The organism is Mesorhizobium calcicola (assembly GCF_042682105.1).
In the GTDB taxonomy this organism is placed as follows: Bacteria; Pseudomonadota; Alphaproteobacteria; order Rhizobiales; family Rhizobiaceae; genus Mesorhizobium; species Mesorhizobium calcicola.
Window position 1 is genome coordinate 54,806 of sequence record NZ_JBHUGY010000013.1, and the last position, 56,347, is coordinate 111,152.

55 protein-coding genes (2 of these 55 cut by a window edge) are annotated in these 56,347 nt (G+C 62.7%); 36 read left to right on the plus strand and 19 right to left on the minus strand.

Annotation, left to right across the window (positions count from 1 at the left end; all coding sequences use genetic code 11):
* From ACFSQT_RS06260 to trmB, 8 genes are all read left to right on the plus strand, one after another.
* Positions 1–273, plus strand: partial view of a PhoH family protein gene (locus ACFSQT_RS06260; protein WP_379017667.1) — the 3' end only. It extends 720 nt beyond the left edge of the window; only the last 273 of its 993 coding nucleotides appear in the window; its start codon lies beyond the left edge, outside the window; the stop codon is at positions 271–273.
* 18 nt (positions 274–291) lie between these two features.
* On the plus strand, positions 292–798 hold the full coding sequence (gene ybeY / locus ACFSQT_RS06265; protein WP_379017541.1) for an rRNA maturation RNase YbeY: 507 nt from the start codon (positions 292–294) through the stop codon (positions 796–798).
* A gap of 27 nt (positions 799–825) precedes the next feature.
* Positions 826–1,920: a hemolysin family protein gene (locus ACFSQT_RS06270; RefSeq protein ID WP_379017543.1), complete on the plus strand. Its 1,095-nt coding sequence runs from the start codon at positions 826–828 to the stop codon at positions 1,918–1,920.
* Positions 1,921–1,936: 16 nt separating this feature from the next.
* Positions 1,937–2,407, plus strand: a complete 471-nt coding sequence (locus tag ACFSQT_RS06275; protein ID WP_379017544.1) for a VOC family protein — start codon at positions 1,937–1,939, stop codon at positions 2,405–2,407.
* Positions 2,408–2,510: 103 nt separating this feature from the next.
* Complete coding sequence (lnt, locus tag ACFSQT_RS06280) at positions 2,511–4,103, plus strand: apolipoprotein N-acyltransferase (RefSeq protein ID WP_379017545.1); 1,593 nt, start codon at positions 2,511–2,513, stop codon at positions 4,101–4,103.
* A gap of 140 nt (positions 4,104–4,243) precedes the next feature.
* Entirely contained in the window at positions 4,244–4,663 is a 420-nt protein-coding gene (locus ACFSQT_RS06285) for a helix-turn-helix domain-containing protein (protein ID WP_379017547.1), read from the plus strand.
* 172 nt (positions 4,664–4,835) lie between these two features.
* Positions 4,836–6,101 carry a methionine adenosyltransferase gene (gene metK / locus ACFSQT_RS06290; RefSeq protein WP_379017548.1) on the plus strand — a complete coding sequence of 422 codons (1,266 nt, stop codon included), beginning with the start codon at positions 4,836–4,838 and terminating at the stop codon, positions 6,099–6,101.
* A gap of 24 nt (positions 6,102–6,125) precedes the next feature.
* Positions 6,126–6,827: a tRNA (guanine(46)-N(7))-methyltransferase TrmB gene (trmB, locus tag ACFSQT_RS06295; RefSeq protein WP_379017550.1), complete on the plus strand. Its 702-nt coding sequence runs from the start codon at positions 6,126–6,128 to the stop codon at positions 6,825–6,827.
* A 54-nt stretch (positions 6,828–6,881) separates the two neighbouring features.
* Here the strand turns inward: trmB and ACFSQT_RS06300 are convergent, their stop codons facing one another.
* A complete protein-coding gene (locus tag ACFSQT_RS06300) occupies positions 6,882–7,046 on the minus strand; it encodes a hypothetical protein (protein WP_111544688.1) in 165 nt (54 codons plus the stop codon).
* A 289-nt stretch (positions 7,047–7,335) separates the two neighbouring features.
* Between ACFSQT_RS06300 and rimP the strand changes: the two genes are divergently transcribed.
* From rimP to ACFSQT_RS06350, 10 genes are all read left to right on the plus strand, one after another.
* A complete protein-coding gene (gene rimP / locus ACFSQT_RS06305; RefSeq protein WP_379017552.1) occupies positions 7,336–7,983 on the plus strand; it encodes a ribosome maturation factor RimP in 648 nt (215 codons plus the stop codon).
* A gap of 49 nt (positions 7,984–8,032) precedes the next feature.
* A complete protein-coding gene (gene nusA / locus ACFSQT_RS06310) occupies positions 8,033–9,628 on the plus strand; it encodes a transcription termination factor NusA (RefSeq protein WP_379017554.1) in 1,596 nt (531 codons plus the stop codon).
* A 38-nt stretch (positions 9,629–9,666) separates the two neighbouring features.
* Entirely contained in the window at positions 9,667–10,317 is a 651-nt protein-coding gene (locus ACFSQT_RS06315) for an RNA-binding protein (RefSeq protein WP_379017556.1), read from the plus strand.
* Positions 10,314–12,881, plus strand: coding sequence for a translation initiation factor IF-2 (gene infB / locus ACFSQT_RS06320; RefSeq protein WP_379017558.1), 2,568 nt, complete (start codon positions 10,314–10,316; stop codon positions 12,879–12,881). The genes ACFSQT_RS06315 and infB overlap by 4 nt, the downstream gene beginning before the upstream one ends.
* Positions 12,882–13,020: 139 nt before the next feature.
* Positions 13,021–13,461: a 30S ribosome-binding factor RbfA gene (rbfA, locus tag ACFSQT_RS06325; RefSeq protein WP_379017560.1), complete on the plus strand. Its 441-nt coding sequence runs from the start codon at positions 13,021–13,023 to the stop codon at positions 13,459–13,461.
* Positions 13,461–14,456: a tRNA pseudouridine(55) synthase TruB gene (truB, locus tag ACFSQT_RS06330; protein ID WP_379017562.1), complete on the plus strand. Its 996-nt coding sequence runs from the start codon at positions 13,461–13,463 to the stop codon at positions 14,454–14,456. Before rbfA ends, truB begins: the two co-directional genes overlap by 1 nt.
* 44 nt (positions 14,457–14,500) lie before the next feature.
* Positions 14,501–15,595, plus strand: coding sequence for a magnesium/cobalt transporter CorA (gene corA / locus ACFSQT_RS06335; RefSeq protein WP_379017564.1), 1,095 nt, complete (start codon positions 14,501–14,503; stop codon positions 15,593–15,595).
* Positions 15,596–15,684: 89 nt separating this feature from the next.
* Entirely contained in the window at positions 15,685–16,047 is a 363-nt protein-coding gene (gene rpsO / locus ACFSQT_RS06340) for a 30S ribosomal protein S15 (protein WP_379017668.1), read from the plus strand.
* A 277-nt stretch (positions 16,048–16,324) separates the two neighbouring features.
* On the plus strand, positions 16,325–18,472 hold the full coding sequence (gene pnp, locus ACFSQT_RS06345) for a polyribonucleotide nucleotidyltransferase (RefSeq protein WP_379017566.1): 2,148 nt from the start codon (positions 16,325–16,327) through the stop codon (positions 18,470–18,472).
* A gap of 113 nt (positions 18,473–18,585) precedes the next feature.
* Complete coding sequence (locus ACFSQT_RS06350) at positions 18,586–19,599, plus strand: class I SAM-dependent methyltransferase (protein WP_379017568.1); 1,014 nt, start codon at positions 18,586–18,588, stop codon at positions 19,597–19,599.
* A 63-nt stretch (positions 19,600–19,662) separates the two neighbouring features.
* Here the strand turns inward: ACFSQT_RS06350 and ACFSQT_RS06355 are convergent, their stop codons facing one another.
* The 4 genes from ACFSQT_RS06355 to fabA all read right to left on the minus strand — a co-directional run bounded on the left by ACFSQT_RS06355 (position 19,663) and on the right by fabA (position 24,016).
* Positions 19,663–21,207, minus strand: a complete 1,545-nt coding sequence (locus ACFSQT_RS06355; protein WP_379017569.1) for a putative bifunctional diguanylate cyclase/phosphodiesterase — start codon at positions 21,205–21,207, stop codon at positions 19,663–19,665.
* Between the two features lie 207 nt (positions 21,208–21,414).
* Positions 21,415–22,227, minus strand: coding sequence for an enoyl-ACP reductase FabI (fabI, locus tag ACFSQT_RS06360; protein WP_379017571.1), 813 nt, complete (start codon positions 22,225–22,227; stop codon positions 21,415–21,417).
* Between the two features lie 12 nt (positions 22,228–22,239).
* On the minus strand, positions 22,240–23,460 hold the full coding sequence (gene fabB, locus ACFSQT_RS06365) for a beta-ketoacyl-ACP synthase I (protein ID WP_379017573.1): 1,221 nt from the start codon (positions 23,458–23,460) through the stop codon (positions 22,240–22,242).
* Positions 23,461–23,497: 37 nt separating this feature from the next.
* Complete coding sequence (gene fabA / locus ACFSQT_RS06370) at positions 23,498–24,016, minus strand: 3-hydroxyacyl-[acyl-carrier-protein] dehydratase FabA (protein WP_379017575.1); 519 nt, start codon at positions 24,014–24,016, stop codon at positions 23,498–23,500.
* Positions 24,017–24,259: 243 nt separating this feature from the next.
* Between fabA and irrA the strand changes: the two genes are divergently transcribed.
* Entirely contained in the window at positions 24,260–24,691 is a 432-nt protein-coding gene (irrA, locus tag ACFSQT_RS06375; RefSeq protein ID WP_379017576.1) for an iron response transcriptional regulator IrrA, read from the plus strand.
* A 10-nt stretch (positions 24,692–24,701) separates the two neighbouring features.
* Positions 24,702–24,803: a DUF4260 family protein gene (locus ACFSQT_RS06380; RefSeq protein ID WP_379017578.1), complete on the plus strand. Its 102-nt coding sequence runs from the start codon at positions 24,702–24,704 to the stop codon at positions 24,801–24,803.
* A gap of 51 nt (positions 24,804–24,854) precedes the next feature.
* Here ACFSQT_RS06380 and ACFSQT_RS06385 read toward each other — a convergent pair whose 3' ends face one another.
* Entirely contained in the window at positions 24,855–25,415 is a 561-nt protein-coding gene (locus ACFSQT_RS06385; RefSeq protein ID WP_379017580.1) for an SH3 domain-containing protein, read from the minus strand.
* A gap of 159 nt (positions 25,416–25,574) precedes the next feature.
* Here ACFSQT_RS06385 and ACFSQT_RS06390 point away from each other — a divergent pair, with 159 nt between their 5' ends.
* Positions 25,575–26,576 carry a 2-hydroxyacid dehydrogenase gene (locus tag ACFSQT_RS06390; RefSeq protein WP_379017582.1) on the plus strand — a complete coding sequence of 334 codons (1,002 nt, stop codon included), beginning with the start codon at positions 25,575–25,577 and terminating at the stop codon, positions 26,574–26,576.
* Positions 26,577–26,691: 115 nt separating this feature from the next.
* Here the strand turns inward: ACFSQT_RS06390 and ACFSQT_RS06395 are convergent, their stop codons facing one another.
* The 9 genes from ACFSQT_RS06395 to ACFSQT_RS06435 all read right to left on the minus strand — a co-directional run bounded on the left by ACFSQT_RS06395 (position 26,692) and on the right by ACFSQT_RS06435 (position 36,833).
* Positions 26,692–27,180 carry a GNAT family N-acetyltransferase gene (locus ACFSQT_RS06395; protein WP_379017584.1) on the minus strand — a complete coding sequence of 163 codons (489 nt, stop codon included), beginning with the start codon at positions 27,178–27,180 and terminating at the stop codon, positions 26,692–26,694.
* A gap of 3 nt (positions 27,181–27,183) precedes the next feature.
* Positions 27,184–27,939: a molybdopterin-synthase adenylyltransferase MoeB gene (locus ACFSQT_RS06400; protein WP_379017586.1), complete on the minus strand. Its 756-nt coding sequence runs from the start codon at positions 27,937–27,939 to the stop codon at positions 27,184–27,186.
* A gap of 155 nt (positions 27,940–28,094) precedes the next feature.
* The gene (gene recF / locus ACFSQT_RS06405; RefSeq protein WP_379017588.1) at positions 28,095–29,234 is read right to left on the minus strand and encodes a DNA replication/repair protein RecF; all 1,140 of its coding nucleotides are present in this window, start codon (positions 29,232–29,234) and stop codon (positions 28,095–28,097) included.
* Between the two features lie 180 nt (positions 29,235–29,414).
* Complete coding sequence (dnaN, locus tag ACFSQT_RS06410; RefSeq protein ID WP_379017590.1) at positions 29,415–30,533, minus strand: DNA polymerase III subunit beta; 1,119 nt, start codon at positions 30,531–30,533, stop codon at positions 29,415–29,417.
* Positions 30,534–30,835: 302 nt separating this feature from the next.
* On the minus strand, positions 30,836–32,311 hold the full coding sequence (gene dnaA, locus ACFSQT_RS06415; RefSeq protein ID WP_379017592.1) for a chromosomal replication initiator protein DnaA: 1,476 nt from the start codon (positions 32,309–32,311) through the stop codon (positions 30,836–30,838).
* A 922-nt stretch (positions 32,312–33,233) separates the two neighbouring features.
* On the minus strand, positions 33,234–33,500 hold the full coding sequence (gene rpsT, locus ACFSQT_RS06420) for a 30S ribosomal protein S20 (protein ID WP_379017594.1): 267 nt from the start codon (positions 33,498–33,500) through the stop codon (positions 33,234–33,236).
* Between the two features lie 284 nt (positions 33,501–33,784).
* Entirely contained in the window at positions 33,785–34,558 is a 774-nt protein-coding gene (locus ACFSQT_RS06425; protein WP_379017596.1) for an enoyl-CoA hydratase, read from the minus strand.
* A 150-nt stretch (positions 34,559–34,708) separates the two neighbouring features.
* Complete coding sequence (mutM, locus tag ACFSQT_RS06430; RefSeq protein ID WP_379017598.1) at positions 34,709–35,599, minus strand: bifunctional DNA-formamidopyrimidine glycosylase/DNA-(apurinic or apyrimidinic site) lyase; 891 nt, start codon at positions 35,597–35,599, stop codon at positions 34,709–34,711.
* Entirely contained in the window at positions 35,592–36,833 is a 1,242-nt protein-coding gene (locus ACFSQT_RS06435; RefSeq protein ID WP_379017600.1) for a phosphopentomutase, read from the minus strand. The genes mutM and ACFSQT_RS06435 overlap by 8 nt, the downstream gene beginning before the upstream one ends.
* A 271-nt stretch (positions 36,834–37,104) precedes the next feature.
* On the opposite strand from ACFSQT_RS06435, the gene ACFSQT_RS06440 reads away from it, so the two are divergent.
* Positions 37,105–38,025, plus strand: a complete 921-nt coding sequence (locus ACFSQT_RS06440) for a phosphate/phosphite/phosphonate ABC transporter substrate-binding protein (RefSeq protein WP_379017601.1) — start codon at positions 37,105–37,107, stop codon at positions 38,023–38,025.
* Positions 38,026–38,121: 96 nt separating this feature from the next.
* Here ACFSQT_RS06440 and ACFSQT_RS06445 read toward each other — a convergent pair whose 3' ends face one another.
* The 3 genes from ACFSQT_RS06445 to ACFSQT_RS06455 all read right to left on the minus strand — a co-directional run bounded on the left by ACFSQT_RS06445 (position 38,122) and on the right by ACFSQT_RS06455 (position 39,922).
* Entirely contained in the window at positions 38,122–38,733 is a 612-nt protein-coding gene (locus ACFSQT_RS06445; RefSeq protein WP_379017669.1) for a TadE/TadG family type IV pilus assembly protein, read from the minus strand.
* Between the two features lie 46 nt (positions 38,734–38,779).
* Positions 38,780–39,361, minus strand: coding sequence for a TadE/TadG family type IV pilus assembly protein (locus ACFSQT_RS06450; protein ID WP_379017603.1), 582 nt, complete (start codon positions 39,359–39,361; stop codon positions 38,780–38,782).
* 138 nt (positions 39,362–39,499) lie between these two features.
* Positions 39,500–39,922: a pilus assembly protein N-terminal domain-containing protein gene (locus ACFSQT_RS06455; protein ID WP_379017605.1), complete on the minus strand. Its 423-nt coding sequence runs from the start codon at positions 39,920–39,922 to the stop codon at positions 39,500–39,502.
* 324 nt (positions 39,923–40,246) lie between these two features.
* On the opposite strand from ACFSQT_RS06455, the gene ACFSQT_RS06460 reads away from it, so the two are divergent.
* The 9 genes from ACFSQT_RS06460 to ACFSQT_RS06500 all read left to right on the plus strand — a co-directional run bounded on the left by ACFSQT_RS06460 (position 40,247) and on the right by ACFSQT_RS06500 (position 49,325).
* Entirely contained in the window at positions 40,247–40,423 is a 177-nt protein-coding gene (locus tag ACFSQT_RS06460) for a Flp family type IVb pilin (RefSeq protein ID WP_379017606.1), read from the plus strand.
* 184 nt (positions 40,424–40,607) lie between these two features.
* Complete coding sequence (locus ACFSQT_RS06465; RefSeq protein ID WP_379017607.1) at positions 40,608–41,126, plus strand: A24 family peptidase; 519 nt, start codon at positions 40,608–40,610, stop codon at positions 41,124–41,126.
* Positions 41,127–41,340: 214 nt separating this feature from the next.
* Positions 41,341–42,153 carry a Flp pilus assembly protein CpaB gene (gene cpaB, locus ACFSQT_RS06470; protein ID WP_379017609.1) on the plus strand — a complete coding sequence of 271 codons (813 nt, stop codon included), beginning with the start codon at positions 41,341–41,343 and terminating at the stop codon, positions 42,151–42,153.
* On the plus strand, positions 42,150–43,667 hold the full coding sequence (locus ACFSQT_RS06475) for a type II and III secretion system protein family protein (RefSeq protein WP_379017611.1): 1,518 nt from the start codon (positions 42,150–42,152) through the stop codon (positions 43,665–43,667). Before cpaB ends, ACFSQT_RS06475 begins: the two co-directional genes overlap by 4 nt.
* Before the next feature lie 14 nt (positions 43,668–43,681).
* Positions 43,682–44,419, plus strand: coding sequence for a CpaD family pilus assembly protein (locus ACFSQT_RS06480; RefSeq protein WP_379017612.1), 738 nt, complete (start codon positions 43,682–43,684; stop codon positions 44,417–44,419).
* Positions 44,420–44,463: 44 nt separating this feature from the next.
* Complete coding sequence (locus tag ACFSQT_RS06485; RefSeq protein WP_379017613.1) at positions 44,464–45,747, plus strand: AAA family ATPase; 1,284 nt, start codon at positions 44,464–44,466, stop codon at positions 45,745–45,747.
* Positions 45,748–45,753: 6 nt separating this feature from the next.
* Positions 45,754–47,259 carry a CpaF family protein gene (locus tag ACFSQT_RS06490; protein ID WP_379017615.1) on the plus strand — a complete coding sequence of 502 codons (1,506 nt, stop codon included), beginning with the start codon at positions 45,754–45,756 and terminating at the stop codon, positions 47,257–47,259.
* Positions 47,260–47,279: 20 nt separating this feature from the next.
* Entirely contained in the window at positions 47,280–48,293 is a 1,014-nt protein-coding gene (locus tag ACFSQT_RS06495) for a type II secretion system F family protein (RefSeq protein WP_379017616.1), read from the plus strand.
* A 9-nt stretch (positions 48,294–48,302) separates the two neighbouring features.
* The gene (locus ACFSQT_RS06500; protein WP_379017617.1) at positions 48,303–49,325 is read left to right on the plus strand and encodes a type II secretion system F family protein; all 1,023 of its coding nucleotides are present in this window, start codon (positions 48,303–48,305) and stop codon (positions 49,323–49,325) included.
* A gap of 190 nt (positions 49,326–49,515) precedes the next feature.
* Here the strand turns inward: ACFSQT_RS06500 and ACFSQT_RS06505 are convergent, their stop codons facing one another.
* On the minus strand, positions 49,516–50,337 hold the full coding sequence (locus ACFSQT_RS06505) for a tetratricopeptide repeat protein (protein ID WP_379017618.1): 822 nt from the start codon (positions 50,335–50,337) through the stop codon (positions 49,516–49,518).
* A 125-nt stretch (positions 50,338–50,462) separates the two neighbouring features.
* Between ACFSQT_RS06505 and ACFSQT_RS06510 the strand changes: the two genes are divergently transcribed.
* The 5 genes from ACFSQT_RS06510 to pdeM form a co-directional block, all read left to right on the plus strand.
* A complete protein-coding gene (locus tag ACFSQT_RS06510; RefSeq protein WP_379017620.1) occupies positions 50,463–51,827 on the plus strand; it encodes a leucyl aminopeptidase family protein in 1,365 nt (454 codons plus the stop codon).
* 72 nt (positions 51,828–51,899) lie between these two features.
* Entirely contained in the window at positions 51,900–52,250 is a 351-nt protein-coding gene (locus ACFSQT_RS06515) for a MarR family winged helix-turn-helix transcriptional regulator (protein WP_379017621.1), read from the plus strand.
* Positions 52,251–52,320: 70 nt separating this feature from the next.
* Entirely contained in the window at positions 52,321–53,181 is an 861-nt protein-coding gene (locus ACFSQT_RS06520; protein ID WP_379017623.1) for a C40 family peptidase, read from the plus strand.
* A 102-nt stretch (positions 53,182–53,283) separates the two neighbouring features.
* Entirely contained in the window at positions 53,284–55,803 is a 2,520-nt protein-coding gene (locus ACFSQT_RS06525; RefSeq protein ID WP_379017625.1) for a ligase-associated DNA damage response DEXH box helicase, read from the plus strand.
* Positions 55,804–55,816: 13 nt separating this feature from the next.
* A protein-coding gene (gene pdeM, locus ACFSQT_RS06530) for a ligase-associated DNA damage response endonuclease PdeM (protein WP_379017626.1) crosses the window boundary here: on the plus strand, positions 55,817–56,347 show its 5' portion. 186 nt of this gene lie beyond the right edge of the window; the window shows 531 of its 717 coding nt (coding positions 1–531); its start codon is at positions 55,817–55,819; the stop codon falls past the right edge of the window.

Consider the following 56,347-nt stretch of genomic DNA (forward strand, 5'->3'; position numbering starts at 1 on the left):
CAGAACACCACGCCGATGCAGATGAAGATGTTCCTGACCCGTCTCGGCGAGAACTCGCGCATGATCGTCACCGGCGATCCGACCCAGATCGATCTTCCCTCGAACACCAAATCCGGCCTGGTCGAAGCCTTGCGTGTGCTGGACGGTGTGGCCGGCGCGGTCATCGTGCGCTTCAATGACGGCGACGTCGTCCGCCACCCGCTGGTGGCGGAAATCGTCAGGGCCTATGACCGGGACGCCAAGCTGGCGCGCGGCCTCGGCGCCGAGAATTGATTTTGACGATGCGGCTTCATGCCTGAGGACAAAAAATCCGGCGGCGGGGACCTTCCGATCTCCGTCGAGATTGATATATCAGTTGAAGCGGGCAATTGGCCCGATGAGGCAAGCCTGACGCGGCTGGTCGATCGCGCAGTCGCGGCCGCTTTTGCCGAGACCGGCGTGGCGGGCCGTTCCGAACTCAGCCTCGTTTTTTCCGACGACGCCCATATCCGGACCCTAAACGCCGGCTGGCGCGGCAAGGACAAACCGACCAACGTCTTGTCTTTCCCGGCTTTTCCGCTTGTGAAGGGCGATCCATTGCCGCCGATGCTGGGCGACATCGTGCTCGCCGCCGAGACGGTCGCGCGTGAAGCGGCACTGGAAGACAAGCCTGTCGAGAACCATATTACCCATCTCGTCATCCATGGCCTGCTGCACCTTTTGGGCTATGACCACGAGACCGACGCCGAGGCCGAGGTGATGGAGGCCATCGAACGCGCAGCGCTAGCAAGGCTTGCCATTCCCGATCCCTACGCGTAACTAAAAAGACCAATTGACCGGAAGACGATGAACGACAAACCAGAGACTGCCGCCCGCCCCGACGCCGGCAGTGCGACCAAGGCTTCCGACACGTCGGAAGAGGGATCAAGTCCGAGTTCCGTTACCTCTGGTGCTGCCAGCGCCGGCAGCGTTGCCAGCGAAACATCGCCTGCCGGTCCCTCCCTGTTCGACCGCGTGCTGGGCTTGTTCCGGCAACGCAACGGAACCAGCCTGCGCGAGGAAATCGCCGGCGCGCTTGCCGAAACGGCGAGCGATGCAGGCGCCTTCTCGCCCGGCGAACGCGCCATGCTCAACAACATCCTGCGCTTGCGCGAGGTGCGCGTCGAGGACGTCATGGTGCCGCGCGCCGACATCCAGGCGGTCGAGATCACGACGACGCTCGGCGACCTCCTGGGCACCTTCGAGCAGTCCGGGCATTCGCGCATGCCGGTCTATTCCGAGACGCTCGATGATCCGCGCGGCATGGTGCATATTCGCGACGTGCTGGCCCACATCACCAAGATCGCGCGCGTCAAAAAGGGCCGCACGACAAGGAAAACCCCTGCTGCCACCGTCCTCGATCTTGCCCAGGTCGACCTCGCGCGCACCATTGGCGACCTCAGCCTGATCCGTCCGGTGCTATTCGTGCCGCCGTCGATGCTTGCCTCCGACCTGATGGGCCGCATGCAGACGACGCGCACGCAGATGGCGCTGGTCATCGATGAGTATGGCGGCACCGACGGACTTGCCTCGCTCGAAGACATCGTCGAGATGGTGGTCGGCGACATCGAGGACGAGCATGACGACGACGAGCCGATGATCACCCAGAGTGGCGACGGCGTCTTCATTGTCGACGGCAAGGCCGAGATCGACGACGTCGCCAAGATGATCGGCGGGGATTTCGCCGCCGGCGAACATGGCGAATATGTCGACACCATCGGCGGCATGATCTTCAACACGCTTGGCCGCGTACCGGCGCGCGGCGAGGTGGTTCAAGCCATTCCCGGCTTCGAATTCCATGTCCTCGATGCCGATCCGCGCCGCGTCAAGCGCGTGCGCATCGTGCAGAGCCAGAAGGGCGAGCGCCGCCGGCGCGCTACGGTCCGCGCCGAACAGGCGTGAGCGTTTCGCTCGCCCGATGACGGTCGACGACCCGTTCAAGCACTCAAGTCTGGGCTCCGGTGTATTCTACAAGGATCCTCGTGCCGCGCTGGACTGGCTTGAAGCGGCTTTCGGCTTCGAGCGCAGCATGGCGGTCAGCGATGCCGAGGGAAAGCTCGTCCACGCCGAGATGCGGTTCGGCGACAGCTACATCATCGTCGATTCCGAATGGACGGATCACGTCGCCAGCCCGGTTTCCGTCTCGGGCAGGAACACGCAGTCTGTCTATGTGCGGCTGAAGGACGGCCTGGACGCCCATTGCGAGCATGCCAGGGCAAAAGGTGCCGAAATCATCCAGGAGCCTGCGGATCAGTTCTACGGCGAACGCCAGTATCGGGCACGCGATCCCGAGGGCCATGTCTGGACCTTCACGCAGACCATCCGCTCCGTTTCCCGTGAAGAAGCCGAACGGCTGGGCGGACTGCGCATAGAAGGCTGGCACAGGTAGAGCGGTGGCCGGAGCTTGCATTGCAGCCAGCCATCCGGTGTTTGGAGCGCGGACCGCGGCCTGTTAAATCTTGCTTCCTGATTCTCGCGACTCGGAAGTATGCATGGAGCGCCTTACCGGCCGGATAATTCTGCTTTGGGGTTGGCGGCGCGCGCTGGTGGCGTTTCTCGCCGGGGCGTTTGCGGTGCTTGGCCAGGCGCCTTACGATTTCTTCGCTGCCTGTTTCATCTCATTTCCCCTGCTGGTCTGGCTGCTCGACGGCGCCACCGGCGAAGCCTCCGGCAGCCTGTTCCGTCGCCTGCGGCCGGCCTTCGCCGTCGGCTGGTGGTTCGGCTTCGGCTATTTCCTTGCCGGCCTCTGGTGGATCGGCTCTGCATTGCTGGTCGAGGCCGACAGCTTCGCCTGGGCGCTTCCATTCGCGGTGGTCGGCATTCCCTTCGCACTCGCCTTTTTCTACGGCTTCGCGGCAATGGTCGCCCGCCTGCTGTGGAGCAGCGATATCGGCCGCATCGCCGCGCTTGCCTTCGGTTTTGGACTGGCGGAGTGGCTGCGGGGCTTCCTGTTCACCGGTTTTCCCTGGAATGCGATCGGCTATGCGGCCATGCCCGTGCCCTTGTTGATGCAGAGCGTCTCGGTGACCGGCATGATCGGCATGAACGCGCTCGCGGTGTTCGTCTTCGCATTGCCGGCACTGGTGGCGGCGCGCCGGCATCTTCGCCTCGGCGCGGCGCTGTTTGTCGTCCTCGTCGCCGCCCATATCGGCTTCGGCTATGTCAGGCTTGCCGCTCCCGAAAAGCCGGCGACGCACAGCCTCGATGTCCGCATCGTCCAGCCGGCCGTGGATCTGTCGGAAAAGTGGGACGCTTCGGTGCGGGACCGCATCTTCGCCACCTTGATGGGCTTGTCGGCCGAGGCGCCGGACCCCGGTCATGAAAAGCCGCAATTGATCCTGTGGCCCGAAACCTCGGTGCCGTTCCTGTTCACCGAGCGTCCGGATGCGTTGACGGCGCTGGGCGACATGCTCGGACCCGGCCAGATGCTGATTGCCGGCGTCGTTCGCGAGGAAGGCGGCTTGGCCGCGAATGCCGACAGCCGCTACTACAACTCCGTGGTGGCGATCGACGACAAAGGTGAAATCGCTGACGCTGTCGACAAGGTTCATCTGGTGCCGTTCGGCGAATATCTGCCTTTTGCCGATCTGCTCGAGCGTTTCGGCATCGGGCAACTGGTTGCCGGGCCGATGAATTTTGCGGCCGGCAACGAGCGGCACGCCATCGCGCTGCCTGACGGCATCCGCGCGCTGCCATTTATCTGCTATGAGGTGATCTTTCCCGATCTGGTTGCGGTTGACGCAACGTCAGCGCAGCTTATTGTGAACGTTACCAATGACGCGTGGTTCGGCGACACGCCGGGTCCGTATCAGCATTTCAGGCAGGCCCAGATCCGTGCGGTGGAGAATGGATTGCCATTGCTGCGTGCTGCCAACAACGGCATCTCGGCCGTCGTTGATCCGCGCGGGCGCATCGTCGATGCGCTGGCGATCGACGCGCGCGGCGCCATCGATGTCCGCGTGCCGATTTCCGGACAAACGGTCATATCTCCCGGCCAGCGGCGCATTAACGGAATGCTGATCATGTTGCTGTTTGCCATCGCCGCCGGATTATTGAACGTAAGGCAAAGGCTACGGGTGAATTGACAGCCCACACATTAGAAACTCATACTGTAAGCGCCTGAAAATTTCTCGAAGTCGGTGGATCGTTCTGTTGGGGCAGTTGCCGCCGGCGTCGTTCGGGCAAGAAAAAATAGACAAAGCCGAAAAAATTCGGCGAGGAAAAAATGACAGAAGACAACAAGAAGAAACCGAATCCGATCGATATCCATGTTGGAAGTCGCATCCGGCTCCGTCGCAATATGCTGGGAATGAGCCAGGAGAAACTGGGCGAGAACCTCGGCATCACATTTCAACAGATTCAGAAATATGAAAAGGGCACCAACCGCGTCGGCGCCAGCCGCCTGCAGGCGATCGCGTCGATACTCGGCGTGCCTGTCGCCTTCTTTTTCGAGGATGCGCCCGGCCAGGAGGCCGCGCCCGGCCGTGGCTTTGCCGAGGATACATCGATGGCTTTCGCCGTCGAATTCTGCGGCAGCCCCGAAGGGCTTCAGCTCAACCGGGCCTTTGTCAAGATTGCCGACGCCAAGGTGCGCCGCAGGATCATAGATCTGGTCAAATCCCTCTCGAACGACGATCTCGACTGATCCGCAATCCGGTTTGGACCGGCGGCGGCCTGCCGCCGGTGGCACAAGACAACTGCATCGACATTCATGCCAGAACGGCAGCACGCCGCTTGACGAGCGGCGCTCCACCCCGCTAACACGTGGCGCGCCAAAATCGGCAGCCTGCCGATCGTTTTTTCAAGAGGGGACACCCGTGACGCGGCAGAATTACTTCTTTACCTCGGAATCCGTTGCCGAGGGCCATCCAGACAAAGTCTGCGACCGGATCTCCGACGAGATCGTCGATCTGGTCTATCGCGAAGCCAAGAAGACCGGCATGGACCCGTGGAAAGTCCGCGTCGCCTGCGAGACGCTGGCCACCACCAACCGCGTCGTCATCGCCGGCGAGGTGCGCGTCCCCGAGACGCTGCTGAAGAAGGACAAGGAAGGCAACATCCTCACGGATGCCGCCGGCCATCCGGTCGTCAATCCGGCGAAGTTCAAGTCGGTTGCCCGCAAGGCGATCCGTGAGATCGGCTACGAGCAGGCCGGCTTCCACTGGAAGACCGCAAAGATCGAGGTCCTGCTGCACGGCCAGTCGCCGGATATCGGCCAGGGTGTCGACAATGCCTCCGACCGTCAGGGCGAGGAAGGTGCCGGCGACCAGGGCATCATGTTTGGCTATGCCTGCCGCGAGACGCCGGATCTGATGCCGGCGCCGATCTACTACAGCCACAAGATCCTCGAACTGCTGGCCGCCGCCCGCCACGAAGGCAGCGGTGAAGCCGGCAAGCTCGGTCCGGATGCCAAGAGCCAGGTCACGGTCCGCTACATCGACGGCAAGGCCGCCGAGGCGACGCAGATCGTGCTGTCCACGCAGCATCTCGATGCGAGCTGGGATTCGAAGAAGGTCCGCAAGGTCGTCGAACCCTATATCCGCGAAGCACTGGGCGACCTCAAGATCGCCGACAACTGCATGTGGTACATCAACCCGACCGGCAAGTTCGTCATCGGCGGGCCGGATGGCGACGCCGGGCTGACCGGCCGCAAGATCATTGTCGACACCTATGGCGGTGCCGCACCCCATGGCGGCGGCGCTTTTTCGGGCAAGGACACCACCAAGGTCGATCGCTCGGCGGCCTATGCGGCGCGCTATCTGGCCAAGAACGTCGTGGCGGCGAAACTCGCCGACCGCTGCACCATCCAGCTTTCCTACGCCATCGGCGTTGCCCAGCCTCTGTCGGTCTATGTCGACCTGCACGGCACCGGCAAGGTTGACGAGGCCAGGCTTGAGGAGGCGCTGCGCAGCGTGATGGACCTGTCGCCGTCCGGCATCCGCCGCCATCTCGATCTCAACAAGCCGATCTACGCCAAGACGTCGTCCTACGGTCATTTCGGCCGCAAGGCTGGCCGCGACGGGTCTTTCTCCTGGGAAAAGACCGATATCGCCAAGGCGCTCAAGGATGCGGTCGCCGCCTGATTGCGGCGCTGCAAAGTCCGGCTCATGGACCCGAAAGACAGACCAAGCCGCGCGACCGAAGCATTCTTCGGTCGCCGGCGCGGCAAGACTATGCGTCCGCAGCAGGCGGCCGCACTGGAAAGCGGTTTCGGGATATATCGGCTCGATCTGACGGCTGAACCGCCCGTGGATTTGCGCACTTTGTTTGAAGCGGATGTTTCGGCGGTTCGCCTCGAAATCGGCTTTGGCGGCGGCGAGCATCTCCTGCATCGTGCCACGCAGGCGCCGACGGTCGGCTTCATCGGCGTCGAGCCTTTCGTCAACGGCATGGCCAAGATGATGATGGCGGTGAAGGAGAAGCCGCTCGCCAATCTCCGGGTCCATGACGACGACGCCACCCGGCTGCTCGACTGGCTGCAGCAAGGCTCGCTCGACGGCATCGATCTTCTCTATCCGGATCCCTGGCCGAAGAAGAAGCACTGGAAGCGCCGTTTCGTCAGCCCGATCAATCTCGACCGTTTCGCGCGCGTCCTGAAGCCGGGTTCAAAATTCCGCTTTGCGTCCGATATCGACACCTATGTGAACTGGACCTTGCTGCATTGCCGGGCGCATCGCGCATTCGCGTGGCAGGCTTCGGAGGCGGCCGATTGGCATCGGTCCTACGATGGCTGGCCCGGCACGCGTTACGAGGCGAAGGCCATTCGTGAAGGGCGGCGGCCGGCCTATCTTACCTTCATCAGGACGTAAGCGCGCCCGGCGTTCGCCGGCGGCAAAGGCGGGCGTCATCAGCCTGCCAAATTTTCAGAAACGGCCGATCCTGTTGAAGACGGCCGGATCCATGCCGAGCTTGCGCAGGTCGTCCGCGCGCGGCTTGCGGCCGGCTTCCACGGCACGTGAGGCGGCGACTGCGCTGCCGAATGTCGTGAAGAGATCGCCGATGGCGGATAGAATCTTGCGGTTGGTCATGGTCATGTCCTTTCGCTGCTATGACGTGTAGTCATCTTTGTGCGATGCAACATAGATGGTGATGCAACGTTTAGGCGCACAGGGGCACCGCCGCATGGAGGTCATGCGTCTGGCGCAATGCTGGCGTTGCCACGGCTTTTGTCCGCGCGGGTACGTCGGGCTTGAAACAACGGCCATGATCGTTTATATCAGGCTCAAATTCTTGGTCGGTATGACGAAGAGTGGGTCCACCCGGTCCCGCTCTTTTTTATTACCTGCCGATAGCTTCGGGTAGAACGACAGGGATCGAATGACTGCAACGGCAAGCGAGGGCGACGACCGCATCATCCGCGAAAGCGGCATCGATGCGCGCATCGCGCTGATCGTCCAGCCGGTTCTGCGCGGCATAGGCTTCCGCCTTGTGCGGGTGCATCTGTCGGGCCAGAACGGGCTGACGCTGCAGATCATGGCCGAGCGCGAGGACGGCACCATGACCGTCGAGGATTGCGAAGAGGTCAGCCGCGCCGTGTCGCCGGCCCTCGACGTCGATGACCCGATCGAAAAGGCCTATCACCTCGAAGTCTCTTCGCCCGGCATCGACCGGCCGCTGGTCCGCAAATCGGATTTCGCGACCTGGACCGGTCATCTGGTCAAGATGGAGACATCGATCATCGTCGCCGACCGCAAGCGGTTCAAGGGTAAGATCGTTGAGGCCGGTGACAGCGATGTGCTGATCGAGCGCGAAAAGGCCGCCTATGGCGAGGAGCCCACGGTGCGGGTCCCCTATGACGCGATTTCCGAAACGCGCCTGATCCTGACCGACGATCTTATTCGTGATGCCCTGTCGAAAGACAACAGGGCGCGCAAGGAAGCCAAGAAACGCCGCGGCGAACCCGAAGACGAGGCGCCCGAGGGTGCCGAAGCGGGCGCGGAAGACGAAACCGAACAGGAACTATGATTGAGCTGCCGGGCGCAAAGGTCCGGCAAACAGGCTCGGGAGAAAAACGATGGTTGTAAGCGCCAACAGGCTTGAACTGCTGCAGATCGCCGATGCGGTCGCGCGTGAAAAGTCGATCGACAAGTCGATCGTCATCGCCGCCATGGCCGATGCGATCCAGAAGGCGGCGCGCTCGCGTTACGGTCAGGAGACCAACATCCGCGCCGACATCAACCCGAACACCGGCGAGATGAAGCTGCAGCGGCTGATGGAAGTGGTCGAGAAGGTCGATGACTACGCCACCCAGATCGCCATTTCCTCGGCGCGCGAGCGCAATCCCGACGCCCAGCTCGGCGACTTCATCGCCGAACAGCTGCCGCCGATGGATTTCGGCCGCATCGCCGCCCAGTCGGCCAAGCAGGTTATCGTGCAGAAGGTGCGTGAGGCCGAGCGCGACCGCCAGTATGACGAATACAAGGACCGCATCGGCGAGATCGTCAACGGCACCGTCAAGCGTGTCGAATACGGCAACGTCATCGTCGATCTCGGCCGCGGCGAGGCGATCATCCGTCGCGACGAACTGATCCCGCGCGAGAACTACAAATATGGCGACCGCGTCCGCGCTTACGTTTACGACGTGCGCCGCGAGCAGCGCGGCCCGCAGATCTTCCTGTCGCGCACCCATCCGCAGTTCATGGCCAAGCTCTTCACCATGGAAGTGCCGGAAATCTACGACGGCATCATCGAGATCAAGTCGGTCGCCCGCGACCCCGGCTCGCGCGCCAAGATCGCCGTCATCTCGCGTGATTCTTCGATCGATCCGGTCGGCGCCTGCGTCGGTATGCGCGGCAGCCGCGTCCAGGCCGTCGTCGGCGAATTGCAGGGCGAGAAGATCGACATCATTCCGTGGTCGCCTTCGGCCGCGTCCTTCATCGTCAACGCGCTGCAGCCGGCGGAAGTCGCCAAGGTCGTGCTCGACGAGGATGCCGAACGCATCGAAGTCGTGGTTCCCGACGACCAGCTGTCGCTGGCCATCGGCCGCCGCGGCCAGAATGTGCGGCTGGCTTCGCAGCTCACCGGCTGGGATATCGACATCCTGACCGAGGCCGAAGAATCCGAACGTCGCCAGAAGGAATTCGTCGAGCGTTCGTCGCTGTTCATGGAAGCCCTCGACGTCGACGAGATGGTCGGCCAGGTGCTGGCCTCCGAAGGCTTCACCAGCGTCGAGGAAGTCGCCTATGTCGATTCCGGCGAGATCGCCTCGATCGACGGTTTCGACGAGGACACCGCTTCGGAAATCCAGACCCGTGCCCGCGAATACCTGGAGAAGATCGAGGCCGAGCATGACGACAAGCGCAAGGCGCTCGGCGTCTCGGACGAACTGCGCGAAATCCCCGGCATCACCACCGCCATGATGGTGACGCTCGGCGAGGACGGCGTGAAGACGATCGAGGATTTCGCTGGCTATGCCGCCGACGACCTGACCGGCTGGAAGGAACGCAAGGACGGCGAGACCAAGGTCTATCCGGGCGTGCTGGCCAATCATGGCGTGACACGCGCCGATGCCGAGCAGATGGTTCTGGCCGCTCGCCTCAAGGCTGGCTGGATCACCGAAGACGAGCTTGCAGCCGAAGAAGAACCGGCTGACGAAGCCGTTGGTGCGTGAGGTGAAACCGCATCGCACCGAACCCGCCCTTGGACGAGATGAACGATCGCACCTGCATCGTCACCCGCAGGCAGGCCGAACCGGATGAATTGATCCGGTTCGTCGTCGGCCCGGATTCGGCCGTCGTTCCCGACATCAAGAGAAATCTGCCCGGCCGTGGTTGCTGGGTGAGCGCCGACCGCCTACATATCGAGAAGGCTGCGGCGAAGAACCTTTTTGCCCGCGCCTTCAAGGCACAGGTGGTCGTGCCGCCCGATCTTGGCGGCATGGTCGACGGGCTGCTCTCCAGATCCGCTCTGGGCATGCTTGGGCTTGCTCGCAAGGCAGGCGCGATTTCTCTTGGAGCCACCAAGGTCGAGAGCGCGGTGCGCGGCGGATTGGCGCTTTTCGTGCTCCATGCGACCGAGGCGTCCAACGACGGCGTGCGCAAGATCAGCCAGGCGCGACGGGCGACAGTCCATCTCGGCGGGCCTGCTATCCTTGCCTACAAACTTTTCTCCGAGGCCGAGTTGAGCTTGGCATTGGGGGGTACAAATGTGATACATGCTGCCGTTCTCGCGGGAGACGCGGGCAGGGCGGTCCAGAAGCGCATGGTTGCGCTCGACCGGTATCGGGGCGGTTCCCCGGACGATCTGGCAATGCTTGCGGCTGTTGCTGACGAAGATGATGCCGCAGAGGATATGGAATGAGCGATACGAAATCGGGTGACGACAATACGCTGAGTGTGACGCCGAAGAAGACCTTGACGCTGAAGCGCCCCGGTATGGAACAGGGCACCGTGCGCCAGAACTTCTCGCACGGCCGCACCAAGCAGGTCGTCGTCGAAACCAAGAAGCGCAAGTTCTCGATGCCCGGCGACAAGCCGGAGCCGGTTGCCGCCCCCGTCTTCACGCCGAAGCCGGCGGTTGTGGCAGCCCCCGTCGTGCAGGAAGCGCCAAAGGCACCGCCACCGCCGCCGCCTCCGGTCGAACGCAGCGGCATGGTGCTGAACGAACTGTCGCGCAGTGAAATGGAAGCGCGCCGCAGGGCGCTTGAAGGCTCCAAGGTGCGCGAGGTCGAGGACCGTCAGCGCGCCGCCGAGGAGGCCAAGCGCCGCGCCGAGGATGAAGAGCGCCGTCGCCGCGAACGCGAGGAATCCGCGCGCCGCCAGGCCGAGGAAGAGGCGCGGTTGCAGACCGAAGCCGAGTCCCGCCGTCGCGCCGAGGAAGAGGCACGCCGCCGCGCGCCGCTGGCCGCCGAACTGGCAACGGTCGACGACGAGGAAGAAGTCAAGCGGAAGCGGATTGGCGCCGGCGCGCCGGTGCGCCGTCCGGTCACGCCTGAAGTGGCGCGTCCGGCCAAGCCGACCAAGGCCGAGGAAGATCGCCGTCGTGGCAAGCTGACGCTGAATTCCGCATTGTCCGATGAGGACGCGCGGGCCCGTTCGCTGTCGTCGATGCGCCGCCGCCAGGAAAAATTCAAGCGCGCGATGCACAATGAGCCGCGCGAGAAAGTCATGCGCGAAGTGATCTTGCCAGAGACCATCACCATCCAGGAGCTTGCGCAACGCATGTCCGAGCGTGCGGTCGACCTGGTCAAGTTCTTCATGAAACAGGGCCAGATCCTGAAGCCGGGCGACGTCATCGACGCCGATACGGCGGAGCTGGTTGCCACCGAATTCGGCCACACGGTCCGCCGCGTCGCCGAGTCCGACATCGAGGAAGGCCTGTTCAACATCGCCGACAATGCCGAGGACCTGGTGACGCGTCCGCCCGTCGTGACGATCATGGGCCATGTCGATCACGGCAAGACCTCGCTGCTCGACGCCATCCGCAATGCCAATGTCGTCTCCGGCGAAGCCGGTGGCATCACCCAGCATATCGGCGCCTACCAGGTCGAGAAGAACGGTCACAAGATCACCTTCATCGACACGCCCGGCCACGCCGCCTTCACGGCAATGCGTGCTCGCGGTGCCCAGGCAACCGACATCGCCATCCTGGTGGTGGCGGCCGACGACAGCGTTATGCCGCAGACGATCGAATCGATCAGCCATGCCAAGGCGGCCGGCGTTCCGATCATCGTGGCGATCAACAAGATCGACAAGCATGATGCCGATCCCCAGAAGGTGCGCTCCGAATTGCTGCGCCACGAGGTCTTCGTCGAATCCATGGGCGGTGAAGTGCTGGACGTCGAAGTGTCGGCGACCAAGGGAACCAATCTCGACAAGCTGCTCGAGGCGATCCTGCTGCAGGCCGAAATCCTCGACCTGAAGGCCAATCCGGACCGTACCGCCGAGGGTGTCGTCATCGAAGCCCAGCTCGACAAGGGCCGTGGCCCCGTCGCCACCGTGCTGGTGCAGACCGGCACGCTGATGCCGGGCGACATCCTTGTTGCCGGCAACGAATGGGGCCGGGTGCGCGCGCTGGTCAACGACCGTGGCGGACAGATCAAGGAAGCTCCGCCTGCGATGCCGGTCGAAGTGCTTGGCCTGCAGGGTACTCCGCAGGCCGGCGACCGCTTCGCCGTGGTCAACAACGAGGCCCGTGCCCGCGAGATCACCGAATACCGCCAGCGTCTGGCGCGCGAGAAGGCGGTTGCCAAGCATGCCGGCCAGCGCGGTTCGCTCGAGCAGATGATGTCGCAGTTGCAGACGAGCGGGCTGAAGGAATTCCCGCTGGTCATCAAGGGCGACGTGCAGGGCTCGATCGAGGCGATCAACGCGGCGCTGGACAAACTCGGCACAGACGAAGTGCGTGCGCGCATCGTCCATGCCGGCGCCGGCGCCATCACCGAAAGCGACGTGTCGCTGGCGGAGACTTCGGGTGCGGCGATCATCGGCTTCAATGTCCGCGCCAACGTCCAGGCACGCGCCGCTGCCGCTGCCGCGGGCATCGAGATCCGCTACTACTCGATCATCTACAATCTCGTGGATGACGTGAAGGCGGCTCTGTCGGGCCTGCTGTCGCCGGAGCGTCGCGAAACCTTCATCGGTAATGCGCAGATCCTCGAAATCTTCGACATCACCAAGGTCGGCAAGATCGCCGGCTGCCGTGTCACCGAAGGCAAGGTCGAGCGTGGTGCGGGCGTGCGCCTGATCCGCGACAACGTCGTCATCCACGAAGGCACGCTGAAGACCCTGAAGCGCTTCAAGGACGAAGTTTCGGAAGTTCCAGGCGGCCAGGAATGCGGCATGGCCTTCCAGAACTACGAGGACATGCGTGTCGGTGACATCATCGAGTGCTTCCGCGTCGAGATGGTGACCCGGACGCTCTGAGTTCGAGTGACTTGTCCATATCGGGCGGTGGTCGAAAGACCGCCGCCCCAAGTCTGTTGGACAGGTCTGTTGAGAACGACCCATATGAGACATGCGGCACGGTCCCATCCCGCGCCTCACGCTTTCAGGATTGAGAAAAATGCCCCGTCCAACCACATCCAGCCCATCCCAGCGCATGCTGCGCGTCGCCGAACAGGTCCGCCATGCGCTGTCCGAAACCCTGCAGCGCGGTGAGATCATCGACCCGCTGATCGAGAATACCGTGGTTTCGGTCTCCGAAGTGCGCATGTCGCCCGACCTGAAGGTCGCCACCGCTTTCGTCTCGCCACTCGGTGCCAAGGATACCGATGCGGTGGTCGAGGCGCTGAACAAGCATGCGAAATTCGTCCGCGGCCGCGTTTCCGGCGCGCTCCGGCAAATGAAGTTCATGCCGGAGTTCCGCTTCAAGCTCGACACCTCCTTCGACAATTTCGCCAGGATCAACGATCTGTTGAAATCGCCTGAAGTGGCGCGCGATCTGGGCCCAGAGGACCAAAACAAAGTCGACCAGGACAAAGACGATAACAAGGACACCGAATAGTGGCGCGTCGCGGCAAGAAGAAGGGCCGGCCGATCTCGGGCTGGCTGGTCCTGGACAAGCCCGTCGGCATGGGTTCGACCGAAGCTGTCTCCAAGATCAAATGGCTGTTCCAGGCAGAAAAAGCTGGCCATGCCGGGACGCTCGACCCGCTCGCCTCCGGCATGCTGCCGATCGCGCTCGGCGAAGCCACCAAGACCGTGCCTTACGTGCAGGACGGCGCCAAGATCTATCGCTTCACCGTTGCCTGGGGGCAGGAGCGTTCCACTGATGACCTCGAAGGTCCGGTGACGAAGAGCGCCGATCTGCGTCCGTCGGAAGCCGAGGTGCTGGCGCTGCTGCCGAAATACACCGGCGTCATCATGCAGACGCCGCCGCAATTCTCCGCCATCAAGATATCAGGCGAGCGCGCTTATGACCTGGCACGCGACGGCGCGACGGTCGACATACCCGCGCGCGAGGTCGAGATCGGCCGGCTCGATATTATCGAGCACGACGCCGACCATACGGTTTTTGAGGTCGAATGCGGCAAGGGCACCTATGTGCGCTCGCTGGCCCGCGACATGGGCCGCGACCTCGGCTGTTTCGGCCATATTTCCGAACTGCGCCGGGTCGAGGTCGAGCCGTTCACGCCGGACGATTTCGTCACCATCGCCGAATTGGAAGCCGCCCGTTTCGGCGCGCAAGATGAAGACAACTCGGACTCGACGGACGTCGCTGATACGACAGAAGCCGCTGACGCGGTGGACGTGCCAATCGACTTCGGCGCCATCGATGCGCTTCTGGTGGACACGGCGGCGGCCCTCGACTGCCTGCCGCAGATCGCCATCAGCGACGATGCGGCGACGAAGATCCGCCTCGGCAATCCGGTCATCATCCGCGGCCGCGACGCACCGGTGGAAGCCGAGGAAGCCTGCGCCACGGCGCGCGGCAAGCTGGTCGCCATCGGCGCCATCGAGCAAGGCATGTTCAAGCCCAAGCGGGTCTTTGCCGGGTGATGCCCCTCATCTAATGTCGCTCGGACGTTGAATCGGGGGGTCAAATGGCTAAGGCTGAGGCGGTGAAGAAGCGGGAGCCGGTGAAAACGCGGCGGCCACCGGTCGGCGCGTCGCCCGGTACGCTGATTGCCGACCCGTCGGCTCGCCGGTCCGAACTCAGGCTGACGCTGATTTCGCCGCAGAAATTCAAGACCATCGAGAATGCCAGCATCGACGACCTCAACACCCATTGCGACAAATGGCCGGTCATCTGGCTCGATTGCACCGGCCTCGCCAACATTCCGCTGATCGAGGAGATCGGCCGCATTTTCAGCCTGCATCCGCTGGCGCTGGAGGACGTCGTCAACACCGGCCAGCGGCCGAAGGTCGATTTCTTCGAGGACCATGCCTTCGTCGTCGTCAGGATGATCGACGACGTCACGTCGCACCGCTATGAGCAGATCGCCGTCTTCTTCGGCAGGAACTTCGTCGTCACCTTCCAGGAGCGTGAAGGCGATCCGTTCAATCCGGTGCGCAAGCGTATCGAGAGCTCGGCGCCCAACCGGCTGCGCGCGCGCGGCGCCGACTACCTCGCCTACGCGCTGATCGACGCCATCGTCGACAGTTATTTCCCGCCGATCGAGGCCGCCGGCGACATGGTCGACGGCATCGAGGACGAGATGTTGCATTCGACGCACAAGCAGCAGATGCGGCAGCTGCATGAATTGCGGCGCGACGCCAATGTGCTGAAGGGCGTGCTGTGGCCGATGCGCGATGCGCTGGCAACGCTGATCCGCAACGACGTGCCCTACGTGAAGGCCGAAACCAAGATCTTCCTCAACGACACGCTCGACCATTCGCTCAGGCTGATCGAACTGGTCGAGACCCAGCGCGACATGCTGACCGGCCTGATCGAAATGCATCTGTCGCTGAGCCAGGCCCGCACCAACGACGTCATCAGCTACCTCACCATCGTCTCGGTCATCTTCATGCCCCTTACCTTCCTGGTCGGTGTGTGGGGCATGAATTTCGATCCGGAGTCTTCGCCCTGGAACATGCCGGAGCTGAAAGCCTATTACGGCTATCCGGAAGCGTTGCTGTTCATGGCGCTTGTCGCATTTGGGCTGATTGGCTTCTTCAAATGGAAGAAATGGCTTTAACAGGGATAAAACCTGCCATTTCGACCTGAAAAGCCGGCTTGTGAATTGGGCTGGTGTTTTCCGGGGAATTGCACTATACGCGCCGCAGCATAGCGCTGAGACGCTTTGCTTGCACCGGCCCCTGCTGGACGACATCCCGGCTGAGGGCGACCCGTTTCCTCAAACAGATAAGGAAAAACACGATGTCGATTACTGCCGAGCGCAAACAGGAATTGATGGGTGAATTCGCAACCGCCAAGGGCGATACCGGGTCTCCGGAAGTCCAGGTGGCCATCCTTTCCGAGCGCATCAAGAACCTGACCGACCATTTCAAGGACCACAAGAAGGATAACCATTCCCGCCGTGGTCTGCTCGCTCTCGTCTCCCAGCGCCGCAGCCTGCTTGATTATCTCAAGCGCAAGGACGACGCGCGCTACCAGACGCTGATCGAGAAGCTCGGTCTGCGCCGTTGACGAATTGACCGGCGGGCTTTCTTCGGAAGGCCCGCCGGTCGCGCATTCTGCCAGTCGTATCGACTGGCCAGACCCGGTTTCGAGCGTGCAGAGGGCCACTCGAAACCACCCATGGACGGTCATGGGGCAGGATTGCAGGACGCTCGCGCGCTCGCCGCGCTGAAATCACCCGAGCTTCCCGTTGTCTTGCCCGTGGCTGCCCGAGAAAGGAAGCCAGGAAAAGGGCATCCGCGCACCGTGAAACGGCGCGGCCCTTTCCGCTTATTAAGGACAAGATATGTTCAATCACCACAAAGTGGAAATCGAATGGGGCGGTCGTCCGCTCATCCTCGAAACCGGCAAGATCGCGCGCCAGGCTGACGGCGCCGTGCTCGCGACCTACGGCGAGACCAAGGTTCTCGCTACCGTCGTTTCGATGAAGGAGCCGAAGCCCGGCCTCGATTTCTTCCCGCTGACCGTCAACTACCAGGAAAAGACCTACGCCGCCGGCAAGATCCCGGGTGGCTATTTCAAGCGTGAAGGCCGTCCGAGCGAGAAGGAAACGCTGGTTTCCCGCCTCATCGACCGCCCGATCCGCCCGCTTTTCGCCGAAGGCTACAAGAACGACACGCAGATCGTCGTCACCGTCGTCCAGCACGATCTCGAGAACGATCCGGACATCCTGTCGATCGTCGCTACCTCGGCCGCTTTGACCCTGTCGGGCGTGCCCTTCATGGGCCCGATCGGCGGCGCCCGCGTCGGCTACATCAACGGCGAATACGTTCTCAACCCGCATGTCGATGAGATGCAGGAATCCAAGCTCGACCTGGTCGTTGCCGGCACCACCGACGCCGTGCTGATGGTCGAATCGGAAGCCAAGGAACTCGACGAAGAGCTGATGCTCGGCGCCGTCATGTTCGGTCACAAGGGCTTCCAGCCGGTCATCGACGCCATCATCAAGCTGGCCGAAGTTGCCGCCAAGGAGCCGCGCGACTTCACCGCGCCGGACAATTCCGCGCTCGAAGCCGAGATGCTAAAGATCGTCGAAGGCGAGCTTCGCGATGCCTACAAGAACACCGACAAGCAGAAGCGCTACGCCGCCGTCGACGCCGTCAAGGCGAAGGTCAAGGCCGCGTTTGCTCCGGCTGAAGGCGAAGACGCCAAGTACACGTCCGAGCAGATCGGCGCCGTGTTCAAGGAACTCCAGGCCAAGGTCGTGCGCTGGAACATCCTCGACACCGGCTCGCGCATCGATGGTCGCGACCTCAAGACGGTCCGCAAGATCGTCTCGGAAGTCGGCGTCCTGCCGCGCACCCATGGTTCGGCGCTGTTCACCCGCGGCGAGACCCAGGCGCTGGTCGTTGCCACGCTCGGCACCGGCGAGGACGAGCAGTATGTCGATTCGCTGACCGGCATGTACAAGGAGAAGTTCCTCCTTCACTACAACTTCCCTCCCTACTCCGTCGGTGAGACCGGCCGCATGGGTTCGCCGGGCCGCCGCGAAATCGGCCATGGCAAGCTCGCCTGGCGCGCTATCCGCCCGATGCTGCCGAGCGCTGACCAGTTCCCCTACACGCTGCGCGTCGTCTCGGAGATCACCGAGTCCAACGGTTCGTCGTCGATGGCGACCGTCTGCGGCACCTCGCTGGCGCTGATGGATGCTGGCGTGCCGCTGGCCAAGCCCGTCGCCGGTATCGCCATGGGCCTGATCAAGGAAGGCGAGCGCTTCGCCGTGCTCTCCGACATCCTTGGCGACGAGGATCACCTCGGCGACATGGACTTCAAGGTCGCAGGCACTGCCAACGGCATCACCTCGCTGCAGATGGACATCAAGATCGATGGCATCACCGAGGAGATCATGCAGATCGCGCTCGGCCAGGCCAAGGACGGCCGCCTGCATATCCTCGGCGAGATGTCGAATGCGCTCTCCGGCGCGCGTTCGGAGCTCGGTGAGTTCGCACCGCGCATCGAGGTCATGCACATCCCGACCGACAAGATCCGTGACGTCATCGGCTCGGGCGGCAAGGTCATCCGCGAGATCGTCGAAAAGACCGGCGCCAAGATCAACATCGAGGACGACGGCACGGTCAAGATCGCTTCGTCCAACGCCAAGGAGATCGAGGCGGCGAAGAAGTGGATCCACACCATCGTCGCCGAGCCGGAAGTCGGCGAGATCTACGAAGGCACGGTCGTCAAGACCGCCGACTTCGGCGCTTTCGTCAACTTCTTCGGCCCGCGTGACGGCCTCGTCCACATCTCGCAGCTTGCCAACGACCGGGTCGCCAAGACCTCGGACGTCGTCAAGGAAGGCGACAAGGTCTGGGTCAAGCTGATGGGCTTCGACGAGCGCGGCAAGGTCCGCCTGTCGATGAAGGTCGTCGACCAGACCACCGGCAAGGAACTCGCCCGCGACAAGAAGACCGAAGGCGAAGAAAACGCCGCCTGATCGGCCTGGGATTGTAAATCGAAGCGGGCGCGGCGTATGTCGCGCCCGTTTTCATTTTCAGCCCGGTTTTCATTTCTAGTCTGTGACCACAGGCCTCGTTTCGAGATCGAACAATGTCCGCCGAGCCGCTGAAGACGCTTTTTCATCCCTTTGAGGCCGAGGCCGTTCCTTTGCCTGGAAAGGGCGATCGAGCCCTGTTTCTCGGCGCCGAACCGGGCTTCAGGTTGCCAGAAGGCTTCGAGGCCGCGCTTCACCTCGTACAAGGCTTCCGGCCGCATTTTCGAGTACTGCAGGCGTCTGGCTTCACCGTCACCGCACAAGCGGAGGGCGACGGCTTTGACATGGCACTCGTGCTTGCCGGTCGGCACCGCGGCCTGAACGAATTGCGCCTCGCCGAGGCGCTCGAGCGGGTGGCACCGGGCGGATTGGTCGTCGTTGCCGGCGGCAAGGACGATGGTATCGCCAGCCTGCGCAGGCGCGTTGACGAACTTGTGCCGCTTGAGGCGCATCTGCCGAAATATCACGGCATCGCCTTCTGGGTTCGCCGGCCTGCCGATCTGGCCGCTGCGCAAAACCTGCGCGCCGCCAATCCCGCTCTGCTGGTTGAAGGCCGGTTCCGCACCGCGCCCGGCATGTTCTCCTTCGACCGGATCGACACCGGTTCGAAATTGCTGGTCGAGAACCTGCCCAATGATCTGCGGGGCAGCGTTGCCGATTTCTGCGCCGGCTGGGGCTATGTGGCCGCCGAGATCGCCGCCCGTTCACCGGGCCTGTCGGCGCTCGATCTCTACGAGGCCGAATTCGACGCACTGGAAGCGGCGAGGGGCAATATCGGCACTGTCACGGCCGAGCCGCGCTTCTTCTGGATCGACCTGCTGAAGGAACCGGTCGAGAAGCGCTACGACGCGATCGCCATGAACCCGCCCTTTCATCGCAGCCGCGCGGCCGAGCCGGAGATCGGCGCCGGCATGATCCGCGCGGCAGCCAAGGCCCTTAAGCCCGGCGGGCGGCTGCTCATGGTCGCCAATCGTCAGCTTCCCTACGAGCCGGTGCTGTCGGCGGCCTTCTCGAGCCATGCCGAACTCGCCCGCGACGGCATGTTCAAGGTGCTTGTCGCGCGCCGCTAGTCTGAAGCATGATCCCGAAAAGTGGGAACCGGTTTGCGCAAGTGAGCAGATGCGGCGCCGCCTTCAATGCAGATTGGCGACGCGCCGCGTCTCGTCGGTGGCATGCGTGTCGCCAACCCTGAACTTGAGTGGCGCCGGCCTGCCGAACAGGTAGCCCTGCACCACTTCGCAGCCCGCTGCCCTAAGCAGCGTCGCCTGGCTTTCGGTCTCGACGCCTTCGGCGATGATGCTGACCCCGAGCGCGCGCGAAAGCCCGACGATGGTCGAGACGACCGCGCCGGAGCTGGAGTCCGTATCGAGCCGGCTGACGAAGGACCGGTCGATCTTCAATTTGCCGAACGAGAAGTCGATCAGGTAGCTCAGATTGGAATAGCCGGTGCCGAAATCGTCGACGGCAACCGAGATGCCCAACTCTGCAAGCTGCTTCAGGATTGTTGCGGCGCGGTCGCGGTCCTGCATCATCGCCGTCTCGGTCACTTCCAGTTCCAGCCGCGACGGCTTGATGCCGGTGCTCGTCATGGTGTCGCGCACGATACCGACGAAGTCCTTGGTCATGAACTGCACGGGCGAGATATTGACCGCGACGAAGCAGTCGTCGGGCAGATGACGCGCGTCGCTGCAAGCCTTGCGCAGCACCCATTCGCCGATCGGACCGATCATGCCGGTTTCCTCGGCGATCGGAATGAACTCCATCGGCGGGATCATGCCGCGTTCGGGATGCCGCCAGCGGATCAGCGCTTCATAGCCGACGATGCGGCCGGTCGGGAGATCGAGCTGCGGCTGGTAGTGAAGGTCGAAGTCGCCGCGCTCGAAGGCAATGTGCAGCTCGGACTCGACCCACTGGCGATGGTCGGCGACCCTGCCCATTTCGGCGTGGAAGACCGACCAGTTGCCGACGCCGCTGGCGCGCGCATTCTGCAGCGCCAGATTGGAGCGGCGCAGGATGAGGACGGGATCGAAACCGTCCTTGGGCATCGCCACGATGCCCACCGACAGGCTGACCGATTGCAGGTGCGTGCTGAGCTCATAGGGCTCCATCATCTCGTCGATGAGCCTCTCGATGGCGCTTTCCAGCGACCCTGACACCTGATTGTCGGGGAGCAGAACCGCGAATTCACCGGCGCCGATGCGTCCGATCACCGCGCGTTGCGGCACGCATGTCTTCAATCGCTTGGTGAAGGCACGGATCAATTCGTCGCCCTGGCTGTAGCCGATGGCATCGTTGATCTGCTTGAACCGATCGATGTCGATGTCGATGAGGAATACCGGCTCGCCGGTCCGGCTTGTCGCGCATGCCGCCTCGGCAATCTTGCCGACCATCGCCGGACGCGCCAGCAGTCCGGTCAGCTTGTCGAACTGGGTTTCCGTGAAGACGAAATCCACCGATTCATCCACGCCGGCGAAGAAGGACATCGCGGCTACCGACGCCGCCAGTGCGCAAAGCGCGGCCATCATCGCGACCATCATGTCGGCCGGTATGCCGGCAAAACCATCGCCGAGACCGTGCTTCAGACCCCAGAGGCCGAGAACGAAACTGCCAATGCCCGAGCTTGCTATGGTGAGCAGCCGGAACACCGGTGTTCGCTTCGGGTTGCTGACGGCGGGCATTGCAAGGTCCCCAGAGTACGGGCCCTTCTAGCGGAAATCTCCTTAAAATGAGTTTCCGCGAATGCGTCCAATTTTATTGGACCGGAAGTATTTCTTGTGCGGATTAAAAGCGCGTCGGGTTGAAACAGATTCGGTCGATGCACTTTAAGCTTTCGTTTTATGCATGTCGTCGTCCCAAAACCGACGAGCGATTTTGGGCGACAGACATTAGTCTCGCCCGCCATCGGTCTGCTTCAATTCATCAAGCGTCGGCATGGAAACAATGTGATAGCCGGAATCGACATAATGGATTTCGCCGGTAACGCCCGAAGACAGATCGGACAACAGATAAAGCGCGGAACCGCCAACCTCGTCGATGGTCACGGTGCGGCGCAGCGGCGAGTTGCGCTGCTGATAGGAGAACATATGGCGCGCGTCGGAAATGCCGGCGCCGGCGAGCGTACGCACCGGTCCAGCCGATATGCCGTTCACCCGGATGCCGCGCGGACCGTAGTCGTTGGCGAGGTAACGCACGCTGGCCTCCAGCCCGGCCTTGGCGACGCCCATGACATTGTAGTTCGGCATGACGCGGACCGAACCCGCGTAGGTCAGCGTGATCATCGATCCGCCGTCCTGCATCAAGGCGGCCGCGTGGCGGGCGATCTCGGTGAAGGAATAGCAGGAAATCACCATGGTGCGGACGAAATTGTCCCGGCTGGTGTCGGCGTAGAGGCCCTTCAGCTCGTTCTTGTCGGAAAAGCCGATGGCGTGGACGACGAAATCAAGCCCGCCCCAGGCATTGCCCAGCGTCTCGAACGTGGCGGCGACCGAAGCGCTGTCCTCGACGTCGCATGGCACGACCAGCGAAGCGCCGAGCTTGTCGGCGAGCGGCTTGACCCGGCGCCCGAAGGCATCGCCCTGATAGGTGAAGGCAAGCTCCGCCCCATGTTCGGACAATTTCCGGGCGATGCCCCAGGCGATCGAATGGTCGTTGGCGACACCCATGACAAGCCCGCGCTTGCCCTTCATCAATCCGTCCATGACTGGCAGTCCTTATGCGGAATAGCGCTGGAAAATGAGCGTTGCGTTGGTGCCACCGAAGCCGAACGAATTTGACAAAACAGTGTCGATCTTGGCGTTGTCGATGCGCTTTCGCACGATCGGCATGCCCTCGAATTCGGGATCGAGGGCCTCGATATGGGCGCTTTCGCCGATGAAGCCGCCCTGCATCATCAGGATCGAGTAGATGGATTCCTGCACGCCGGCCGCGCCCAGCGAATGGCCGGTCAGCGATTTCGTCGACGTGATGTACGGCATCTTTTCGCCGAACACCTCGCGGATCGCGCCCATTTCCTTGGAATCTCCCACCGGCGTCGACGTCCCGTGGGTGTTGATGTAGTCGACCGGTGTGGAAACCGTCGCCAGCGCCTGGCGCATGCAGCGAACCGCGCCTTCGCCGGATGGCGCCACCATATCGAAGCCGTCCGAGGTCGCGCCGTAGCCGACGATCTCGGCGTAGATCTTGGCGCCGCGCGCCTTGGCATGCTCCAGTTCTTCCAGCACCAGCACACCGGCGCCGCCGGCGATGACAAAGCCATCGCGATCGGCGTCATAGGCGCGCGAGGCGGCGGATGCCCGGTCGTTGAATTTCGACGACATGGCGCCCATGGCGTCGAACAGGTCCGACATCGTCCAGTCGAGGTCTTCGTGGCCGCCGGCAAAGACCATGTCCTGCTTGCCCCACTGGATCAGTTCGTAGCCATTGCCGATGCAATGCGCCGAGGTCGAGCAGGCCGACGAGATCGAGTAGTTGACGCCGTGGATCTTGAACCAGGTGGCAAGCGTTGCCGATGCCGTCGACGACATCGCCTTCGGCACCGCGAACGGACCGATGCGCTTGGGACTGCCGTTCTTCAGCGTGACCTCGGCCGCTTCGACGATGGTGCGGGTGGATGGTCCGCCCGACCCCATGACGATGCCGGTGCGCTCATTGGTGATGTCGTTCTCGCCGAGGCCCGCATCCGCGATCGCCTGATCCATGGCGACGTGGTTCCAGGCGGCGCCTTTCGACAGGAAGCGCATCGCACGGCGGTCGATCATGGCGGATGGATCGAGCGTCGGCGCTCCCCAGACCTGGCAGCGGAAGCCATGTTCGGCGAAGGAATCGGAGAAGCTGATGCCGGATCTGGCGTCATGCAGCGAGGCCTGCACCTCGTTGGCATTGTTGCCGATCGACGACACGATGCCGAGGCCTGTGACTACGACACGTCTCATTCGCAACTCCTTCCAGGGGGACCGGCCGGGATGCCGGTCAGCCGACCGCCGACTGCTTGGACAGACCGACCTTCAAATCCGTTGCCGCGTATATGGGCTCGCCATCCGCCTTCAGCCAGCCATCGGCGATGCCGAGCACCAGCCGGCCACGCATCACGCGCTTGAAGTCGATCCCATACTCGACCTTCTTCACCGAGGGCGTCACCATGCCCTTGAATTTTACCTCACCGGTCGACAGCGCCATTCCCTTGCCGGGTTCGCCGAGCCAGCCGAGAAAGAAGCCCGTCAATTGCCACATGGCGTCGAGGCCGAGGCATCCCGGCATGATCGGATTGCCGATGAAATGGCAGGCAAAGAACCACAGGTCCGGCTTGATGTCGAATTCCGCGCGGATGAAGCCCTTGTCGAAGGCGCCGCCCGTCTCGTTGATCTCGGTGATGCGGTCGAACATCAGCATGGGCGGATAGGGAAGCTGGGCATTGCCCGGTCCGAACAGTTCGCCGCGGGCGCAGGCCAGCAATTCGTCGTAGTCGTAGCTGGATTTCGAACCCGCCATCAATTTCGTCCCCATATCGTTCCGGGCTATCGGGCGCCCTTGTCGTTGGTTTCCTAACACAATCTGTTTCAGGCCGGAAACCGGCGTTTGCGCTTAACCTGCTCGCCTGCCTGGGTCAATGCGCGCTATTGATCGCATTCGGGCGACAGAATATATGTCAGCACAGGTCCGGTTTCGGCAGACGTTCATTTTTTTGCCATTCTGGGCGTGTCTTGGGGCGGAACTGTGGGGTTCGACGAGAAGATGGACCTGGGCGGTCGGAAGGAAAATGTCGCTGTGGACAAGCGGGTCCGTGAAGCCGGCCTGAGGCCGACGCGTCAGCGCATTGCGCTGGCCGACCTGCTTTTCGCCAAGGGCGACCGTCATCTGTCGGCCGAGGAACTGCACGAGGAGGCGGTCGCGGCCGGCGTGCCGGTGTCGCTGGCCACCGTCTACAATGCCCTTCACCAGTTCACCCAGGCTGGCCTGTTGCGCATCCTCGCCGTCGAGGGCGCGAAGACCTATTTCGACACCAACACCTCCGACCATCACCATTTCTACATCGAAGGCGAAAACCGCATATTCGACATTGATAGCGGTCCGGTGACGGTTGCCAACCTGCCGGAGCCGCCGGAGGGGATGGAGATCGCCAATGTCGACATCGTGGTGAGGCTGCGCCCCAAACGCCAGGAATGACCCGCGAGGGATGAAACCCTCAATCTGGATCGCCCCCATCGCCATCGGCCGTGCGCCGGGTTACGGCCTGAAGCTGTCAACCGACTTTCCGGACACCCATATCGGGCGCTAAACAGCGACCGCGAATCTCTGGTCCGGAACGATCGTGGCCAAAGGCTCAAAATCAGTCCTTGACCCGTTCACCGGGATAGGCGCCCCAGACGAGCGACTGGGCGAGCCAGCCGGTGTGGCCATCGAACGTCATTTCGCACCACTGGCCGTCGCAGGACTTGATCGTGCCCATGACGCCCGGCTCGACCATCGCGACCACCCTTGCGTCCTTTTCAGGGCTGTTGAGAAGGTTGACCTCGGCGCCCTTGCCGCGCTGCCACGGGGCGACGATTGCCGTGCGCCGGCCGGAAAGCAGCGACTGGTTGATCCACCCCTCCGAACCGTCGGCATCGCGCACGCGACGCCATGTATCGAATTCCTGGATGATCTCCATCGGCAGGCCGGCCTTCATATACATCCAGTCGACCGAGTAGTTGGCGCCGGGGCCGACGCGCGAGTTGACGCGGCCGGATTTCAGGCTGACGAATCGCGGCAGCGGCAGACCGCTCGGGCCGAGCGTGACGACGCTTTGGGCAGGTGCTGCCGCACTCTGCGCCGCGGCAAGCGGGGAATAAAGCAGAGCGCCGAGAAATGCTGCACTGAGGGTCAGGCGAAGCGACGCGAAACCAGACACTTTCATTCCTTTCGGCGCTTGCCTCTCGGCCTCGGCGCCCCTTTTTCTTTGTCTTCGGCGGCACCGCTTGTTACATGGGGTAATCGGCACCGCGACCGGCTTTCAGTTTCGCCGGTCTTGGTTAAAGAGGTCTCAACGAGATCGGGGTACGAGGAAACAATGGCAGGCAAAAAGAAGCCTCTCGTCGTCATCACGCGAAAGCTGCCCGACCCGGTCGAGACCCGCATGCGCGAGCTGTTCGATGCCCGGCTGAATGTCGAGGACAGGCCGATGACGCAGCCGGAACTGGTTGCGGCGGTCAAGGAAGCCGACGTGCTGGTGCCGACGGTGACCGACCAGATCGATGCGGCGCTGATCGCCCAGGCCGGCGACAATCTCAAGCTGATCGCCAATTTCGGCAATGGCGTCGACAAGATAGATGTCGAGGCGGCGGCCAAGAAGGGCATCACCGTCACCAACACGCCCAATGTGCTGACCGAAGACACCGCCGACATGACCATGGCGCTGATGCTGGCGGTGCCGCGGCGGCTGGTGGAAGGCGCCAATGTGCTTATTGGCGACAAGAAATGGGCCGGCTGGTCGCCGACCTGGATGCTTGGCCGGCGCATCTGGGGCAAGCGGCTCGGCATTGTCGGCATGGGGCGCATCGGCACCGCGGTCGCCAGGCGGGCCAAGGCCTTCGGCCTGTCGATCCACTACCACAACCGCCATCGCGTGCTGCCGGCCGTGGAAGACGAGTTGGAGGCGACCTATTGGGAAAGCCTCGACCAGATGCTGGCCCGGATGGACATCATCTCGGTCAATTGCCCGTCGACGCCGGCAACCTTCCATCTGCTTTCGGCGCGGCGGCTGGCGCTGCTGCAGCCCACGGCCTATGTCGTCAACACCGCGCGTGGCGACATCATCGACGAAGAGGCATTGGTCAAGCTGATCCACGAGGGCAAGCTCGCCGGAGCCAGCCTCGACGTCTACGAGCACGAGCCGGCATTGAACAGCAAGCTGCTGAAGCTCGCCGCCAAGGGCAAGGTCGTGCTTCTGCCGCATATGGGCTCGGCGACACTCGAAGGCCGCATCGACATGGGCGAAAAGGTCATCATCAACATCCGCGCATTCGTCGACGGCCACCGCCCGCCGGATCGCGTGCTGCCGCTTAGAGTCTGATCCCGAAAAGCGAGGCCGGATCTCGGAAAAGATGCTCCATCCCAATCCATTGCGATGGAGCAGGCTTTAAGACCTGACGCGATCGAAGCGCGGCGTTTCGAATGAAGGACCAGACTTACGCAAGCACTTTGCGCATGGTGATCGAGGTCGGCCTGGTGTAGCCTTCATGCGCCGTCCGTTCGGTCTCGCGGAAGCCGAAACGGGCAAAGGCCGCATGGTTTCCGGTCAGCTCGATCCGCGTCTGAAGCTCGATGGCGGCCTTGCCGCGGCTACGGGCTAGATCTTCCACCGCCTGCATCAGCCGCCGGCCAATGCCTTGTCCCTGGCAATCCGGCGCGACGGCGAGCTTGCCGACATAAAACTCCGCCGCCCTTTGAAGGGGAAAAACGCAGCCGACGATCCTGTCTTTCTCGAATGCAACGAAACCGGTCTCCCGCCTCGCCTTGTCGCGCAGAGTGTCGGCGGTCAGCAAATGCGCCGAGGAGGGTGGGTCGATGACGCCGTCCATGGCGGCGAAGGCATCCATGATCAGTGCGAGCACATCGTTCCAACGATCGAAATCGGCCGGGATCCGCGTGATGGAGACAGCCTCGGTCCGGCTCACGGGTCAGCTTCTCTTGTAGCGGATGGTGTCAAAGCGGGCGGCCAGCGCATCATAGAGCAGCAGCCGGCCGACCAGCGGCTCGCCGATGCCGGTGATCAGCTTGATCGCCTCCATCGCCTGCAGCGTGCCGACGACGCCGGTCAGCGCTCCCAGCACCCCGGCCTCGGCACAGGACGGCACCAGGCCAGATGGCGGCGGTTCCGGAAACAGATCGCGGTAGCCCGGGTTGGGCTTGCCGTCCTTGCCGTCTTCGAATGGCTTCAGCACGGTCACCGAGCCGTCGAAACGTCCGACTGCGGCATGCACCAGCGGTCTCCTTTCGCTAGCGCAGGCGTCGGCCACGACATAGCGGGTTTCGAAATTGTCGGAACCGTCGACGACGATGTCATAGCGGGCGACGAGGTCAGGGGCGTTGTCCGCGGTCAGCCGGAACGTATGCGTCTCGACAGTGGTGTTGGGATTGATGCGCGCAATCGCCGCCTTGGCGCTATGGGTTTTCAACATGCCGACAGTATCGGTGCCGTGAATGACCTGACGCTGCAGGTTGGAAAGCGAGACGGTGTCGTCGTCGACCACGCCGAGCGTGCCGACGCCGGCCGCGGCAAGATATTCGAGCACCGGCGCGCCCAGCCCGCCGGCGCCGATGACCAGAACCCGCGCCTGCTTCAGTCTCTGCTGGCCGGCGCCGCCGACCTCGGGCAGCACGATGTGGCGGGCATAGCGTTCGATCTCGTCGGCGGTCAGGGCGGCAGCGGTCATTGCCGGACCATACAGTGACTGAAAAACCTTGTCAGGAGCCAATGCATGTCACCCAAAATTGTGAAACGGTTTTGGGGCAACGACATGCATAAACCCAATGCATGTCACCCAAAAGTGTGAAGCGGTTTTGGGACACGACATGCATAGACAAAGATTTAGATCGTTGGCCCAACCGTGCCGTGGTCGACGGTCAGGAATTGCGCACGTCCTTTGAGGCTGGAAAACAGCGCCGCATCGGTTCCGGTCATGAACGCCTGGCAGTTCAAGTCCTCGAGGATGGAAAACAGCGCCGCCCGCCGCCCGCCATCGAGATGCGCGGCGATTTCGTCAAGCAGCAGGATCGGTGTCATGCCGGACATCTCGCCGGTCAGCCGGGCGTGCGACAGGACGATGCCGACCAGCAGCGCCTTCTGCTCGCCTGTCGAGCAGAGTTCTGCCGGCATCGCCTTGGGACGGTGCCGAACCACAAGATCCGAACGGTGTGGGCCATCGAGCGTGCGCCCGGCGGCACGGTCGCGGTCGCGGCCCTCGGCAAGCGTTCGGCGGAACCGCTCCTCGACATCGACCGCCGGTGCGGTGGCAATCTCGGCTTCCAGGTCACCCGAAAGGCCGATATCGGCTTGCGGAAACGGCCCGGTGTCGGGCAGCCTGTCGATCATCGCGGCCAGCAGGCGCACCATCTCGGCGCGCGCGGCGGCGATCGCCACCCCGGTTTCGGCCATTTGCGTTTCGATCGCGTCGAACCAGCGGTCGTCCCGGGAGCCTTCAGTAAGCAACCGGTTACGGCCGCGCATCGCCTTTTCGTAGTCGATCGCGCGCTGGCCGTGCCCGGGGTCGATCGCCAGCACCAACCGATCGAGAAAGCGCCGGCGATCCGCGGCCGGTCCGGTGAACAACGCGTCCATCGCCGGTGTCAGCCATACCACGCGCAGCCATTCCAGCATATCCTCGGCCGAACGCGCCGAAGCGCCGTTGATACGAACCCGCCTGCCGCCTTCGCCGGCGCTGTCGCCACCTGAAATGCCCGTACCGATCTCGACCTGACCGTCGGGCCCGTCGAGCCGGGCGTGCAGGGCAAAGCCGCCGTCGCCACCCTCGCGCGCGACATCCGCATAAGGGGCGCGGCGCAAGCCTCGCCCCGGCGTCAGCAGGGAGATCGCTTCGAGAAGGTTGGTCTTGCCGGCACCGTTGTCGCCGGAAAAAACCACGGCACCCGGCGCCAGGTCGATCGCCAGTTCCGCGTAGTTGCGAAAATTAGTAAGTGTAAGCTTACTTATGTGAGTCTGTGCCGGCAACCGCTATCCGCCTATAGAGCGGTTCATCGTTTCACGGAAACGCATAACCGCTCTATCTCTTTGTGTTGGCGCAATTCCGGTCGGAAAACTGCTTCACACTTTTCCGGGAATTGCTCTGGAAGTCGCCGCAACCATCGTTCTCGTTGCCGGTCTTGTCGCGCAGTGATGACGCAGCGTCGGCTACACCCGCATCGGCATCAGCACGTAGAGCGCGGTCTCGTCGGCCATGTCGTGGATCAGCGTCGGCGAACCGGCATCGGCCAGCATGAATTTGGCCTCCGTGCCGGTCAGCTGCGCGGCAACGTCGAGCAGGTACTTGGCGTTGAAGCCGATCTCGATCGGATCGGAGGAATAGTCGGCGGCCAGCTCCTCGGTGGCGCTGCCTGAATCCGGATTGTTGACCGCAAGCGTGACTTGACCCTCGCTGATCGAAAGCTTCACCGCGCGGCCGCGTTCGGAGGAGATGGTCGAGACGCGATCGACCGCAGCGGCGAAACTCTGGCGGTCGACGATCAGCTTCTTGTCGTTGCCGGTCGGAATGACCCGCTGGTAGTCCGGGAAGGTTCCGTCGATCAGCTTGGAGGTCAAGACGACGCTGCCGATGGTGAAGCGGATCTTGGTGTCCGACAGTTCGGTGGTGACAGCGACATCGGGATCGTCGACCAGCTTCTGCAGCTCGCTCACCGTCTTACGCGGAATGATGATGCCCGGCATGCCCTCGGAACCCGCCGGAGCGTCGATCTCGGCGCGCGCCAGGCGATGGCCGTCGGTCGCCACCGAGCGCAGCTTCAGCTTGCCGCCGACCTCATGCGTGTGCAGGTAGATGCCGTTCAGATAATAGCGTGTCTCTTCGGTGGAGATGGCGAACTGGGTCTTCTCGATCAGGCCCTTCAGGGCAACCGAGTCGAGACGGAAGATATGCGAGAAGGATCCGGCCGAAAGTTCGGGAAAGTCGGATTGCGGCAGGCACTGGAGGCGGAAGCTCGAACGGCCGGACGTCACCGTCATCGCGTTGCCGTCCTCGTCCGTCTTCAGCATCACCTCGGCGCCATCGGCGAGCTTGCGCACGATGTCATAGAGCAGATGTGCCGGAACCGTCGTTGCCCCGCCGCGCTCCACCTTGGCGGGCGTTGCTTCCGTCACCTCGAGGTCGAGATCGGTCGCCTTCATTTCGAGGCTGGCGCCCTCGGCGCTGAGCAGCACGTTGGACAGGATCGGTATGGTGTTGCGTCGCTCGACCACACGGTGGACGTGGTTGAGTGACTTCAGGAGATTTGACCGTTCCAGGATAACACGCATGACGAAACAGGCTCGCTTGAATGAATGACGGGTCACCAGAGAGCGGCGCCCCGCGAAAGGTCTGAACAGGCTCAGAATCTGCGTAAACTGACAGGAAAAAGCCAGCAAACGCAAGCCCGCGCCACCGGTTCGGGCCGGCTACGCGGGCTTTCTGGGGATAAAGGCCACGAAGTCCGCGAACCGGTGTCGTAAAACCGAAATCCGGACAGCCCCCCGGCGGCGCCACGAGCCCATTCCAGGTTCGGTGCCGCACCGGCAAGCCCTTGAATTCCGGTGTTGTTCCGGCTCGGCCTTCCCGAGCCTCAAGCCTGGTCGTTGATCAGCCGCCTCAACAGCTCGAGTTCCTGCGCCAGCGTGTTGTCGTTGCCGGAAAGGTCCTCGATCTTGCGCACGGCGTGCAGCACCGTGGTGTGATCGCGGCCGCCGAAACGGCGTCCGATCTCGGGCAGCGAGCGCGGCGTCATCACCTTCGACAGATACATGGCGACCTGCCGCGGCTTGACGATGGTGCGCGTGCGCCGGTTGGACAGCAACTCGGTCTTCGACACGTTGTAGTGGCGCGCGACGATGCGCTGGATGTCCTCGATACGGACCCGTTTCGGCTCGCCGGTGCGATAGATGTGGCCGAGGATCTCGTCGATCCGGTCGATGGTGATCTGCGGTTCGAAGGATTGGCGAAACAGCAGCTGATTGAACGCACCTTCCAGCTCGCGTCCGCTGCCGGTCACGGTGCGGGCGACGTGATTGAGGATCTCCTCCGAAATATCGAGCGATGCGTCATCGACCCTGGCGGTGGCAAGGCGCAGTTTAAGCATGCCAAGGCGCATCGCGAAATCGGGCGCCGACATTTCAAGCGCGACGCCGCCATTGAGGCGCGACCGCACCCGCGGTTCGAGCGATTCCAGTTCCGAAGGCGGCCGGTCGGCGGCAACGACGACTTGCTTGGCGCTGTCGAGCAACATGTTGATCAGATGGCAGAATTCATGCTGAATCGACTTGCCCTGCAGGAACTGCATGTCGTCGATGATCAGCAGGTCGATGTCGCGCAGCTGTTCCTTGAGCGTCAGCGCATTGTTGTCGCGGATCGCGGTGGCAAAGCGCCACATGAAATACTCGGCCGTCAGATAGACGACGCGCGACTTGGGGTTCTGCTTCAGCGATTCCGCGGCGATTGCCTGCAACAGATGTGTCTTGCCGAGCCCGACGGTTGCGTGAAGGAAAAGCGGATTGAAGCGCACCGCGCTCGATTGCGATTCCGCTACTGCCTTGGCGGCGGCGAAGGCCACCCGGTTCGACGGTCCCTCGATGAAGGAGCCGAATGTGTAGCGCGGGTCAAGCGGCGAGCCGAGCACATTGTGTCGGAATTCGCTCTCGACCTGTGTGCCCGGACGCGGAGCCGGTGCACGCTCTGCCCGGCCGGGGCTGACGGTGCCGGCGGCGAGCGCCGTTTGCGTCTGCCGGGTCATCTTGGCTCGCGCGGGGACCATTTCCGGCTCGGCCTGGCTGCGCCCCTGGCGCGTCGCCGTGCGCACGACGATCTCGATCTTGAGGAGATCGGCATCCTCCTGTTTCCACAGTTCGGAGATGAGGTCGAGATAGTGACCGTTGATCCATGAGCGCAGGAAGGCTGTGGGCACCGAGATGCGGACAATGCCCTTGGAAGCCTCCGCGACCTTCATGCGGCCGAACCAGCTCGAATAGACTTCGGTTCCCAGGCGCGCCTTCAACTGGGCCTTGACCCGGTCGAACTTCTGTTCCGCGTCGCTGGAGACAGCCATGTCGTTTGCTCCGACCAAAGTTCCGGGAAATGGGAGGTCGCCCGTAAGCTCCCTTTCGATGCCGCTCTGCATGGTCTTTTCCTTGTCTTTCCGTACCTGTTTCCACCGGGGGATGCGCCTCCTGCATCCGTGTTCCGGCAACTGCGCCTTCGCTGCGATGCCTGCTGCCGCCGCTGGCAGATGACATCGCCAATATCCGGGGGAAACCGGTGCCGGCCCATGGAAGCCAGTCCGCGTTGGGTATGTCAGGGCAATACAACACCGTCCGGCGAAAAGAGCGCCGGCGCGCCGTCTACCTGCCATGTCTAGTTACGCCAGTCCCCTACCGTATCGAAAAAGACAAACCAAACCCGTCCACGGACTTGATCCGCGTCACAAATCCCGCCAATTTAAGCTGGCCGTCTCATCTGGGTTAAGGGCCGGAGCCCGTCCCTTTCGATAGACCGACAATACCGAAATCGCTGTGGATAGGGCAAGGCCGGTACTAACCGATTTTTAAGGAATCTGGTTACTGGAAGCCGGTTCGAGTGGGGTGCCGCAACGGCACAATTTAACAAAGCCATTGGGATTCAAACTCTTTTCCGGCGAATATGAAAAAGCCGGCGTGGCACGAAATTTTCTGAAATAATTCGCTTGACAGCTACTTGTCCCCCATCGCCCCGGCTCGATGTGAACAAGCTGTGGACGACTATCGGCAACTATCTGAAAAATATAGGTTATTTCTGTGGGCCGGGAATTTCTCGGCGAACCCTTTTCAAGCATGCCGACCAGCAACGGGCATGCATGTGCCGGCAAAGCATTTCGAACCGTGAAATCTGCGTTGGTCACCGTTTCGGAGTATTCTTTTTAAGTACTTGCCGGCAAACGAAAAAACCCGGCGCAATCGGCCGGGCTCGAAGAACGTCAGTCTAGGAAAGTAATGTCAGGCAGACAGAACCTTGACCCGCTGGGCCAGTCGCGACACCTTGCGGGAAGCCGTGTTCTTGTGGATCACGCCCTTGGTTGCGGCACGCATCAATTCCGGCTCCGCGATTTTGAAGGCAGCCTGAGCGGCAGCCTTGTCACCGGAGGCAAGTGCCTCTTCGACCTGGCGGATATAGGTGCGGACGCGCGAGCGGCGGTTCTTGTTGATCGCTGCACGGCGTGCAATCTTGCGCGTTGCCTTTTTGGCCGAGGATGTATTGGCCATGATGCCTCTCTTCTGGTCTGGTGGGCGCATGCGGGATGCCGCAGGGCGCAAAAAACAAACGGGCAGCCACGGGGCCGCCTCGGTTGGTCCGGCTTATAGTTCAGCTTTTCGGGCGCGTCAACGCTGCCCGGCCTTCTTTTTGGCGGCAATAGGCCATCTTCTTCGCGGCTTAAAGCGCGTCGCGCTAAAACGGATTCATGCGACGCGCTTTAAGTTGTCGCTTTGTGCATGTCGTTGTCCCAAAACCGGGGCCACTTTGGGGCGACATGCAGTAAGGATTGGCGTCAACGGTTGGTGAAATTCGGCTTCCGCTTCTCGGCGAAGGCCGCCATGCCTTCCTTCTGGTCCTCGAGTGCGAACAGCGAGTGAAAAAGTCGGCGCTCGAACCGCAATCCCTCGGCGAGGGTCGTCTCGAAGGCGCGGTTGACAGCCTCCTTTGCCATCATCACCGACGGCAGCGAGAAGTCGGCGATCTTGGCTGCAGCCTTCAGCGCCTCCTCGACGAGTTCGCCGGCAGGCACGACCCGTGAAACCAGGCCCGAACGCTCGGCTTCGGCCGCATCCATCATCCGCCCGGTCAGACACATGTCCATCGCCTTCGACTTGCCGACGAAGCGGGTCAGCCGTTGCGATCCACCCATGCCTGGAATGACGCCGAGCGTGATTTCGGGTTGGCCGAACTTGGCGGTGTCGGCGGCAATGATGAAATCGCACATCATCGCCAGCTCGCAGCCGCCGCCAAGCGCATAGCCGGCCACCGCCGCGATAACAGGCTTTCGCGTCCGCGTAAGCTCTTCCCAGCCGACGAAGTAATCCTGCAGATAGGCGTCGGCATAGGAGATCGCCTGCATCTCCTTGATGTCGGCGCCGGCGGCGAAAGCCTTTTCGGAACCGGTGATGACCATGGCGCCAATACCGGCATCGGCGCTGAAGCCGTTCACGGCTGCGACGATTTCGGCCAGAATCTGGGAGTTCAGCGCATTGAGCGCCTGCGGCCTGTTCAGTGTGATCAGCCCGACCTTGCCGCGCGTCTCGGTGATGATCGTTTCATAGGCCATGACTTGCTTCTCCTCGCTCCATCGTCGTCCAGAGCGGTTCATCGTTTCACGAAAACGCAGAACCGCTCATCTCCTTGTTTCGACACAATTCCCCCAGGGAAAGCGCTACGCGCTTTTCCCGGGAAAACCGTTGCACCGGAATTGCCCAACTCACCGCTGGCACGTCCGGCAATAGAAGGTCGATCGGCCGCTCTGCACGATCCGCTCGATATGCCCGCTACAGCCGGGTTTCGAGCAAGGCTCGCCCTCGCGGTCGTAGACGGCGAAGGAATGCTGGAAGTAGCCCAGCGACCCATCGGTCTGCATGTAGTCCCTGAGCGAGGACCCGCCGGCCGCGATCGCATCTGATATCACCGAGCGAATGGCTTCGGCGAGGCGTTCGCTTTGGGCCTGGGCCTTCTTTCCGGGCCTGGCGATCGTGCCCGCCTCGCGCAGCGGCGACAGGCCGGCGCGCCACAGCGCCTCCGACACATAGATGTTGCCGAGCCCGGCGATCAGTCTCTGGTCGAGAAGCGCTGCCTTCAGCGGTGATCGCCGCCCTTTCATCAATGAGGCCAGCAGCGCGCCGTCCAAAGTATTGCCGGTTGGCTCGACGCCGAGCCCGGCCAGCATCGGATGGACGTCCGGCAGTCCTTCGGCAAACAACATGAAGCCGAAGCGGCGCGGATCATTGAAGATCACGCGGGAGCTGGCGCCGGCCGGGGATACGACATGGAAGACGACGTGGTCGTGAGTGGAGCTCTTCGAGCGGTCGTGGTGGAAGATATCAGGCATGTCGCTGCCATCGGCCGTCTCGACGCGGAACGAACCCGACATGCCGAGATGGCAGATCAGCACTGGACCGCCTTCAATGTCCATTGTCAGATACTTGGCCCGGCGGCCGAGCGCGATGATCGTCTTGCCGGCCAGCCGCTGCGAGAATTTTTCGGGAAATGGAAAGCGCAGATCCGGTCGGCGCGCCTCGACACGGGTGATGGTGGCGCCTTCCAGAACCGGCTGCAGCCCACGCCGGACCGTCTCGACCTCCGGCAATTCAGGCATGGCCGCCAATCGCCGCATAGAAAGACGTGCCGCACCGGCCCTGCGCCAGCCCGAGATGCTCGGCCACGGTTTCACCGATGTCGGCGAATGTCGTTCTCAGCCCGATGTCGCCGCCCTTGAAACCCGGTCCGGTGCCGATCACCGGAACGCGCTCACGCGTATGGTCGGTACCGCGCCAGGTCGGATCGTTGCCGTGATCGGCGGTCAGGATGAGAAGATCGCCCTGCCGCAGCCTTGCAAATGCCTCCGGCAGGCGCTGGTCGAAGGCCTCGAGCGCGGCAGCATAACCTGCAACGTCGCGGCGATGCCCGAATTCGGTGTCGAAGTCGACGAAATTGGCGAAGACGAGGTCGCCGTCGCCGGCATCATCCATCGCGCCCAGCGCCTCGTCGAACATGGCCATGTTGCCCGCCCCCTTGCGCACCTGCGAAATTCCGCGATGGGCGAAGATGTCGCCGATCTTGCCAACGGCGATGACGCGGCTGCCGCGCGCCGTCAGCCGGTCGAGCAGGGTCGGCTCCGGCGGCGGCACGGCGTAGTCATGGCGGTTGTAGGTTCGCTCGAAGGTAGCGGTGGTTTCCCCGACGAACGGCCGCGCAATCACTCGTCCGATCCTCAGCGGGTCAACCAGCCTGCGCACCACCTTGCAGAATTCATAAAGCCGCTCGAGGCCGAAATGGACTTCATGCGCGGCAATTTGCAGGACCGAGTCGACCGACGTGTAGCAGATCGGCTTGCCGGTACGGATGTGCTCCTCGCCGAACCGCTCGATGATCTCGGTGCCCGGCGCATGACAGTTGCCGAGAATGCCCGGCACCTTGCCCTCGCGGATGATCGCCTCGGTCAGATCCGCCGGAAAGGCAGGAACCGTATCCGGGAAATAGCCCCAGTCGAAAAGCACCGGCAGGCCGGCGATTTCCCAATGGCCCGACGGCGTGTCCTTGCCGCTCGAAACCTCTTGCGCCGCGCCGTGGAAGGCCGTGGCGAGCAGTTCCGTTCCGCTGCTTGCGAAGCCCAGTCCAGTGGCGGTTTCGGCAGCCTTGCCAAGCCCGAGCGAGGCCATGTAGGGGACAAACAGCGGTCCGCTGCGAAGTCCTTCGCGATCCGCGCGGCCTTCGGCGCAGGCTTCCGCGATGTGCGCGAATGTGTTGGCGCCGGCGTCGCCGTAACGGTCGGCGTCGGCCGCGCCGCCGATGCCGAAGGAGTCCAGGACGAAGAGGAAAGCGCGCGCCATCGAGTTGTTGCCAGTTTGAACGACCAGACATAGGGTTCCGCGACTTCATTGGCAATTCGGAAACCAAACGGCAACGGCCACGCGGGATAGTCTGCTGCATGTCGCCCAAAAGTGCGCGGCGGTTTTGGGGCAACGACATGCACAAACACAGAATGCATGTCGCCCAAGGCGCGGCGGTTTTGGGGCAACGACATGCGCCGACAAAGAATGCATGTCGCAACGATGCGCCGGGCATGGGCATGGATCGAAGAAAGCGGACGGCGGTTCTGTCATGAGGGTTGCCCTGAAGGCATGTGCCGCTCTTGCTCTGATGCAGGGCGCGCTCTGGTCCAATCCGGCGCATGCCGACTGGCGCGATGACATCGGCACGTTTCGCATCGGCATCGTTGCCGAGCCAGGCGCCGGCAACACCGTTCCGGGGCTGGCACGGTTGACCGATGCCTACTCCAAGGCCCTGGGCATGAAGGTCGAGTTTGCCGTTGCCCGCGACTATGCCGCGCTGATCGATGCGCAGGCCAATGCCCGCATCGAATACGCAATCTATTCGGCGACCGCTTATGCAACGGCGTCGCAACGCTGCGGATGCATCGAGCCGCTTGTGGCTCCGGTCGATTTTGACGGCGCGATCGGCATCCGCTCCGTTCTGCTGACGCGGGACGGCAAGCTGCCTGACCTGGCGGCGATGGAAAGCCATCGCATCGCCATGGCGCCTTCGGACAGCGTCGGCGGTTCTCTCTTGCCATTGGCGGCGTTGAACGCGGAGGGTCGCAAGGTTACGGAAGATGCACCATTTCTGATCCACGCCGATTCCACCGCGGCGGCGGAAACGATGCTGGTCAATGGCAAGGCCGATGGCCTGTTCGGCTGGGTGACGGCCGCTGCCGACGGCCAGCCGGAAGCATCGGGCACGCAGGCAAGGTTAGAGGCGGCAGGGCTTTCGGCGTCGGCACTTCAGGTCGTATGGACCTCGGGGCTGCTGAGATATGGCCCCCACGCCGTCCGCAGCGATCTCGACCCGGAAGCCAAGCGCCGGCTCACCGTGTTCCTCACCAACCTCAAGTCGATGACGCCAGACGTCTACGACCTCCTGGAATCGAAGCATTCCGGTGGCTTCGCTATCGTGGCGCCAAAGGATTACGAGATGGCCGCTTCCGTCGTGCGCTTCATCTCGGGCAGTGGGTCGCAGCAGTAACGCGACGTGCTTTGGAGCAATTCCAAGAAAAGTGCGAAACGGTTTTCCTGGGAAAAACGCGCAGAGCGGTTCTGCGGGCCGCCTAGCGGTCTCGGTTCAGCAGTCGCCGCAAGGGATCGCCACGCTTCGGCGGGGACGCAGATAATAGGTTTCGCCCATCGATATGTTGTTGAAAGCCGAGGTCAATCCAAGTTTCTGTTGGCTGCCCGCCGACCAGGTGATGACAGGCTTGTAGCCAAGATTGCTGTCGACGCGGATGAGGAAGGTGCCGGCGACCTTGAGTGTTGATGGAACCGTGGTGGTGGTAGGGCCGGCGCTGGCGACGCCATTGACCAGCTTACGCGACCAGACCACTTGCACCAGCGGCGTTGCATCGGTCGTGACCTGTATTGCCGTGACTGTGATGCTCGGGGCCGAGCGGTTGTAGGGCTGAAGGGTGATGGTGCCGATTTGCATGATAGCGTCGATATCCGCCTTGACGACGGTTGGCTGCTGCGTGACCAGATCAGCCACCATGCTGCCGATACGACTGACCTTCTTGCTGGTCTCGATGGCCTGCGACGCCTCCATGGTCACGAAATACATGATCAGCAGAATGGGCATGATCAAGGCGAATTCGACTGCCGCGATGCCACGGCGATCGGACCAGAACCGGATTGCCTTCCGCCAAATTCCTGTAGTCCTGAGATGTGCCCCCGCACGCATCATGCCCATTGCCCTTTTTTCTTTTACTGCTCGTGCATCCGCCTCGAACTCAATTGTCGAACGGCTCGTTCTGCCAGGTCACCGACGCGAAATGCAGGGTCTTGTTGCCGCCCATCGACTGCGCCAACAGATCGGTCATGATCGGCCATTTGTAAAAGACCCGCAGCATGTTCCGCGATTCCGCGGGACCCGGCGCAACGGTAAAGGACTGGTCGGTGCCGCCGTTCGTCAGGATGACGGTGCCGCCCTGAATCCTGAAGCCGGCCGAGGCCGCGGCGGCGAACGTCGCATATTGGCGAAGATCCACCATCAGCAGATTGGGACAATCCTGGGAGACGATGATCTCCAGTTTGTCGCAGATCTTGTCCCTCAAATTGGTTCCGGCGACGTCGGCCGGCTTCAACTGGCCGGTGCGCAGCTGGCGCGCGATATCGTCGGTGATGTTGGCCATCACCTCCTGGCCGGCAAATGAGATGCAGCTTTCCAGAATGGCAAAGACAAGCAGCGCGAATGGGACTGCAAGGATTGCGAATTCCATTGCCGTGCTGCCGCGCCGGTCGCGAAGGAAGCGGGCGAAAAACCTTGGGCGTTTCGCCTCGTTCTCGTCCGCGGAGCCGAATTCCTTGCTCATGTCTGATCCTGCCGATCTCTATGCGGTCTCGGAAGGAGCATTAGCGCAAACCAATTGAGGCCCGGTTTGAATGATCGTTAAAGTCGGCGTCGTCGACTTAACCAGCCGATAACCTGAACCGCATTCCACTGCGCCATCCTATCGGCTGACGCTCATCTCGGCCTCGGAGGTCTTCTCCGCATCGCTCTTGTAGGAGCTTTCGCAATAGGGTGTGCAGGACATGGTCTGTATTTCGGCTCGCCGATAGATACGCACGGACGAGGCGGCCTGTCGCACGACGGTAACCTGCTCGTCGACGATCGGGCTGCCGTCCGTATCGAGCACGACCAGATTGGTGACACCGAAGCCCTTGCCGGTCAGCACGATCGTCGAGGCGTCCTGTACGGAAGCGTCGGCGATTGCCGGATTGCCGACCACGATCGTATCGGCGGGACGCGACAGTTTGACGATCTTGGCCTGGTTCATCGTGACCTCGATGCCGGCGCCGGCCATGGCGGGCGCGACGAAGGTCGTGGCGGCAAGAAGCGCGGCAATCAGGATTGACGATCTCGGCTGGGCCATTGAGGCGCTCCACGCAAGCAGACTGATCAACGGAATATGAACGAGATTGGTGAACCAACGGTTAAGCGGACACCTTGGCCGACGGTGCGGGGAGCCGACATGATTGCCGGCGAAGTGCGGGTCCACCCCCATCGACTCGGGAAACGGAAGGGCCGGCCCGCACTTAGTCCGAGGTTAACCACGCAATATGTTCGAACCGGGAAAGGAATCGGTAAGGCTGTTTATTAAGCCGATCGAAAGAGCTTCTCCCTAGATTGGCAGCATCCGATCAACCATCACAGAAGTTGACGGAAGTGCTGTAACACGTGGAGTAGGAGCTCTCGAATGTCTAATCTCATCGCACGTTTTGTGAAGGACGAATCTGGCGCGACCGCTATCGAATATGGTCTGATCGCCGCTCTGATCGCGCTCGCCATCATCACTGGCGCCGGCGCCCTCGGCAATGCAATCAACGGCAAGTTCACCCTCATCGGCAACACCTTGAACAGCTCCGGCAGCTAATCTGCCGTATTGCTGGGCGCTCGGATTGCGTTCTCGAAAGGGCCGCCACGTGGCGGCCCTTTTTCTTTGCCGCTTTTCCATGCCGTCGCCAGTATCAGTCGTCTTTTCATTCCGGGTCTCATCAATCGTTAATCGAACATGCCTAGATTGAGACCCGTGAAATCGGACAATAGGCATAGCGCCGATGCTTGAAGCCCTGATCTTCGTCGTCTTTCCGTTCTGCATGCTGTTTGCCGCGATCTCCGATATGCTGTCGATGACGATCGCCAATCGCGTGCCGGTGCTGCTTGTCGTCGTTTTCGCGCTGGTCGCGCCCCTGACAGGTATGGAATGGTCGGCCTATGGCGGACATTTCGCCGCCGGCGCCCTGGTCCTGGCCGTGACGTTCGGCCTGTTCGCAATGGGTGGCATGGGTGGCGGCGACGCCAAGCTGTTGGCCGCCACCGCGATGTGGATGGGTCTCAATGTACATCTCGTCGAGTATCTTGTGGCCTCGACGATCATCGGCGGCCTGCTGACGCTCGCAATCATCCTCTACCGGAAGTCGATGCTCGCGGCCGTTACCGGCCGAAATCCGTTTCTGCGCCATTTCGCCGATGAGGCAAACGGCGTTCCCTACGGCATCGCGCTTGGCCTTGGCGGGCTGCTGACCTATCCGGATTCGCCCTTGATGGTGTGGGCGCTGACAAGGCTGGCGACCTGAGCACGATCCGATTTTATTTTCCTGATTTGCGTCGTGGGCTCGGCCTTGGAAAAGGGGCAAGCTGGCGGCATTGCTGGGTTCCGGCACGATCCGGCTAATTTATGTAAACCTTAAATTAATCACGATCGTAAGCATTGCATTAACCTTGTTTTGACGATTGCCGCTGCAAAGTCCGGCCTGGCTACGTGGTTTGCCAGGGCAAGGGTTCGGACAGATGCCAGCATCGCGATTGATAATTCTGAGCGTGGCGGTGGCCGCGGCCGGGGGTGCCGGCTATGTCGCGAAAAACATGGTGGCACCGCCGCCCCAGATCGTCGTCGATTCCGGGCCCCAGGCGCCGGCGGTGTCCCTGCAGGATGTGCTTGTGCTTTCGGGCGACGTTCCGATGGGCAGCCCGCTCGAAAACAACATCGCCTGGCAATCATGGCCAGCCGACGGCATCAACGCGAATTTCATCACCCGCACCGCCGAGCCCGAGGCGTTGGACAAGCTGAAGAGTTCCGTTGCCCGTGTGGCGATGTACGCCGGAGAGCCTTTGCGGCGTTCCAAGCTGATCGGCGAAGGGCAGAGCTTCATGTCGTCGATCCTGCCTTCCGGCATGCGGGCGGTCGCCACGGCCATCTCGGCCGACACGTCGGCCGGCGGCTTCATTCTTCCCAACGACTTCGTCGATGTCATCATGACCCGCAGGGGCGATGCCAGCAGCGGCGCCGCCAATTTCAACACCGAAACCATCCTCAAGAACATCCGCGTCCTGGCAATCGACCAGACCATTCAGGAAGACGAGGAAGGCAAGAAGACCAGGGTGGGCCAGACCGCCACGCTGGAACTGACACCGCGTCAGGCGGAGATCATCACGGTTGCCCAGCAGATGGCGGATCGCCTGACCCTGGCGCTGCGCGCGGTCGCGGACACCCAGGAAAAGAATCTGGGTGAGGCCGACTATCTCGTTTCCGGCAATGGCCGCAGGGGAACGGTGAGGCTGATCAAGTCGGGCGAAGTGTCCGAAGTAGGGGCAAGGAAATGAGGCTAAGTGGCAAACTGCCGGCAATCGTAGCCGCGGCATTCGGCCTGCTGCTCGTCGGAACGAATGTGCAAGGCGTTGTCGAGGCAAAGAACGCGCAGGTCACGGCATCGACGGCCACCCAGCGCATCAAGCTCGGTCTCAACAAGTCGGTGGTCATCGACCTGCCGAGCGATGCCTACGACATTCTCGTCGCCAACCCGGCGGTTGCCGACGCGGTGACCCGCACCGCAAGGCGCATCTATCTGTTCGGCAAGGCGGTTGGCGAGACGAACATCTTCGTCTTCGGTCCGAATGGCGAGCAGATCGTCAGCATGGATCTGGCCGTCGAACGCGACGTTGCCGGCCTCGAGGACTATATCAAGCGCTTCCTCCCGACGTCGACCATCAAGGTGGAACTGCTGAATGACAACGTCGTCCTGACCGGAACGGTCGACACGCCGCTGGATGCAAAACGCGCGGTCGACCTGGCGACGATCTTCGTTTCGGGCGGTGAAGCGACGACGGGACAATATTCGCAGACCGCGGCCGGCGGTTCGGCCCAGGGCGGCGTCGACATCAACAACCCGGACCAGGAGCGCCGCACCAGCAAGATCGTCAACCTGCTGCAGATCATCGGCGACGATCAGGTCACGCTGAAGGTGACGGTCGCCGAAGTCAACCGCTCGGTGATGAAGCAGCTCGGCGTCAACATGGTCGGCAGTGGCGGCAGCAACGGCATCAGCTACGGCGCGATCAGCGACAATTTCACCGGCCTCGGCAAGAAGCTGTCGAATTCGGGCTTCAATATCGGCGCTTCTGGCCTGCAGGCCTATATCAACGCCATGGAACAGTCCGGGGTCATGAAGACACTGGCCGAGCCAACCTTGACCGCCGTGTCCGGCGAGAAGGCGACCTTCAAGGTCGGTGGTGAATACAACATGGTGAGCGGCGTCACCGCGAACGTATCCACCGACAACCAGACTGGCCTGACGAACTATACCCTCGACAAGATCGAGTACGGCATCGGCCTGGAATTCCAGCCGGTGGTGTTGTCTCCCGGCCGCATAAGCCTGAAAGTCAGAACCTCGGTTTCCGAGCCGACAACCGAGGGATCTGTATCGCTCTCGGCAGGCGTGACAAGTCCCGGCACGAACATCCTGTCGCTGCGCAAGCGTCTTGCCGACACGACGGTGGAATTGCCCTCAGGCGGCTCGATGATGATCGCCGGCCTGGTTCGCGACGACGTCAGGCAAGCCGTCAACGGGCTGCCCGGACTGACAAAGATTCCGGTGCTCGGCGCGCTCTTCCGCAGCAGGGATTTCGTGCGCAACGAGACCGAACTCGTCGTCATCATCACCCCCTATCTGGTGAAGCCGGTGGCCCGCAACGACCTCGCCAAGCCGGATGACAATTTCAACGCCGCCAGCGACGGCGCGGCCATGTTCCTTGGCCGGGTCAATCGCGTCTACGGCACCATGCAGACCGACAAGCCCAACGGCCGCTACCACGGCGTTGTCGGCTTCATCTACAAGTAAGCGGGGAAGCGGACATGTCTCAGTCAGCATTGAAGGCAAGCACCGTCGCCACAACGATGCGCTTTGGCCCTTCGCGGATCCGCGGGCGAGCCGTTCCGCTCCTGGCGGTTGCGGTGGCGGCGCTGCTGGCCGGCTGCGCCCAGCGCGACAGCATCACCGTCGGCGCCATTCCGGACGACTATCGCACCAACCATCCGATCGTGATCGCGGAGAAGAACCAGAAGATCGACCTGCCTGTCGGTGCCGGCGATCGCGGCATGACCGGCTCCCAGCGCGACACACTACTTGGCTTCCTCGACGGCTATGACAAGAGTGCCGCCCCTACGCTGACGATCCAGGTGCCGAGCGGGTCGGCCAATGAAGTCGCGGCGACGGCCGCCGCCCGCGATTTCGCCCGGCTGGCGGCCGCCGCCGGGGTCAAGCGCAACCGGATCGTCCTCACCTCCTATCAGGCCGCCTCGAGCGAGATATCCTCGCCGGTTCGCGTCGCCTATGTCTCGGTGAAAGCCCAGACCGACAAATGCGGACGCTGGCCAGATGACCTGGTCGATACCGCGGAAAACAAGCACTATGCCGATTTCGGCTGCTCCTATCAGAACAATCTAGCCGCCCAGATGGCCAATCCGGCCGATCTGCTCGGGCCGCGCAAGTCTACGACCATCGATGCTGAAAATCGCGGCAAGGTGATCGATGTCTACCGTCAGAGGGGCATTTCGGAAGAGCTCCTCGGCAATTCGGAAGTGACGTACTGAGCCGCCAGTCTCGGATAGAACAGGCCACGGGAAAGAGTATGACGATGAGCAACCTTGCCTACGACGCCCCGGTGGATGGCAGCGATACCTCGCAGCAGGACATCGCCGCGATGCAGGCATTGCGGCCGATTCCACGCATCTCGATCCAGGCATTCTGCGAGACCGAGGGCGTTGCCAATCCGGTCGAGCGCGCCGGCGAGGACCGCCGCATGACGAAGGCCCATCTCAAGGTCCATATGGGCGGCGTCCCCACCGCCATCGAATTCTACCAGTCGGCGCCAACGCCCAACCTGATCCTGCTGGAATCGCGCAGCGAGCCGAAGCAACTGCTGGAGCAACTCGCCCAGCTCTCGGAATACTGCGATCCGACCTCCAAGGTGGTGGTGATCGGCCACTACAATGATGTCGGTCTCTACCGCGAGCTTATCCGCTCCGGCATTTCCGAATATGTGATCGCACCGGTGTCAATGGCCGACGTCGTCAGCGTGGTGTCGTCGATTTTCATTGATCCGGAAGCCGAGCCGCTCGGCCGCTCGATCGCCTTTATCGGTGCCAAGGGTGGCGTCGGCTCCTCGACGATAGCCCACAATGTGGCCTGGGCGATGTCCTCCCTGTTCAAATCCGAGGTGGTCGTCGCCGATCTCGATCTCGCTTTCGGCACGGCCAACATCAATTTCGACCAGGATCCGGCGCAAGGCATCGCCGAAGCGGTGTTCTCGCCGGAGCGCATCGATGAAGTCTATCTCGACCGGCTGCTGACCCAGTGCGCCGAACACCTGTCGCTGCTGGCAGCACCGTCGACGCTCGAACGGGTCTATGACTTCGATCCCGAAGCCTTCGCGCAGCTCATCGATACCGCCCAGCGCAGCGTGCCGCTGCTGGTGCTCGATGTTCCCCATGCCTGGACTGGCTGGAGCAAGAACACCCTGGTCAAGGCCGACGAGATCGTCATCACGGCGACGCCGGAGCTGGCCAACCTGCGCAACACCAAGAACCTGGTCGACATGTTAAGGCGGCTTCGTCCTAACGACCCGCCGCCGAAGCTGATCATCAACCAGGCCGGCGTTCCCAAGCGCCCGGAGATTTCACCATCCGATTTCGCCGAACCGCTCGGCCTGTCGCCCATGTCGGTCATTGGCTTTGATCCATTGCTGTTCGGCAACGCCGCCAACAACGGCCGCATGCTTGGCGAAATGGATGCCAAGAACTCGGTCGTCGCAATGATCAATGAAATCGCGCATGTGCTGACCGGTCGTAGTGAAATCAAGACGAAGAAGAAGGCAGGGCTTGGCAATCTGCTTGGCAAGCTTTCGCGCAACAAGAAGTGACGTTTCATGTTTGGTAAAAGAGGCAGCGACGACGGAAACCGGTTCACGCCGGAATTTCGCCCGCCGGCACCGGCTCCCGTGGCGCCGGCGGCCGCAAGTTCTGCGAATACCGCGGTGCTTGCTCGCCCCGTCGCGTCTCCGTCAAGCGCACCAGTCGCGCCGCCGGCGCGCCGCACTATCGAGGCACCGCCATCGGCGCCGGAACTGAAGCGGGTCCAGCGCGAAAAGAGCGAAACCTACTACGACACCAAGAGCCAGGTCTTCTCCGCACTCATCGACACGATCGATCTGTCGCAGCTCTCCAAGCTTGATCCCGAAAGCGCGCGCGAGGAAATCCGCGACATCGTCAACGACATCATCGCGATCAAGAATTTCGCGATGACGATCGCCGAGCAGGAAGAACTGCTCGAGGATATCTGCAACGATGTGCTCGGCTATGGGCCGCTCGAGCCCTTGCTCGCACGCGACGACATCGCCGACATCATGGTCAACGGCTCCAGGAACGTCTACATCGAAGTCAACGGCAAGGTCGAACAGACCGGCATCCGCTTTCGTGACAACCAGCAGCTCCTCAACATCTGCCAGCGCATCGTCAGCCAGGTTGGTCGCCGTGTCGACGAATCCAGCCCGATCTGCGACGCGCGTCTTCCCGACGGCTCCCGCGTCAACGTCATCGCGCCGCCGCTCTCAATCGATGGCGCCACGCTCACCATCCGCAAATTCAAGAAGGACAAGCTGACCCTCGATCAGCTGGTCAAGTTCGGCGCCATTTCACCGCAGGGAGCCGAAGTTCTCAAGATCATCAGTCGTGTTCGCTGCAACATCGTCATCTCGGGCGGCACCGGCTCGGGCAAGACGACGCTGCTCAACTGCCTGACCAACTATATCGACCGCGAGGAACGCGTCATCACCTGCGAGGACTCGGCCGAGCTGCAATTGCAGCAGCCGCATGTCGTGCGCCTCGAAACCCGCCCACCCAATCTGGAGGGCGAGGGCGAGGTGACGATGCGCGACCTGGTCAAGAACTGCCTGCGCATGCGGCCCGAGCGCATCATCGTCGGCGAAGTGCGCGGACCCGAAGTGTTCGATCTTCTGCAGGCGATGAACACCGGCCATGACGGCTCGATGGGAACGATCCACTCGAACAGCCCGCGCGAATGCCTGAACCGTATCGAATCCATGATTGCCATGGGCGGTTATTCGCTGCCGCAGAAGACCGTGCGCGAAATCGTTGTCGGCTCCATCGACGTGATTATCCAGGCGGCGCGCCTGCGCGATGGATCGCGTCGCATCACCCACATCACCGAGGTGATCGGAATGGAGGGCGACGTCGTCATCACGCAGGATATCGTCCTCTATAACATCAAGGGCGAGGACGCCAATGGCAGGCTGCTGGGCGAGCATGTATCGACCGGCATCGGTCGTCCGCATTTCTGGGACCGGGCTCGCTACTATGGCGAGGAGCAGCGCCTCGCCGCCGCGCTCGAGGCGATGGAGAAACGTGCTGACTGACGGCGTGAGGGTTCTGGCCAATGTTTGGAATTGACGGCACAGTACTGGCGTTTGTCGTGCTCGCCGGCTTCAGCGCCGGTGCGGTCGCCTATGCGTTTCTGTTCACCCAGATCAGCAACGAGAAACAAGTCGGCAAGCGGCTTGAAACGATCAAGAGCGCGGAGACGGATCGCTCTGTCGTCAAGGCCTCGCGCGACCGCGTGGCGGAAGCCGCCAAACGGCGCAAATCGGTTCAGGATTCGCTGAACGAACTCGACGCAAAGCAGAAAACCAAGGACAGCGCGGTCAAGAAACCACCGCTGAAAGCCCAACTCCGTCAGGCCGGCCTGAAAACCACCATCGAGCGCTTCTATGTATACTCCGCCATATGCGGTCTCGCTTTGACAATGGCTGCCTTTGTGGCCGGAGCGCCGCTGATCGTCTTGCCAGGCGTGCTGCTGGCCGGCGCTCTCGGCCTGCCACGCTGGTTCGTCTCGTTTCGTCGCGCCCGCCGGGTCAAGGCATTCCTCAACGAATTTCCAAACGCGCTCGATATCATCGTGCGCGCCGTCAAATCCGGCCTGCCGCTGAACGACGCCGTGCGCCTGATCGCCAACGAATCTCCCGAACCGGTGAAGACCGAGTTTCGCCGTATTGTCGATTCCCAGCAGATGGGCCTGTCGATCCCCGATGCGACCTTGCGCATGCCCGAAACCATGCCTTGCACGGAGGCAAGCTTCTTTGGCATCGTCATCCAGATTCAGTCGCAGGCTGGCGGCAATCTCTCCGAGGCGCTGGGCAATCTTTCGCGCGTGCTTCGCGATCGCAAGAAGATGAAAGCCAAGGTCCAGGCACTGTCGATGGAAGCCAAAGCGTCCGCCGCCATCATCGGCGCGCTGCCTTTCATCGTTGCGTTTCTCGTCTACCTGTCGAGCCCAAGCTACCTGATGCCGCTGTTCGTCACCAGTGTTGGACACCTGATCCTTGGCTGCTCGGCAGTCTGGATGTCGATCGGCATCTTTGTGATGCGCAAGATGATGAACTTTGAAGTCTAGGACCGCGCCATGACCGACCAAGTCATCAAATCCCTGACGGACCCCAGCTTCCTGATCGCGCTGCTGGTCGCCATAGCGGTGTTTGCGACCGTTTTCACCTTGCTGCCGGCGTTTGGCGGAAACCAGCTCAAGTCGCGCATGAAAACCGTCGCGCTGGAACGCGACGAACTGCGTGCCAAGCAGCGCGCCCGGCTTGCCGTCGAGGCGGATCGCCGTCGCAAGGGCCTGCGCGAGGAACAGTCGATTGGCATGCGCAACATTGTCGACCGGCTGGATCTGCGGCGCGCGCTCGCCGATGAGGGCACATTGCAGAAGCTCAAGGTGGCCGGGTTTCGCGGGCAGAACCCGCTGACGCGGTTTCTTTTCTTCCGTCTCGTGCTTCCTTTTGTCGGCTTCGCGCTGGCCGCAATCTACATCTTCGTGCTCGGAGGATTGCCCGACAAGCCATTGGTCATCAGGCTGTTCGTTTGCATCCTCGTTGCCTATGCCGGCTTCTACGCACCGGTCGTTTACGTCAACAACCGTGCCACCAAGCGCAAGCAATCGATCCAGATGGCATGGCCGGATGCGCTCGATCTGATGCTGATCTGCGTCGAATCGGGCATGTCGGTTGAAGCGGCCCTGCGCAAGGTCGCCGACGAGATCGGCGCGCAATCGGTAGCGCTGGCGGAAGAATTCATCCTCACCAACGCCGAGCTTTCGTATCTGCAGGAACGCAAGCAGGCCTACGAGAACCTGGCAAGCCGCACCGGCCTGGAATCGGTCAAGTCGGTGTCGCAGGCACTCGTCCAGGCCGAGCGCTACGGCACGCCGGTGGCGCATGCACTGCGCGTGCTGGCCGCCGAAAGCCGCGACATGCGGATGAACGCGGCCGAGAAGAAGGCCGCCGCCTTGCCGCCGAAGCTCACCGTGCCGATGATCCTGTTCTTCCTGCCGGTGCTTTTCGCCATCATCCTGGGTCCCGCCGGCATTCAGGTCAGCCAGCGCGGCATCTTCGGCGATCATTCGGGATCAACATCAACCGCCCAGTAGCGACGACCATGTCCGTGCACGACATATAAAGAAGCCGCGCTGAACGCAGCGCGGGTTTTTCATTCGGGGCGTTTGCGGATTATCGTCCAATGCATGTCGCCCAAAAGTGCGCAGCGGTTTTGGGACAACGACATGCATAAAGCAAAGCCTTAAAGCGCGTCGACTGAATCCGTTTTCAACGCGACGAGCTTTAGTTGGTCGCGGACTTTGGCTTGTCCTGGTCCTTGAGCTGGCTCCAGGCATTTTGCTGGGCCAGCATCTGGCGCAGATAGGCGACGTTTGCCTGCGCCTGGTCGGGCGAGAGTTCCTGCGAGGCGATCTTCTCGGCTTCGTCGAAACGGCCCTGCAGGCCGACGACCAGCGCAAGGTTCTGGCGCACCCGGCTGTCCGCGTTCGGCTGCTGCGCGGCGGAGCGCATATAGGTTTCGGCGGTGCGCAGGTCGCCTTCGAGCACGTAGGACATGCCGAGATTGGAGAGCACCGAAGGCTCGTTCGGCTTGAGCTCGAGCGCCTTGCGGTAAAGCTGGCGCGCGTCGTCCTTCTGGCCGATCTGGTCGAGAATGGCCGCTTCGGCCGATACCAGCCTCCAGTCGGGATATTCCGGTGTCTGGGCGCGGCGCACAGCGTCCAGCGCAGCCTCGAACTGGCCATTGGCGGCCAGCGCCTTGCCATAGGCGGCAAGCACGTCACGATCCTTCGGCAGCGCGATCGCCAGCTTGCGCATCACGGCGAGCGACTGGTCGGCGTCGCCATCCATCTGCAGTGCCGCGGCATAATTTGTCGCGATCCGCTTGTCGTTGGGGTTCCTGGCGTAGGATTGCCCAAGTGAGGCGGTTGCGCCGTGCAGTTCTCCCGCCGACATGGTTTCCAGCGGCTTGCCGCTGGTGCGTCCGATCGAGCCGGTGGTGATTTTGCTGGTTCCGCAACCGGCGACACCGGCCGCGAGCGCCAGCACGAGGGCCGTGGTGATGAGCCGTTTTCCCCTGACGTTGATCGTGCGGTTGGTCGGCATCGGCACCGGGCCTCCATTCATGCGCGGCCATTGCGTGGCCGTCTTCCCTCCCGCAGAAATATTCTGTTAACCCTAACGGACGGTTAAGAACGGCGACTCAAGGGTCGCCGCATGGAGAACATCGAATGCCTGTCGAACTCGTCGAAAAGAAACTGCCGGGCGCGTTGCCGGTCCATCTGGTCGCCAGGGACGGTCTGGACGCAGCCGGCCTTGCGCCATCCGCCATTGCCTGGGCCAGGGCCAACGGCTTTTCCGGCGAGGCAGGCAGGACGCTGGTCGTGCCCGGCGAAAACGGAGCGCTCGGCGGCGCCTTGTTCGGTGTCGGCGACGGTGAGGAAGCGCTCGCTGTCGGCGCGTTGTCGAAAGCCCTGCCGGAAGGTGACTGGCATTTCGCCTCGGCGCCGGCCGAGCCGGAACTGGCGGCAACCGCGCTGGTGCTCGGCGGCTATGTCTTTACCCGTTATGGCAAGAAACCCGGCAAGGCACTGCGCTTCGACTTGCCGGCCGATGTCGATGCCAGGCGCGTTCGCCGCATTGCCGATGGCGTCTTCCTGGCGCGCGACCTGGTCAACACGCCGACCAGCGACATGGGCCCGGAAGAACTGGAGAAGGCGGTACGGACCCTGGCCGGAACGCACAATGCCGAAGTCTCGGTGGTGAAGGGCGACGATCTGCTCGACCGGAATTTCCCTATGATCCATGCCGTCGGCCGTGCGTCGACCGGCGCGCCGCGCCTGATCGACATGAGATGGGGGCCGCAAGGCGCGCCCAAGGTGACGCTGGTCGGCAAGGGCGTCTGTTTCGACACGGGTGGTCTCGACATCAAGCCATCGTCCGGCATGCTGTTGATGAAGAAGGACATGGGCGGCGCGGCCAATGTGCTTGGTCTGGCCTCGATGATCATGGCCGCCGGGCTGAATGTGCGTCTGCGCATGCTCATTCCCGCGGTCGAGAATTCGATCGCCGGCAACGCCTTCCGGCCCGGCGACGTGCTGACCAGCCGCAAGGGCATCACCGTCGAGATCGGCAACACCGACGCCGAGGGGCGGCTGGTGCTGGCCGACGCCCTGGCGCTGGCCGACGAGGAGGAACCGCGGCTTCTGGTCGACATGGCGACGCTGACCGGGGCTGCCCGTGTCGCGCTCGGCCCCGACCTGCCGCCGTTCTATACCGGCGACGAAGCGTTGGCGTCCGACCTGGCGGCGGCTTCCGTCGCGGCCGAAGATCCGCTGTGGCGCATGCCGTTGTGGCGGCCTTACGATGCGAAACTGTCGTCGAAGATCGCCGACATCAACAACGTCACCACGGACGGTTTCGCCGGCTCGATCACGGCGGCCCTGTTCCTCAAGCGCTTCGTCGAAAAGACCGCGGGCTGGGCGCATTTCGACATCTTCGCCTGGAACCCCGCCGACCGTCCGCATGGCCCCGCCGGCGGCGAGGCGCAAGGCATTCGCGCGCTGGAGCGGATCATCTCGAAGCGCTTTGGCTGATGGCGACAAGCAGAGCCGGCAAATTGCGGAGACTGAAACGGAACCGAAACAATTTGCCGTCATGCTGCTCGGATGTCGATTGCGATGCGCCAGAGCCAGGCCTTGCGACTGTGGCAGCAAGTGATGCTGTCGCAGGTGCGCGACGACGCGCCCGATCTGACCATGCGCCAGACCGCGATCCTGTTCACCATCTATCTCGATCCGCCGCCGCACACGGTGCGCGGGCTCGCCGCCCGCCTCAATGTCACCAAGCCGGTGATCACCCGCGCGCTCGACACGATGGGCGCGTTGAAGCTGGTGTCGCGCCATCGCGACGAGCTCGACAAGCGCAACGTCCTGATCAGACGCACCGTCGAGGGCGCGCTCTTTGTCGAGCGCTTCGGCGATGGTATCATCGCCAAGGCCCACGAGCTGCCGATTTGAAGCCTGATCCCAAGAGCGGAGACGGGTTTTCGGATAGGATGCTGAAACAAAACAAAGCAGAGTTGCCGATTTGACCGCCAGGGATGCCCGCCTGCACGCTTTCCGTTCCGACCTTGCCGATGCACGGCTGAAGGGGGAGATCGCCGCCGACCGCTTCGTCGCCGGGCGGCCGGCGCGGATCACCGCGTCCGTGGCCGATGTGCGCAAGGCGCCGCGCCCCGATGCCGGCATCAATACGCAGCTTCTGTTCGGTGATGATGTCCTCGTTTTCGAGGTCGCCGAAGGCTGGGCCTGGATCCAGGCCGAACGCGACGGCTATGTCGGCTATGTCGCCGATACAATGATCGGCGGGCGGGACCATGCGGCGACCCATATCGTGTCGGTGCCGCGCACCTTCCTCTATCCCGGTCCGGATCTGCGGTTTCCGATCGCAGGACAATTGTCGATGGGATCGACCGTGACGGTGACGGATGCTGCCGAAACGCGCGGCACGCATTATGCGGTCCTGCCCTCCGGCGAGGCGATCATCGCTGGTCATCTGCGGCCACTCAATGATGTGGCCGCCGACTATGTTTCGGTGGCCGAGATGTTTCTCGGCACCCCCTATCTCTGGGGCGGCACTTCGGGTTTCGGCATCGACTGTTCGGGCCTCGTGCAACTGGCGATGCGCATGGCCGGCAGCGACGTGCTGCGCGATTCCGACATGCAGGCGGCGACCCTCGGCGAGGCGCTCGATCCGGGCCCGGATTACGGCGGATTGCAGCGCGGCGACCTCGTCTTCTGGAAAGGCCATGTCGCCGTCATGACCGACGCCGACACCATGATCCACGCCAATGGCCACACCATGCTGGTGTCACGCGAAGGGCTGAAGGACGCGATCGCCCGCATCGGCTACCTCTATGGCGGCCCGACCGGTTTTCGGCGACCGTGAAGTGAGAGCCTGTCCCTTCCCCCACAAGGGGAAGGGAAAGAACGATCCCCTTTTGTTCCGATTCTACTTGGCGATTGACCGCCGTCGCGCTACCTCTGGCGCGTGACCGAGCAGCCGCGCCTTGCCGAACAGAATGCCACCGTGGCCCTGCCCGAACCATTCATCAGGTGGTTCGGCGAGAAAGGCTGGTCGCCGCGCGCCCACCAGATCGAATTGCTGGCAAGGGCCCAGGGCGGGCAATCGGTGCTGCTAATCGCCCCGACCGGCGCCGGCAAGACGTTGGCCGGGTTCCTGCCCTCGCTGACCGAATTGGCCAACCGGCCAAGGCGAAAACCGGGGCAGGCGCATCGCGGCATCCATACCCTCTACATCTCGCCGCTGAAGGCGCTGGCGGTCGACATCGAGCGCAATCTCGGCAAGCCGGTGGAAGAAATCGGCCTGCCTGTCACCATCGAGACACGCACCGGCGACACGCCGGCACACAAGCGTCAGCGCCAGAAGCTGGTGCCGCCCGACATTCTGCTGACCACGCCCGAGCAATTGGCGCTGCTGATCGCGGCGCCCGACGCCCGGCGCTTCTTCGAGGATCTGCGCTATGTCGTGCTCGACGAGTTGCACTCTTTGGTGACGTCGAAGCGCGGGCATCTGCTCGCGCTCGGCCTGGCGCGGCTGCGCAGTTACGTGCCTGGCCTGCAGACGATCGGCTTGTCGGCTACTGTCGCCGAGCCCGACGAATTGCGGCGTTGGCTGGTCGGCCAGAATCCGCCAGGCGCCATGGCCGGCCTGATCACCGTGGCGGGTGGGGCCAAGCCCGACATCTCCATTCTTGACTCTGAACAGCATGTGCCGTGGTCCGGCCATTCGGCCCGTTACGCCATTCCCGAAATCTATGAGGCGATCAAAAGGCACCGCACGACGCTGCTGTTCGTCAACACCCGCAGCCAGGCCGAACTGCTGTTCCAGGAGCTGTGGCGGGCAAACGAGGATTCGCTGCCGATCGCGTTGCATCATGGCTCGCTCGATGTCGGCCAGCGCCGGCGGGTCGAGAAGGCGATGGGCGAGAATGCGCTGCGCGCCATCGTCGCGACGTCGACGCTCGACCTCGGCATCGACTGGGGCGATGTCGACCTGGTCGTGCATGTCGGTGCGCCGAAGGGTGCGAGCCGGTTGGCGCAGCGCATCGGCCGCGCCAACCACCGCATGGACGAGCCGTCGAAGGCGATCCTCATTCCGGCCAACCGTTTCGAGGTGCTGGAGTGCCGGGCCGCGCTCGACGCCAACTATCTCGGCGCACAGGACACGCCGCCGCTGATCAATGGCGCGCTCGACGTGCTGTCGCAGCATGTGCTGGGCGTCGCCTGTGGCGCACCCTTCCATCCCGACCATCTGTTCGAAGAAGTGCGCAGTGCCGCGCCCTACGGCGGGCTGGCGCGCGAGACCTTCGACCGTGTCGTCGATTTCGTCGCCACAGGCGGCTACGCGCTGAAGAACTACGAGCGCTACGCCCGCATTCGCAAGACGGTCGGCGGGCTGTGGCGCGTCTCGCATCCGCGTGTCGCCCAGCAATATCGGCTGAACGTCGGCACCATCGTCGAAATGCCGGAACTCAATGTCCGCTATGTCAGGCAGGGCCGTGGCATGGCAGGGCGCGGTGGGCCGGTTCTGGGCAAGATCGAGGAGTATTTCGCCGAGACCTTGCGCCCCGGCGACAATTTCCTGTTTGCCGGCAAGGTGCTGCGCTTCGAGGGCATCCGCGAGAACGAATGCGTCGTCTCCAGCGGCGCCGGCGCCAACATCATCGTGCCGTCCTATGCCGGCGGCAAGTTTCCGCTGTCGACCTATCTGGCCGATCAGGTGCGCGGCATGCTGGCCGATAGCGACCGCTGGCAGGCGCTGCCCGAGCAGGTCGCCGACTGGCTGCGGCTGCAGAAGGAAAAGTCGGTGCTGCCGAAACGCGGCGACCTTTTGGTCGAGACCTTTCCGCGCGGCAATCGCCACTACATGGTCGCCTATCCCTTCGAGGGCCGGCTGGCGCACCAGACGCTCGGCATGCTTCTGACGCGGCGGCTGGAGCGCGCCAATGCCCGCCCGCTCGGCTTCGTTGCCACCGACTATTCGCTGGCCGTCTGGGCGCTGGACGACATGGCGGCGCTGTTCAAGGCCAGGAAGCCGTCATTGGCCGCCCTGTTCGACGAAGACATGCTCGGCGACGATCTCGAGGCCTGGCTGAACGACAGCTGGATGCTGAAGCGGACGTTTCGCACCTGCGCGGTCATCGCCGGACTGATCGAGAAGCGCTTTCCCGGGCAAGAGAAGAGCGGCCGCCAAGTGACCGTGTCGGCCGACCTGATCTACGACGTGCTGCGCAGCCACGAACCGGACCATATCCTGCTGCAGGCGACGCGCACCGATGCATCGGCGGGACTGCTCGATGTCAGCAGACTTGCCGAGATGCTCTCGCGTGTCCGAGGTCGAATCATGCATAAGCATCTTGAGCAGATATCGCCGCTGGCGGTGCCGATCATGCTGGAGATCGGCAAGGAATCGGTGAATGGCGGCGCCAACGAGTCCCTGCTCATGGAAGCCGCCGATCTGGTCGAGGAGGCCATGGGCCAAAGATGAGACTGGTATCGCGATGAATTTTTCGCTGGCGCGCACGTCGCTGATCGCCGAGGCCGACCTTGTCGGCATCGCCGGCGAGCGTGCCGTCTGCGACCCGCGCGGCGTGCTCTATTTTCCGGATCTGCGGCTTCTGGCCGTTTCCGACCTGCATCTCGAAAAGGGGTCGTCACTGGCCAGGCGCGGCGCGCTGATCCCGCCTTACGACACCGGCGCGACCTTGCTGAGACTGCAGGCCGTCATCGCCGACTACCAGCCGTCCATCGTCATCAGCCTTGGCGACAGTTTCCACGATGGCGGCGGCGCCGAGCGCATGCATGCGAGCTTCCGCGAACGGCTGGAAGCGCTGATATCAGGCCGTGACTGGTTCTGGGTTGCCGGCAATCACGATCCGGAAGCACCCGCCGACCTGCCCGGCGAGACCGTGCGTGAACTCGCCATTGGCTCGCTGCTGTTCCGGCATGAGCCGTCGAAGCAGCGTGTCGAAGGCGAGATAGCGGGCCATCTGCACCCGTGCGCGCGCATCGTGCAGCGGGGCCGTTCGGTG

Bases quoted from the DNA above. Each gene is read 5' to 3' on its own strand.
- ACFSQT_RS06450 (WP_379017603.1), bottom strand. From the start codon at position 39,361: ATGAGCAAGGAATTCGGCTCCGCGGACGAGAACGAGGCGAAACGCCCA.
- trmB (WP_379017550.1), top strand. From the start codon at position 6,126: ATGGACCCGAAAGACAGACCAAGCCGCGCGACCGAAGCATTCTTCGGT.
- ACFSQT_RS06475 (WP_379017611.1), top strand. From the start codon at position 42,150: ATGAGGCTAAGTGGCAAACTGCCGGCAATCGTAGCCGCGGCATTCGGC.
- ACFSQT_RS06460 (WP_379017606.1), top strand. From the start codon at position 40,247: ATGTCTAATCTCATCGCACGTTTTGTGAAGGACGAATCTGGCGCGACC.
- ACFSQT_RS06485 (WP_379017613.1), top strand. From the start codon at position 44,464: ATGAGCAACCTTGCCTACGACGCCCCGGTGGATGGCAGCGATACCTCG.
- ACFSQT_RS06490 (WP_379017615.1), top strand. From the start codon at position 45,754: ATGTTTGGTAAAAGAGGCAGCGACGACGGAAACCGGTTCACGCCGGAA.
- dnaN (WP_379017590.1), bottom strand. From the start codon at position 30,533: ATGCGTGTTATCCTGGAACGGTCAAATCTCCTGAAGTCACTCAACCAC.
- ACFSQT_RS06390 (WP_379017582.1), top strand. From the start codon at position 25,575: ATGGCAGGCAAAAAGAAGCCTCTCGTCGTCATCACGCGAAAGCTGCCC.
- mutM (WP_379017598.1), bottom strand. From the start codon at position 35,599: ATGCCTGAATTGCCGGAGGTCGAGACGGTCCGGCGTGGGCTGCAGCCG.
- ACFSQT_RS06440 (WP_379017601.1), top strand. From the start codon at position 37,105: ATGAGGGTTGCCCTGAAGGCATGTGCCGCTCTTGCTCTGATGCAGGGC.
- fabI (WP_379017571.1), bottom strand. From the start codon at position 22,227: ATGGACGGATTGATGAAGGGCAAGCGCGGGCTTGTCATGGGTGTCGCC.
- rbfA (WP_379017560.1), top strand. From the start codon at position 13,021: ATGCCCCGTCCAACCACATCCAGCCCATCCCAGCGCATGCTGCGCGTC.
- ACFSQT_RS06510 (WP_379017620.1), top strand. From the start codon at position 50,463: ATGCCTGTCGAACTCGTCGAAAAGAAACTGCCGGGCGCGTTGCCGGTC.
- ACFSQT_RS06495 (WP_379017616.1), top strand. From the start codon at position 47,280: ATGTTTGGAATTGACGGCACAGTACTGGCGTTTGTCGTGCTCGCCGGC.
- ACFSQT_RS06270 (WP_379017543.1), top strand. From the start codon at position 826: ATGAACGACAAACCAGAGACTGCCGCCCGCCCCGACGCCGGCAGTGCG.
- fabA (WP_379017575.1), bottom strand. From the start codon at position 24,016: ATGGCGGGTTCGAAATCCAGCTACGACTACGACGAATTGCTGGCCTGC.
- ACFSQT_RS06400 (WP_379017586.1), bottom strand. From the start codon at position 27,939: ATGACCGCTGCCGCCCTGACCGCCGACGAGATCGAACGCTATGCCCGC.
- rpsT (WP_379017594.1), bottom strand. From the start codon at position 33,500: ATGGCCAATACATCCTCGGCCAAAAAGGCAACGCGCAAGATTGCACGC.
- ACFSQT_RS06465 (WP_379017607.1), top strand. From the start codon at position 40,608: ATGCTTGAAGCCCTGATCTTCGTCGTCTTTCCGTTCTGCATGCTGTTT.
- ACFSQT_RS06355 (WP_379017569.1), bottom strand. From the start codon at position 21,207: ATGCCCGCCGTCAGCAACCCGAAGCGAACACCGGTGTTCCGGCTGCTC.
- infB (WP_379017558.1), top strand. From the start codon at position 10,314: ATGAGCGATACGAAATCGGGTGACGACAATACGCTGAGTGTGACGCCG.
- corA (WP_379017564.1), top strand. From the start codon at position 14,501: ATGGCTAAGGCTGAGGCGGTGAAGAAGCGGGAGCCGGTGAAAACGCGG.
- dnaA (WP_379017592.1), bottom strand. From the start codon at position 32,311: ATGGCTGTCTCCAGCGACGCGGAACAGAAGTTCGACCGGGTCAAGGCC.
- ACFSQT_RS06455 (WP_379017605.1), bottom strand. From the start codon at position 39,922: ATGGCCCAGCCGAGATCGTCAATCCTGATTGCCGCGCTTCTTGCCGCC.
- ACFSQT_RS06380 (WP_379017578.1), top strand. From the start codon at position 24,702: ATGAAACCCTCAATCTGGATCGCCCCCATCGCCATCGGCCGTGCGCCG.
- ACFSQT_RS06315 (WP_379017556.1), top strand. From the start codon at position 9,667: ATGAACGATCGCACCTGCATCGTCACCCGCAGGCAGGCCGAACCGGAT.
- ACFSQT_RS06350 (WP_379017568.1), top strand. From the start codon at position 18,586: ATGTCCGCCGAGCCGCTGAAGACGCTTTTTCATCCCTTTGAGGCCGAG.
- ybeY (WP_379017541.1), top strand. From the start codon at position 292: ATGCCTGAGGACAAAAAATCCGGCGGCGGGGACCTTCCGATCTCCGTC.
- ACFSQT_RS06300 (WP_111544688.1), bottom strand. From the start codon at position 7,046: ATGACCAACCGCAAGATTCTATCCGCCATCGGCGATCTCTTCACGACA.
- ACFSQT_RS06505 (WP_379017618.1), bottom strand. From the start codon at position 50,337: ATGCCGACCAACCGCACGATCAACGTCAGGGGAAAACGGCTCATCACC.
- ACFSQT_RS06480 (WP_379017612.1), top strand. From the start codon at position 43,682: ATGTCTCAGTCAGCATTGAAGGCAAGCACCGTCGCCACAACGATGCGC.
- ACFSQT_RS06285 (WP_379017547.1), top strand. From the start codon at position 4,244: ATGACAGAAGACAACAAGAAGAAACCGAATCCGATCGATATCCATGTT.
- rimP (WP_379017552.1), top strand. From the start codon at position 7,336: ATGACTGCAACGGCAAGCGAGGGCGACGACCGCATCATCCGCGAAAGC.
- fabB (WP_379017573.1), bottom strand. From the start codon at position 23,460: ATGAGACGTGTCGTAGTCACAGGCCTCGGCATCGTGTCGTCGATCGGC.
- ACFSQT_RS06445 (WP_379017669.1), bottom strand. From the start codon at position 38,733: ATGATGCGTGCGGGGGCACATCTCAGGACTACAGGAATTTGGCGGAAG.
- lnt (WP_379017545.1), top strand. From the start codon at position 2,511: ATGGAGCGCCTTACCGGCCGGATAATTCTGCTTTGGGGTTGGCGGCGC.
- ACFSQT_RS06500 (WP_379017617.1), top strand. From the start codon at position 48,303: ATGACCGACCAAGTCATCAAATCCCTGACGGACCCCAGCTTCCTGATC.
- irrA (WP_379017576.1), top strand. From the start codon at position 24,260: ATGGACCTGGGCGGTCGGAAGGAAAATGTCGCTGTGGACAAGCGGGTC.
- ACFSQT_RS06425 (WP_379017596.1), bottom strand. From the start codon at position 34,558: ATGGCCTATGAAACGATCATCACCGAGACGCGCGGCAAGGTCGGGCTG.
- ACFSQT_RS06435 (WP_379017600.1), bottom strand. From the start codon at position 36,833: ATGGCGCGCGCTTTCCTCTTCGTCCTGGACTCCTTCGGCATCGGCGGC.
- pnp (WP_379017566.1), top strand. From the start codon at position 16,325: ATGTTCAATCACCACAAAGTGGAAATCGAATGGGGCGGTCGTCCGCTC.
- cpaB (WP_379017609.1), top strand. From the start codon at position 41,341: ATGCCAGCATCGCGATTGATAATTCTGAGCGTGGCGGTGGCCGCGGCC.
- ACFSQT_RS06275 (WP_379017544.1), top strand. From the start codon at position 1,937: ATGACGGTCGACGACCCGTTCAAGCACTCAAGTCTGGGCTCCGGTGTA.
- ACFSQT_RS06515 (WP_379017621.1), top strand. From the start codon at position 51,900: ATGTCGATTGCGATGCGCCAGAGCCAGGCCTTGCGACTGTGGCAGCAA.
- nusA (WP_379017554.1), top strand. From the start codon at position 8,033: ATGGTTGTAAGCGCCAACAGGCTTGAACTGCTGCAGATCGCCGATGCG.